We start from the raw sequence: 57,671 nt of genomic DNA, 5'->3' as shown, positions 1-57,671 counted from the left end.
CAGCACCAGCACTCCATAAACACGAACTACCTTCCATCATACCGCTCTGGGGTCGCAATTAGACTAACAATAGAGACCTCTTTAGCCCCATCGGTAAGTTGGCCAAAGTCGGATCGGTCTGTGTTGCTACTACATGATGTCACCAAAAGTAGAATCACCATTGCGAGCTGAAACTTAAGCATGTTCTTCATATACATCATATTTCCTTTTTGGTTTTTGATGTTCAACAAACTCTATTGCGGGTTGTAGATGTAGATGTTGCCTCCGTAACCTAAGTAGCCTGTACTATGGGTTCTATCACTTAACTGTCTGTCGGCCGGACTGAATTCTCTTGGATTTGCACCGGCGAGCTTTTCATCAAACCAAGTAACTGGCAAATGCGTGTGATACCAAGCATCCGCTGCATTTGCAGGCTTTGTTGGGAAGTTTGGAATATTACGCCTAGTGCCTCTTGTGGGTTCACCATACGTAAACTTACAATCCTTAGTCTTAGTTATCCACCCCCCATATTCTACGCCTTCAGCATTGCTTCTGTGTGTGGCATACATAATTGCGTCAGTAACAGCAACTTCAACAGTCTGAAATATATCTCCAGGCCTAATCCAAATGGATCCGTGTAGTTGATGGGGTTGTTGAGAGAATACGAGTATAGGTTTATCCCTCCTTTAATACCAAGCGGGTCTTTAGAAATGAATTGCCCCTCCATCGGGTCATAGTACCGTGCTCGATAGTAATACAGCCCGGTTTCCCTATCCCACTCCCTACTAGTAAACTGATAGCTGTTCCTGAAAGTGGTCGCAGCCTTCGGCATGCCAAAACTGTCATAGGTGTAGCGCTGCCTTACATTTCTGGCTGCATCGGTTATTGCAGTAATACTCCCCAGTCCGTCGGCATGGTAGTAGTAAAAACTGCCACCCCCCTCCATCGCCAGCGGCTCATCGACTCCGAACCCGTGGGTATAGAAGGTTTTGGTGGTAGTGGTGCCGTCGCTGGTGATCTCCAGCGCGATGTTGTCACCATCGTAGACATACGTGGTTGTCGTGGTCGAGGTCACGTTGTCTTTAATGGCGACATGCTTCTTCTCGGTCCTTCTCCCCAGTGGATCATACTTGAAGGTGGTGGTCCTGCTTTCGCTGGTGCCTTTGCTCTTTTCTACTTTGGTCAGCCTGTTCTCGTAATCCCAGCTAAGTCCAGTCCTTGTCGGGGGCGTTGTTGATGGTGCGGGTGGTCTGGTTACCCATGTTGTCGTAGAGGAAACTCAGGGTTTTGCCGGTAATCAACTGGTTGCCGTCGTTGTACTGATAGTTGGTGTCTTTGGGGCCGGGGCCGGATTTGCGGTTGCCCACGTCATCATAGGTGTATTTTTCGGTGCCTTTGGCGGTGACGGCGTCGGTGAGACGGTAGATTTCGTCGTAGATGTAGGATTCGCTTACGGCGCCGGTTTTGGTTTTGCGGTTGCCGGCCTGGTCGTGGGTGTAGCCGGATTCGGCGATGATGTCTCCCCCCGGCGCCCCATGGCTTAAGGAGGTGAGCCGGTTCAGGTCGTCATAGCCGTAGGTGGCGATGATCTGGTTGGGTAGGTGAGCGTCTTTCTGCGGCTTGCGTTGTCGTAGCCGATGGTGAATGTCCCGGCGGCGCTGATGATGGATTCGGGGCGGTTGGCTCCATCGTAGCCGTAGGTGATTGTCTTTGCATCGGGGGTGGCGGGGAAGTAGCTGACGGTCTTCTTCTGGCCGATGTTGTCGTACTGATCGTAGTTGATGACCCGGCCGTTGGAGTCGCTGACGCTCTTGAGCCAGCCGTTTTTATAGTAGGTGTAGGTGTAGCTGATGTGCTGGTTTGCGGCGGTCCACAGGCGCCGTCGGGGTAATAGGTGAAGGTGGTTTCGGTGCCGTCGGCGTAGTGTTTTTTGGTCAGATGCCCCTGGGTGTCGTAGTAGTGGGTGATAAGGATCACTTCGCCAGTGGGGTTCGTAGTGTCGATCTTTTCTTTCACCAGGCCGTTGTCATAGTAGGTGTAGCGAATCACCTTGTTGAGCGGGTCTGTTTCCCGCTCCAACCGGCCCAAGGTGTCGTATTGGTAGGAAGTCCGCTTCAGGCGGGCATCCACCACGGCAGTGAGCTTGTCGACACCGCTGCAGGAGGGGCAACCGGTTGCGCCGTATTCATAGGAGGTGTCCTTCAGTCGTGCGTCGGTTACTTTGGTTACTTGTCCCTGGAAGTTATACTCATATTTGGTTTCGTGGTTTTCCGGATCGGTGACTGTGTTGCGGTTGCCGTTGTTGTCGTAGCTGTAGCGGGTGATGTTGTCAGGGAGCCCGGCTGCATAGCGTGTGACGACACGCAGGCGGTTCAGGGAGTCGTATTCCTGGGTAGTGGTTGTTTCCCTCCCGGCTGCATCACGGACGATGATCTCTTCCGGATTGCCGTTGTTATCATAGAAGGTGTAGCGGGTGACCACGTTGTCCGGGCCGGTGACGGATTCCAACTGCCCGGCCAGCCCGGCAGCGCGGTTTTCCGGTGTGTCGGGATAGTAGGTGTAAATGGTTTTCTTGCCGTTGCCGTCTTCCATCTCGGCAATGGTCCCGTTGGGGGTTTCCCTGGTGATGGTCTGCTTTCCTTCCGGATCGGTGACGGTGGTGACTTTGAGTCCGTTAACGGTTGTGTATTGATAGGTCGTGGTCCTGAAGGGGGTGAAGCGCTCGTCGGTCACAGAGGCGATCTGGTCGAAGTTGGCCGGGTCGTAGGTATAGCGGAGCGCCGTCTTGATCGGCGGATTGAGGCTTGCAAGTCCGGCGATGTCCACGGTCTGCGGATCGATTGCCGGGACATAGGTGGAAATATCCACAGGATCTGTCTGAGTCAGTTGATTACCGTGACTGTCGTAGGTGTAGAAGGTGGTGAGATAGTTGTTGTCGAGGGGCTCAGCCTTTGCCCTAAGAGTGGTATCGGCGTTGTAGTAATAGGAGGTCTTCTTGCCCCCCACCAGACTCTTTTCCTTCAAAAAGCCGCTCTGGATATCGTAGGTGTACTGCCACTGGCCGCCGTCCTTTTCCGTAAAGGTGGTGGTGCGCACATTGCCGGTGGTGACAGGATAAACGAGGCCGCGGGTTTTGTTGTTGGGGTCGGTGGAGCTGTTTACCTTGTTGCCGTTGTAACCGTACTGAATGGTGTTGCCGCCCGGATCTTTCTTTGTTTGCAGCAGATTTGCCGTGGTGTAGGTATATTCCCAATAGCCGGCGGGGGTGCCCACATCGGTGATGGGGTTGATGATCTTCCACAGAAGGTTGTTCTGATAAGCGAGGGTGAACACGTTCTGGTTTGTATCGGTGACAGAGGTGAGCCGATGCGGTGTTAAACTCGTGTCGTAACCGAGGGTGATGGTGCGCCAGCCGTCGATCACAGATGTGAGGTCGGTATCCGTATATGCGAAGGTGAGAACGTTGCCGTTTTTGTCGGTGATGGTGCTGATGGTGCCGTTGGCATTGAAGGCGTACCTGCGGCCATCCACAAAGGACACTTCTGTTGCGCTGCTGTTCAAGGTGGATGAATCTCCGGCTTCGGCTTCATAACTGTTGCCATTCCAGGCGTAGACATGCCGCTTGCCACCTTCAAGCAGAACTTTGCTGCTGTTGCCGCTGCTCAAGAGGGTTATATCGTAGCTATGCCGCCAGCCCGGCTGATGGAACCGGTGGTTGTATCGAGACTGTTGTAGTTGAGGGAAAAGGCGAGGGGTAGTGTGCCTCCTCTGGTTGAAAAGAGATCCTGGTTGAATGAAAGATTGCCGGTGGTGACATTGGCGGTGGAGCCGAAATTGACATTTACCGGACATTGATTGGGTGGCTCCACGACCTTGGCGTTTGCAAAGGTTTCTGCGGTGCAGATGTCCGCTGTGGCAGTAAGCTTGCCCTGATAAACGCCTGCAGGTACCGGATTGATTCCCGTCTTGCCGTCCCAGATATAGCTTGCCGCTCCGCCGCTGCCGCTGGTTCCCTTATCGTTAATAGTCAGCGACAACTGATTGGATAATTGGCGGTAATCCCTGCCGACAGAGTGGTTTTTTCATCCATGCTCGGCTTGAAGGGCGAGGGGATTGCTGTAAAACCACCGATTTTAAGGCAACATGGAGGTTTGGCATAGGTGGGAATGTAGAGAATTTTGTTGAAAACATCGGTGGAGATTGCTGGGGCGACAGGATAGCCGCTCATGGCGATACCGTCCAGCTTGCCGCCGTTGGCGAAGTATTTGGTCACCATGACGAAGTTGGTGCCGCCGGAATTGCGGAATACTTTCGCCTGAAAATAGGGGGCCTGGGACATGATCATGCTCTGCATGTAGCTGGGGGTGATGTTTTCGTAGAGCATGTCGCCGGAGCTGTTGGGATCGCGCTCGATTGTGCCGTTGTTGCAGATGAGATCGACGGTGCGGTAGGTGTAGACGGTACTATCGCCGGGACATTTGTCCCCTATGTATTCCGTGCCGATTACGGAAGCAAGCCCAGGGCTGCAACTGACGGCGCCGGCATTTTGCGGCAACAGGCAACTCAATGTCGCAAGAAATAAAAAAAACAGAAGCCAAGGTGATCCCAACTTACCCATGATACCTCCCTATCCACGACAGATTCTGCGGCAAGGAATCTAACATGAACGGAAAGTCAATGCAACTGCGTTAATTAATAGATATAGGTACTTTATGGTGGGGACATGGAAGAGGGAGACCACGAGGCATTGGTGCCGCGGCTTTCCCTCAGTCGAACTGGCGAGAGAGGTGCGGGAATTGCTGAATGACTAGATTTTAAATTACGCCCGGCTTTGTCTTCAGTGACTGAGCTTGGCGCTGGCCAGACGATTGAGGCTTACCCCGGCTTCAGCAGCCTGAATCGCCAGCTGCCGGTGGACATCGGGCGGTACGCGGACCATGAATTTGCCGCTGAAATGTTTGGTGGCGATTGGTTCGGGCACAGTTTCCCCATTATCGACCATGTCGGCAACAACTTCGCTCACAAGCTTGCGAATTCCCTTCAGCGCCGCCTCCGGTGTCTGTGCAAGCCAGCTCAGGCTGGGAAACTCGGCGCAAAGTCCCACATATTCGGCATCATCTTCCGACCAGGTTACCCGGTAAGTAAATTGTCGTTTTTATATCCCATTCTCCACCTCCAACCGCTCGATTGCCTTGAGTACCTGTTTGACCTGATATGTCTTTGCCTGTCCTTTGCTGTGAAGACGGTATTAATAATGATACTGCCGTCAAGGACCGGCTGGTATGGGGGGGACAGGGTCCACAACCGGGGCGATGGTTTTAATCGAGTTTGGATGTTTTAAGAAATCCCTTCAACTCCTGCTCGGCAACCCGGTAATCTTCCAGTGACAGGTTGCAGTCCTCCACCCAGTCCCGGTTCTTGTAGTAGACCTTGTCGTAATAGTTGTTCACCAGCTCGGCCATGAACGGCTGCAGTTCCCAGCGGTCCAGATAACCTTCGATCTCGGCGTATTTGTCGCCGCCAAGTCGCTTCTTGATTCGCTCAAGGGCCACCACCATCCCTTCCTTGAACTCCGGCAGGCCGTATTCGTCGATGAGCCGCTGCACCCGCGTTTCCAACGATGCATGGCACCAGACCTTGGTGCTCTCCTGCATTACTTCGTACATGTTGCCGGGCAGGGACAGCTTGCCGATCCTTTTACTCTCACCCTCCACGATGAGCGGCTTGTCCCCGGGCACCTTGCGCAGGGTGTCCCACAGAAGGCTCTCGAACCATTTCTGGGAAAGATCCTGGGTGAGCCCCAGTTCGCCGAAGGCTGAGCCCCGATGGCAGGCAAGCCCTTCCAGGTCGATGAAGGAAAAGTCATTCCGGTCGAGACCGAGGATGAAGGGGGTCTTGCCGATGCCGGTCATGCCGTGGATGACCACCAGCCGGGCGGGGGGCTGGAAGTTCTCGAAACAGGCCAGGACCTGGTTGCGGTAGGTCTTGTAGCCCCCCTGAAGCTGGACCGCATCGTAACCGGTCAGGTCGAGGATGGCGGTGACGGTCTTGCTTCTCAGGCCGCCGCGCCAGCAGTAGACGAGGATGGGTCTTCCTGCCGCAAGCCCGCCTATCTCGGCAACCAGCTGGGGAAAACGGGGGGCGGTCAGCTCCAGGCCGCGGATGCGGGCTTCTTTGGGACCGGTCTGCTTGTAAAGGGTGCCGATCTCCACCCGCTCTTCATTGGACAGGAGCGGCACGTTGACGGCGCCGGGGATATGGTCTTCCTCGAACTCCAGCGGGGTGCGCACATCCACCACCAGATGGCTGTCGAGAAGGGATTGGTTGAAAGTTACGGGTTGCGGCACAGTTATCTCCTTAAAAAAGCATCCCATTATAAAGAGCAGGGGACCCTATTGCAAGGAGAAGGAATTTTATGTTGCAGCCATGACTATTGACAATAAGGGGATAGAATTGAGCTGGATTTCTTTTTCCAACTGGTTTCCGTCCGGAAACGGTTCTTTTTCGCCCTGGCGGTGTCAATCTGCGGGATAGCTTGTGCGGCGTACCGAGTACGCCTCCGCGCAATCCTTGATTTCCTTGCCAGGACAAAAAAATCCCTCGTTTCCAAATCGGAAACTGTCAGTGTCTCATCGGAGTTTCCGGATGGCCACTAACTACGAGAGCAGCGTATGCATCAGATTGCCATCGAAGAATTTTGCCGCAGGCTTGGAACCTCTGCAGACAGTGGGCTCGACCCGGCTGAGGCTGCCCGGCGCCTGCTGAAGGAAGGGCCCAACGCCCTGGTTCAGCATAAGCGTGAGAATGAGATCATCAAGTTCCTGCGGCAGATGTTCAATCTCTTTGCCCTGCTTCTCTGGGTCGGGGCAGGGTTGTCCTTTGTGGCGGAGTGGCTGACTCCCGGCGAAGGGAACATCTTTATCGCCATCGCCCTGGTGGGCGTGGTGCTGATGAACGGCGGTTTCAGCTATTTACAGCAGCACAAGGCCGAGCAGATCATGGCCTCTTTCAGGGAAATGCTCCCCCACATGGCGAAGGTGATTCGCGGTGGGGAGCTTAAACAGGTCCCGGCGGCGGAGCTGGTCAGGGGGGACCTGATCATGGTGGAAGAGGGGGACCAGGTGCCGGCGGATGCACGCCTGGTGGAGGTATCCGGCCTGAAGGTGAATAACGCCTCCCTGACCGGAGAGTCGGAACCGCAACTGCGCACCACCTATCCGACCGACAAGCATCTTCTCGACAGCCGCAATGCCGTTTTTTCCGGGACCATGGTCCAGGCAGGCCAGGGCAGGGCGCTGGTCTTCGCAACCGGCATGAAGACCCAGATCGGACGTGCTGCCGACTTGACCCAGGCTGTGTCGGTGCGGGAAATACCCATCCGCCGCGAGATTCACCACTTCACCAGGTTAATTTCCACCATTGCTGTCATCATGGGAGTTGGAGTCTTTCTCGTCAGCCTGTTCTTTCTGCAAAATCCGATGCTGAGCAAGCTGATCTTTGCCATCGGCATCATCGTCGCCAATGTCCCGGAGGGGCTTCTCCCCACAGTCACCCTGTCCCTTTCCATTGCTGCCCGACGCATGGCGGAAAACAAGGCCCTGGTCAAGAACCTGGAATCGGTGGAGACCCTCGGCTGCACTACGGTTATCTGCACCGACAAGACCGGCACCCTGACCTGCAACCGGATGGAGGTAAAGAGGCTTTTTCTCAACGAGTGCATCCACACGGAGGTGGACACAAACCTGGAGAAGGAGGAACTGGAAAGGTTCCTGCTGGTGGCAAGCCTTTGCAACAACGCCCATCTGCAGCAGGATGATCGGAACCGGTATCTTGGCGATCCCACAGAGGGGGCGCTGCTGGTCTTCTGCAGCAGGTTTCAGGATGTGGCTGCCGTGCAGGCAGCCTCTCCCAGGCTCTATGAAGAACCGTTTACCGCCGCCACGAAGCTGATGATCACCATCAATAATGTTGAGGGAAAACAGATTGCCTGCCTTAAAGGTGCTCCCGACGTGGCAATTACCATGTGCGACAGTATCCTCATCAATGGAATGGCGCAGCCTTTGACGGATAATCATAAAAGGCTTATCTCGCTGCCTATGAGGAGTTTGCCGGCAAAGGCGAACGGGTGCTGCTTCTGGCCTATCGTGAGGTTGCGCCCCGAGAAACATGGGAAAACCGGGATCTGCCATCCGGCGGTTTTATCTTCGTCGGCCTAGTGGGAATGTTCGATCCCCCCGTGCCGGTGTCGCGGAGGCGGTGAAGGCCATCCGCAGCGCAGGGGTGCGGGTGGTCATGGTTACCGGCGATTACCAGACGACCGCCATTGCCATCGGCCGCATGATCGGCATCATCACCACGCAAACCCCGAGGTTGATTCTCGGCAAAGAGCTTCGTGACATGAGCGATGCCATGCTTGACTGGGAACTGGAGGAGAAGGAGGTTCTCTTCGCCCGATTGTCGCCCGAACAGAAGCTGCGCATTGTCCAGGCCCTGCAGCGCCACGGCCACGTGGTGGCTGTAACCGGCGACGGGGTCAATGACGCCCCGGCGCTGAAGCAGGCGGATATCGGCGTGGCATGGGGCTTTCCGGGACGGATGTGGCACGGGAGGCTGCGGACATGGTGCTTCTGGATGACAACTTCGCCACTCTGCTGCCTGCCATCAAGGAAGGGCGCACCATCTTCGACAACCTGAAGAAGTCCATCGCCTATACGGTCACCCATGCCGTCCCGGAAGTGGTTCCCTATCTGGCTTTTCTTCTCCTGGGCATTCCCTTGCCGCTGACGGTGATGCTGATTCTTGCCATAGATTTGGGGACAGATATGCTGCCGGCCATTGCCCTGGCTTCCGAACGGTCCGAGCGGGACATAATGCAGCTTCCCCCACGCTCCCGGTCGGAGAGGCTGGTGAACGGCCGGCTTATCTTTGTTGCCTACGGATTTAAAGGAGTGATTGAGGCTGCAGCCGCATTTTACGCCTACTTCAGTGTTCTCCATGCCGGGGGCTGGCAGTTCGGCATGCCTCTGGCGGCAGGGTCAGGTCTTTACCCAAAAGCGGTATCCGCTTTCTTTGCGGCAATTGTCCTCTGCCAGGTGGCCAATGTCCTTGCCAGCAAAGTCCAGCGCCAGTCGCTGCTGCAGCAGGGCATTTTCTCCAATTTTCGGCTTTGGCTCGGAATAGGGGTCGAACTGGTCCTGGCGCTGTCGATCATTGAATGGTCGCCGCTGCATCTTCTTTTCGGCAACGCATCGCTTTCTGCAGGGGAGCTGGTCCTTGCCTGGCCGTTCGCGCTGGCGATTCTTCTTCTGGACGAACTGCGACGTTGGTTGATAAGACGCAATGTGCGCTGGGTGGTCAGGTTGACTGCAGGTTGACAATAAAGATATCGGTTATAAGATATGAGATGTTTAATTAATGCAGCTATTTGGGGGGCACCGTTTCAGATGTGTTTTTTCTGATTAACACCTTGATCTTAAGCTGTTTACGTGCTATAAGAATTTGATTTTTTTGTATACATAAAAGTATTTTAAATACCACTAAAAGGAGGCGATATGGCAAACGGTTCGGATTTTACAAAAGCACTTGAGATTGGCCGTCCACCCAACGTGGCAAAGCTGTTCCCCAACTCGAAAGCACTGCTGGTGAGCGGCAAGGTTATAGATAGGGCGATGGGTGCGAAGGGTAATGCCATTGCCCTGGCCGCAAACGGCAGGAATCACTTCGTAATCAGAGGCGTACTGCAGGCTGCCCAGCGCGCAAACGCGGCGGTAATTATCGAGATAGCCAAGTCGGAAGGGGGCAGATCCGCCTATTGCCCTGTCAACTACTGGAACATGGCCCGCCAGGTGGATGCTGTCTGCAATGAACTGGGCATCACCGTGCCGGTGGCTATTCATGCTGACCATTACGGCATCAAGAGCGACAAGGACCTGGCCGAAGCAAAGGTAGAGGTTCCCACCATGTTCGAGGCCGGCATTACCTCCATTGCCATCGACGCCTCCCATCTTCCCGACGATAAGAACCTGCTGGCCAATATCGCCATCAACCGTCGATTCCTTCCTGGGCAGGCCTGGAGACCGAGGTCGGTGAGATCAAGGGGAGTCAGGGCCTTTCCACGGTGCCCGAAGCGCTTTTCCTTATCCAGGGGCTCAATGCCCATGATATTTTCCCCGACTGGATCGCCCTGAACAATGGGACTACACATGGCCTGGAGGCAAGCGATGCCGGCATTCAGGTAGGTCTTACCGCCGAGATTCACCATGCCCTGGAAAAATACAAGGTATCAGGCGCCCAGCACGGCACTTCGGGCAACAGCTCGGACAGGTTGCGCGAGATTGCCAGTAAGACTGCCACCACCAAGGCCAACGTTGCCACGGCGCTGCAGATGATTTCCTGGGGCCTTGAAGTAAACGATTACGGCAATGCGCAGCTGGACGCCAACGGCAACTTCATCAAGGTAAAGGGCGAAGGCGTCACCGAGGAGATGTGGGTGGAAATGGTTGCCTATGCCGAATCCAAGGGCTGGAAAAAGGGGGACTACAAGAGCCTCAACCTGCCATTCGAAAACAAACTTCTGGCTCAGCCGAAAGAAGTCAGGGAGAGAATGGCCAGGCGGGTGGAAGATTTTGCCTACAAGATGATCACCGAGGTTCTGAACTCGCAGGATACGGCGCCGCTGGCAATCCAGGCCGTCCTCAAGGCGGGCTCCTACGATGTGGGTGCCAAGATTGGCCGTATGGAAGACCCTGCCCAATGGACCGAAAGCAAGATCGTTGAGAGGGCGGCTACAATAGGCGGAGACAAGGGACCGTCCGGAAACTTCGACGACTGATCTTTATTGGCTGAAATTTAAGGCGAAAAAGCCCCCATCTGCAGTACAAGCCTAATCGTGAGACATGAGGTGTATCCCCACATGTGGCAGGAGACAAGATAAGGGCAGTGCTGCAATTTGGGGGCTTTTCATATCTTTTGCTTATGGAACTTTCATCACTGTTATGCTAACTTGCCCCTATGACTGATTTTAAGGAGGTCGACGTTGGTAAACAACCGCAATTTTTCCCGTGTGAGCTTTGCCATCGATGCTTTGGTAACCCAGGCGGAAATCACCATCAAAGGCGAAGTGAGGAATATCAGCTTGCAGGGGCTGTATATTGAACCCGATGGGAAGCTTGATGCCGGTCTTCCGGTGGATGTCTCCATTCAACTCAGTGGTACGACGCCGGAAGTGGCGATCAAGGCGACCGGCAGCGTTGTCAGGGTCGATGAAAACGGCATCGGCATAAAATTCAGCAAAATAGATGTGGATTCTTTTGCTCACCTGCGCAACGTCGTCTCTTATCAGTGTGGGGATGGGGACAAGGTTATCGGTGAATTTTTCAAGTACCTTGATGGTCAGAGCAAATGATAGGATGCCATGGCTTGGCCCGAGCAGGGAAGAAGTCGAAGGATGCTGAAAAATGACAATGCTGGAAATTCCCTTACTAAAGGCCTGGTTTGCCGATTATTCCCGTTCTTTCGCTTCTTCGGATCAAGAGAAACAACGGAACATTTCTCTCAAGGAATACCACACCCACAAGGTCTGCGAAAACATTCGGTCTATTACGCTGGGTGAGTCGCTTAGCCCGGAAAAGCAGGACATTGCCGAGATCATTGCTCTCTTTCATGATCTGGGGCGTTTTGAACAGTACCGCCGCTACAAGACGTTCAAGGACAGCGACTCCATAAATCATGCTGCCCTGAGTGCCGATATTCTTCAGGAAAAAAATGTGCTTGCCGCCCTTGCCAACGCTGAACGGGAGCTCATCCTGAAGTCCGTCCGGCTGCACAATATCTTTAGCATCCCAGAGAACCTGACTCAGGAAGAAATCCTGTTCTTGAAGCTGATCCGTGATGCCGACAAACTTGATATCTGGCGTGTTTTCATAGAATTTTATGCTTTACCGGCGACTGAGCGTGCCTCGGCGGCTGGACTCGGCTTTCCCGACCTTCCCGAATACTCTCCTGAAGTGCTGGCAACTCTGAACAGCAGGCGCATGGTGAGCCTGTCCATGCTGAAGACTCTGAATGACTTCAAGCTACTGCAGCTTTCCTGGGTCTTCGACCTTAACTTTACTACCTCGTTCAGAATATTGCAGGAGCGGGCTTATATAGACCATCTCTCGGCAACATTGCCGAAAGACGAGAGAATTCTTGATGCCGTGGTCACCCTCAAGACGTTTGTTCATGAAAGATTGACATAGTCTGTACTTTTGGAGAAGTAATATGAAATTTTTCAATCTGCTGATTCTGCTGCTTTTGCTTTCCTCGGTGGAGACAAGCTTTGCCGACTGCATCTGTAAACAGCCGCCAAAACCGGAGCTGCCATCGGATCGAGCCGACGCCAAGGAGATGGAAAAAGCCGGCAAGGACGTGGACCAGTACAACAAGGAGATGAAAGGCTACCGGGGCTGTATTTTAGCCTGTCTGAACAAGGCGGACAATGATCTGGCCGGAGTGATCTCCGGATGGAACTATGCCGTTGAAAGATTCAATGCAGAAAAAAAGCAATAGAAACAGGTTGGTCCGCAAGCAATACAGCTGATAACACAAGGAGTAAAAAAATGAAAAAAACAGCGAGAATAATGGCAGTCTTTGCAGTTCTTTCGCTTCTGACAGTGACCTTCATGGAATCCGCAGCCGATGCCCGGATTGGGGGAGGTCGTTCCAGTGGAAGTCGTGGCTCGCGCAGCTATTCTGCGCCTGCCGGCCCATCCACCAGGACCAGTCCTTATCAGACCAGTCCATCGAATCCGGGGGCAGGAACATATTCCCGTTCCCCATACCAGCAGCAACCGGGAGGCGGCTTCTTACGCAGCATGGCGGGCGGAATCATGGGGGGGATGCTCGGCGGCATGCTCTTCAGGAGTCTGGGATTCGGCGGAGGTGGAGCTATGGGGGGCGGCGGTATCGGACTTTTCGAGATCCTGCTTCTGGCCGGTATCGGCTATCTCATCTATCGCTTTGTAAAAAAAAATCGTGAAACTGCCCCAGCCACCTATGGACAGACAGGATATCAAGGGGGGACGGTGACTCCCATTTCCCGCGGCAGTGGCTATGAGGCCGTTCAGCCTGCGTCCGATGACGTGACTACAGGGCTTTCACATATCCGGCAGATGGACCCCTCCTTTGACGAGCAGCGTTTCAACGATGGGGTCATGGACATGTTCTTCAAGGTTCAAGGGGCCTGGATGAATCGGGATCTGTCACCGGTGAACGGAATTTTCACCGATGAAATGAGGCGTATCCTGCAGGAGGATGTGGAACGGCTCCTGCGTGACAGGCAGGTGAACCGGCTGGAAAATATCGCCGTGCGCAATGTGGAGATTGCCGAGGTCTGGCAGGAATCGGGGCAGGATTTCATAACAGCCCAGATCTACGCAAACCTGCTGGATTATACCACCGACGATGCAACGGGAGCAGTTGTCTCGGGCAGTAAGACCGAGCCGGTAAAATTCGAGGAATACTGGACTTTCACCAGGCCGGTGGGGAACAACCAATGGCGGCTTTCGGCGATTAACCAGAAGTAATTGTTGTTAAAGAAGTTGCGAAAAAGGGGGTCTCCAATGGGGGCGCCCTTTTTTCGATCGTCAATGTTTCGGCGCTATCCTGCTCATACCGGAAATGGCGCCGCTGGCGAAGGCGATAAGCCAGAGGCTGTAAATTGTAAGGCTTACCCGGTGAAAGGTGCGGTTGATGACCTCGGCGCGGTTGAGACAGGAGGCGATCAGCGCCAGAAGGAAATGGAAAGCCATGCCGGCCAGTGAAGAGATGCCTGAGATGTTGTGCCATTCGGGCGCTTTTCCGTAAGCATGGCAAAGAGATTCATCTGCCGGGTACCCAGGTAGTCGAAAAAGAGGCCGATGCCGAAAACCAGCAGGTGTTTGCGGTGCAGACCTTCCCGGCGGCCGCTGAAGACCGCATAGGTGTAAAAGATCAGCGCCAGATTCATGAATATTACTGCTTTGGCAAGCATACACTGTCCCCCAATTTTTATTTGCCTTCCAGGCTGCCGGTCTGACGCAAGGCTTCGTAAAGTACGATGCCCGCAGAAGTTGACAGATTGAGACTGCGCACCTTGCCGAAAATGGGGATACGTACGGACGTTGCCGGGTTTGCCTCGATAAGGTCTTCGGGCAGGCCCTTTGTTTCCTTGCCGAAGACGATGAAATCGCCGCACCTGAATTCCAGTTCCACGTATGTCTTTGCCACCTTTTTACTGGTGTAGATGAACCGTCCATTGGGGTAAGCAGCTTTCAGTGCATCCAGGTCCGGCCAGTAATGTATTTCCACCTCGCTCCAGTAATCCAGACCTGCCCTTTTCAAGGTCTTATCATCGGTGGAAAAACCGAGTTTGCCCACCAGATGCAGTATTGTACCTGTCGCCCCGCAGAGGCGGGCGATGTTGCCAGTATTGGGGGGAATTTCCGGTTCCACCAGCACGATATTGAAAGATTCATTTTTAACCATTTCCATACTCCCGTTGCCGGTCTTGCAAATTTTCATTTCTGGGGATATGATGCAGCCTCATTTCAGTTCTGGAGGTCCGTGTGAGAGTCCCTGACAGCAAAGGACATTTTGGTCAGTTCGGTGGCAGATATGTTTCTGAAACACTGATGCCGGCCCTGCTCGAGTTGGAGCAGGCATATAAATATTATAAAAAGGACAAAAAGTTCAAGGATGAATTCGCCTATTACCTGCACCAGTATGTGGGGCGACCGAATCCACTCTACTATGCAGAAAAATTGAGCAAGAAACTGGGTGGCGCTAAAATCTACCTGAAGCGCGAAGATCTTAACCATACCGGAGCCCACAAGGTCAACAATACAATTGGCCAAGGGCTTCTGGCACGACGCATGGGGAAAAAAAGGGTTATTGCCGAAACCGGCGCCGGGCAGCATGGTGTCGCCACGGCAACCATTGCCGCTCTTTTTGATATGGAATGTGAAGTATTCATGGGAGAAGAGGATATTCAGCGGCAATCTCTGAATGTTTTCCGCATGAAGCTCCTCGGCGCCAAGGTTACGCCGGTTACTGCAGGCACTGCCACTCTGAAGGATGCCATGAACGAGGCTATGCGGAACTGGGTGACCCATATCCAGACCACCTTTTATGTGATCGGCACCGTTGCCGGCCCCCATCCTTATCCGCTGATGGTCCGTGACTTCCAGTCCGTCATCGGCCGTGAGGCGAGGAAACAGCATCTGAAGGTTGAAGGAAAGCTGCCCGACTACCTTGTGGCGGCGGTTGGCGGGGGAAGCAACGCCCTCGGCCTGTTTTATCCATTTATGAACGACAGGGATGTAAAAATGGTGGGTGTTGAGGCAGCCGGCTATGGAATAGCCACCGGCAAGCACGCGGCACCGTTGTGTGCCGGGACCGTCGGCGTTCTCCATGGTAACAAAACCTACCTGCTCCAGGATGAGTTCGGCCAGATAGCCCATGCCCATTCCATTTCCGCAGGTCTTGATTATCCCGGAGTCGGTCCCGAGCATGCCTGGCTGAAGGATTCCGGGCGTGCGGAATACGTGTCGGTAACCGATGATGAGGCGCTGGAAGGATTCAAGCTCCTGACCAGGGAAGAGGGAATCTTGCCTGCACTGGAGTCATCCCACGCCATTGCCCATGTCATTAGACTGGCACCGACCCTTCCCGTGGATAAGACTATAGTGGTCTGTCTCTCCGGCAGGGGGATAAGGACATCCATACCGTTGCTGGTGTGATGGGAGTTGAGTTGTAAAATAGTGTTATGTTGTTGTAACTATTTGAAAATACAAGTGAAGTTCAGATTTTGGTTTGACATGCGGAAATTTTTATTGTATAAGAGGGCACCCTGCCATAATGACAGGTGAGAGAGAAAGGACCCGGTGAGTGGGTCCTTTTGGCGTTTAAATGGGGCAGGAAAAAATTGCGGCTTGCAAATAAACGGGAATCTATTATAATGCACTCATAATGAGGATGGATTAATCCTTAAATCCAAAGAAAGGAGATTTTGGCCGGAAACGATACTGGGAATTCTGAGGGTCGCATGGACCAGCCGGCAAAGCCTGATAAAACCGACACTCTTTATTATGAAAAAAACAATTTTGATTTTGGCAGCAATGCTTCTCATGGGGGTATCGTGCGACAAGTCTCATGTAAACCAGGCTCAAGCGCCTGTTGTTGGCGGAGACACGGAGTCGATCGCGAGATTCGCAAGGTGATGGAAAAAGGGATAAACCTGGAGGAAAGAAGGCGCCAGGTCCCCGCCATAGCCGCGGCCTTTGCCCGCCGGACCAATCCGGAGCGGGCACGCTGGCTGGCCGCACTTTGCTACTTGAAAACACTTGGGACCTCATTCATGCCGATGGATTTGGCAGAAATTGCCTTGGCAGAGACAGGCAACCATAGGCTTTCGGCAAGGGCCGTGTCCCATAAAGGTGCCCTTGGCGTATGGCAGCTGATGCCGTACAGGGCAAGGAGCCATGGCTATGAGCCTGAAGACATGGCTGACGATGAAAAATGTGCCGCTGCCGCAGTTCGAGAACTGCTGAGCAAGATGGACATGGCCAAGGGAGACCTGGTCAGGGCAAAAAAACTATACTGCGGAGTGGGGCCGGCTGCCAATGCCTATGAGACCAAACGCCGCCAGTTCCGCAGGGAAATTCTCGATGAGCTGGGTAAATTAGGGCTCAAAGAGGCAGTGGTAAAGCAATATAAGGCAGAACAGCCTTCATAACCGGAATACGAATCCGGTGTTGCTGACAAACTGAATGTGCTATGCTGGGCGGGTCCGAAAGGATTCGCCCAGTTTTTTTTGAAAGAGAAAATTAAATGAATGTTATAGATGTCGTTGGTCTGGAAAAGAGTTTCGGTGCCAGGAAGGTCATTGACCATATCACTTTTGCCATTGGTGAAGATGAAAAGATCGGTCTCATCGGCAGAAACGGCGCCGGTAAATCAACTGCTCATGATCCTCGGGGGGCTGGAGGATAGTGAAGGCGGAGTTATAGCCACTAAACGCGGCGCAACAACCGGTTATCTGTCCCAAGAACCGGCACTGGACCTGGATTTGACCGTGGCCGAGGAGATCGAGCGTGGACTGAAAGAAATACGTCAGGCCATGGCAGAGTTCAATGAGCTGTCTGCTCGAATGGCGAGCGGCTCTCCGGATATGGACCGCCTTTTGAACAGGCAGGGGGAGCTTTCCGGCTGGATAGAGCATCACGGGGGGTGGAACACCGACTACCGGGTTGCGGAAATAATGACCCATCTCCAGCTTCCCGAACCGGACCAGCGGATCGCTGAACTTTCCGGCGGCACCAAACGACGGGTGGCTTTGGCCAAGTTGCTTCTCGAGGCGCCCGACCTGCTCATGCTGGACGAACCCACCAACCATTTGGATGCGGATACCACTCAATGGCTGCAGGAATATCTCAAGAGTTATCCTGGGGCGGTACTGCTCATTACCCACGACAGGTATTTTCTCGATCAGGTGGCAACCCGGATGCTGGAGCTGGATGAAGGCGTGATTTCCTCATTCAGCGGCGGCTATACCAATTATCTGGAACAGAAAGAGGAGCAGCTTCTTCAGGAAGAACAGTCACGTTCGCGTCTTTTGAACCTGCTGCGCGTGGAAACCGCCTGGATCAGGCGCGGAGCCAAGGCCCGATCCACCAAACAGAAGGCCCGCATCGACCGCTATCACGCCCTGCAGGAAAAGAACGTCGTTCAGCAGGCAAAGGACAGCAGGATTGCCTTCACCACCGAGGAAACCCTTGGCGGAACAGTCCTGGAATTTCACGCGCTCACCAAATCATTCGGTCCGCGAACACTTCTGTCAGACTTGACGTTCCTGATGAAACGGGGGGATCGCATCGGTATCATCGGTCCCAATGGTTGCGGCAAGAGCACCCTGTTGAAGATGATCATGGGGGAGGAGTCACCCGACAGAGGCTCCGTCACCGTCGGCAAAAAGACTCGCGTAGCTTATTTTGATCAGACCCGCGACATACTTGACCCTGAGCAGACGATTTATGATTTCCTCGGGGAAGGAGATTATGTGCAGGTTGGACCGGACAAGCGCCATAAAATCGGCTACCTGGAGGACTTTCTCTTTTCTGCCTCCGATCGAAGACGTAAAATCGGCACCCTTTCCGGGGGAGAGAAAAGCCGCCTCATAATGGCAAGGCTGATGCTTCAGGATGCCAACCTGCTCATTCTCGATGAGCCGACCAATGATCTGGACATCCCCACCTTGCAGCTGCTTGACGAGTCGCTGTCCAGTTTCCCTGGCTGTGTCCTGATGGTTACCCACGATCGTTTCTTTTTGGACAAGGTGGCCACCGGCATCCTTGCCTTTGAGGGAAACGGCAGGGCCGTCTTTTACGAGGGGAACTACAGCCATTATCGGGAACTTAAGGAGCAGTCACGGCTTGAGGAGAAGAACGCAGCACATAGGGAAGAGCGCAAACCTGCCAAGGCCAATTCTTCTGAGCCTAAAGTTCGAAAAGGCTTGACCTATGGGGAGCGTCTCGAACTGGAAAAACTGGAGCCGCTGATTGAAGAACTTGAGCAGCAGAAGGCATCTCTTGAAGCAAAACTGGCCGATCCTCTGGAATACGCAAAGTCGGCAGAGGGAATTGCCGGACTTTCAGCTGAGTATTCGAAGCTTGAGCAGGAATTGGCTGGCAAGTATGCACGGTGGGAAGAGTTGGAGATGAAGAAGGAGACGTGATTAATGGAAAAACTGAAACTGCTCTGGTAAAAAAGCCCATCCTTGACTGCGGATGGGCTTTTTCGTCAAGCAGCGGATTCTTTATGGACGTGGTCCACCCGGTCCGCCAATCAGGTATCGGATTGCATTCTGCTGCATTGTCAGCAGTTCTGAACCTGAGTAGTTAACGCTGCTGTTCCAGGGGTTTTTGGCGGTAGCCAGGCTGTTGATGGCCGCTTCCACATCATTGTTGAGCACGCCGTCGTTGAGCCAGTCGATGGAGTCATAAATGAGTCGTCTCACATATCGATCATTGTGAGCATAGGCGCCCCAATCGCTTTTAAGCACGTTATAGTTGGTGTAAGCACCCATGGTGTTAGGTCCGCTGGCACTGCCGTAGAGTCTGTTCCAGTTGTAATTCGTCGGTATTCCCCAGCTTGTTGTAGTTCTGGAAACCACAACTCCCTGCTTGTAGAACAAGCCGTAAAGTGCAGTAATTGCCGTCTGGAAACCGGAACGCTTGCCCTGAAGTTTTGTCGCAGTCCAGGAATTGGCGCCGGTATGGCATTTACTACAAGTCCGGCTTACGAGACTGCCGATAACTCCGACGGTCGGGTTTGTTTCTGTGGGCTCTGTGGAGAATGCAACCGGCCTGAAAGAATGGGATTCAGTACTGTTCATGTGGCAGGAAATGCAGGGACCAAGGTTGCCGGTGGCATTAGTATTCGATACCCCAATCTTGCTATGGAGAAAAGCAGCAGAAGAATAATCGCGCCCCGCATACTCATAGCCGATTTTCTGAAACAGAGTAGCTGCTCCCGGAAAGGCATGTGCGCTGCCGATGCTCGTACTGGTGCTGAAGTTGAGGAAATACGGAGCACCCGCTGCAATCGTGATCATGTTGCCATAACCCCTTCCGGCGTGACAGCTGATGCACATGTTGGACGGGCCTGAATCCGGATAGTAGACGAGGTTGTTGTTAAATTTGACAGGAATACTGGTCTGGAGCGAAACGGCCCTGGCGCCGGGATTTGTAGCGGTGCTGCTTCCCGAATAGTTATAATAGATATACACCTGAGGAACCGTCCGCAGCTTAAAGCTGTAGGCATTGCCATTGCCGTCGTCATGACAGGCGTTGCAGGCGGTGACTTCTTTGGTTGTATCTGTGGAAAGTGCAGGATACTGTGCAATCTGGAAGCCCGGGCCGGCAAAAGGACGCTGAACCGTAAATCCAGAAGAGACGAAATTTACATAGCCGGTTGTGGTGTGGCAGCGGACGCAGTTACTTTCGAAAGTAGTATTCACTGGCTGGTAAGTTCCATAGGTTTTGAAATCCCTTGATGCCCGCGGTGAACCCGCAGTATCGCCGTGGCCGCTCTCCGCCCATTGTCGCCCGATTTCCAGTGCTGTTGAGGTATCATGGGGGTTATGACATTTCCGGCAGTTGCCGATGAAATTGGAACTGACGTAAGAGGCACGGCCACGCACATTCGTAAGACTTGCCGTCATATTGCCGAAGTGCTGCGGAGCGTTAAGCAACATGGCATCATTCGTGTGGGATAGACCGTGGCACTTGTAGCACGTGCTTGCCTGCTCCGGGTTATGGAACTCCAGGCCCGAGGCAGTCGACCCGCCATGCAACCGCCACAGTTGTTTGGGTGTCCGTTGCCGCTGCCGTGGCAGTCGATACAACTTGCTCCGTGCATGGTATTGTGTGCCGAACGGGCCCATTCATCATTGATTTTGGCGCCGGTCACCGATGAAATGGAATCGGAGGTATTATGGCAGGTGATGCATTTCTCAGAGGCGGCAAAAGCTGATACCGCCTGGTTGGCGGTGTTGTCACTGCCACAGCCTGTCATTGAGACCAGCAGTGAGAATAAAAGCAGCGGTAACAGATAGGAAATTCTCATTCATTTACCTCCTTTAATCAAAAAACAACACTTGTAATTGCCGTCAACTGTTTCAGGTGAAATGTATAAGTTAAATTACTGTTTTAGTAAATAAATTTCTTACAGCATGAGGTCGGCGGTTGACTTAAGTCAGGCAATATTGTAATAGTGATTAGCTCAATTTATGTTAAATGGCGCATTTTTAAAAGCTTTCTGTGGTTAATGTATTGTTTTTAATTCTGTAAGGGGGTTTTCATGCTAAGCCAAATAAAGGTTGCCCTGCTTGTGCTAGTGGCAGCAGCGTTCATGCTGGTAAACATCAATACTGCCGATGCAATACCTGCTTTCAGCCGACAACACAAAACAGAATGTTCCACATGTCATACCATATATCCGGAGCTCAATGAGTACGGCGAGGCATTTCAGAAAAACAGCTACGTCCCGCTCGCCAAGCAAGCAGAGGCTAAAGTTCCGGCGCCTGTCGCCGATGTTCAGGTCTCTGGCGAAGGCGACCCCGAACTACTGGCAAAGCTGAAGTCACAGGCAGCTTCCGGTAAAGGTGAAGCAACAAAAGTAGAGGAGCAGAAGGTAAAAGGTAACGAGGGGCTGTGGCTTGCCGGTATCCCGGAGCTACTTCCCGTTTCCTTCAGGGCAACCCAGAACGTTGTCTATAATAATGATGCTGCCGACAATCACAAATTCGATTTCGCCACCCGCACCTTTGTTCTTAATGGAGGAGGCTCATTCCGGGATAAATTCGGATTTTATGCCGCATATATCCTCTCCAGCCATGCGGAGAGCGATGCCGATGTGGACAAACTGCACGAGCTTTTTGTCCAGTGGCGAAATCTTCTAGATACTCCTTTAAACATCAAGTTTGGCCGCTTCGAGCCTAGACTCAACCTTTGGAAGTCGAACAACAAGATTACTACTGCATCCACATTGGCACCTCTTTCTTACAGTGTTGCAGGCGTATTTCCGACCCGGTTTACCCAGACCTCAAGTCAGGACGCCCTTGAGGCGAATGCCGTCCTCTGGAAGAGACTCTTTGTCGCAGGCGGCATTGTCGACCGGGATGGCCAGGACCGAAAAGAAGGCTATGGCCATGTCTCTTTGAAACTGGGCGGTTCCGATTTCCATGGTAACGAGCCGGAGATGGACCTGGACACCGAGAGTATCTTTGACTATCTGACGGTTACCTTTGGCGGCTTCGGTTATGCGGGGCGCAATACCACGGACGACACCGGATTTGGCATGCAGAACCGTTTTTACCGCGCTGGTGGCGATATGGATCTCCAGTACAAACGGCTGAGGATCAAGGTGAGCGGTGTCCACGGCTGGGATGAAAATCCTGATTACAGCAGCACCCCTGTGGAGAGGGATTCCGTTGTCGTCGGCTCCGAGGCCGAATACTACCTTGGATCACCGATCGACGCCGCGGTGCTTTTCCGTTATGAATACCAGGATGACGGGTTGGAGATTACCCGCCGCTATGTGCCCGCTGTAGTTTACACACCACTGCAGAACGTCAAACTCTCCCTTGAGTACCGATATGAAGACATGCAGGAGAAAATTTTCCGAATTGCCCTTCTTGGTGTAACGTACGCTTTTTGATAACAAGTCAAAGTATTGCGGAGGAATTATCAAATGAATAAAGTGTTTTCTTTTCTGGTTTTATTCTGCCTTTCTACGACCGCTGCCCACGCCGGGCTCAAAGTTATCGGCAGAGGGGACAGCATGCGGCTTGATCCTGCAAAATTCCCACCGGCAATGAAGGCTAATTATGAGATCATGAAAACCAAGTGTGTGAAATGCCATACTCTGGAAAGGACAATCGTGGCCATTCAGACGGGAGTTGCCCCCATATCCGGACAGATCTTCGACCGGAACGCGACCAAGGCCTATGGCGTGAAAATGCTGCGCAAGCCCGATTCCAACATGAGCAAGCCGGAGGTCAAAGCTACAGTTGACTTGATGAACTACCTGCTTAATGAAGCTGAACACTAAACTTTCAGCCCGATACTTATACGGAACCATAAATATCCAGCAAGTCCGTACCTTGTAATAGTTTTGAAATCACGGGGGTTCGCACGTGAAAAATATGAAACTCAGTTATCGCCTGGTTGGCTCCTTTCTGATCATGGCCCTGATTGTCGCCTTGACCGGTGCCTTTGGCTCATGGAGCATGAAAAAGGTGGGGGATCAGATCCAGAACATCATGCAGAACCTGGCAAGCCAGCAGAAACTTGTCCTGCTAATGGGGGTGACCCAGAAATACTGCCATGTGAGCCTGATGCAGGCAGCCATGGTTCGCGCAGAAAAGGACAAATTCGAGGAATATGCCGAAGACTATCGCATGAAGCGAGATTTGTTTCGTAGCCAGTGCGAAATCATACTGAAAGGAAATGCCAAACTCGGCATCAAGCCTGCCAAGGCAGGAAGCGTTGTCGAACAGCGGACCAACGCCGCCTTGGCCAGCTGGGAAGAGTTCGAGAAAATAGCTGACGAACTTCTGGCTCACAAGGAGGGCCTGCTGAAAGGCGTGAAGCCTGGTGTCATAGATCAGGCAGCAATGGCTGCCCTGGCTGACAACAGGCTCAACAAACTTGCCCAGGAAGATATTGCCGATGCGATTGAAAAGGCAAAGGCCGACACCGATGATCTGCTCCTTGAGGTCGGAACGCAGATGACCAAGGCGGACAAGCAGGTTCATGAGATTCAAAGCACTTCGGTAATCGCCTTTATCGTTGTGATTATCGCAGCGGTCATTCTCGGTATACTCCTGGGTATCAAAACCACAAGAAATATCGTTACGCGCATCCATTCAATGGCAAGTGCCTTGATGAGGGTGCCGATGGAAATCTTACCACAAGGGTGGCCGTTGATTCCGGCGACGAGTTGGGAAAACTTGGTGCGGATTTCAACGTCATGGCTGCAAAGCTCTCCGTGGTGGTCGGTAAAGTCAATAGATCTGCTGCCGAGCTCACCTCTATCTCAGGTACAATAAATGAATCATCCCAGAAGGTTGTCGATACTGCCAGAATACAGGCTGACAGTGTCAACAACACTTCGGCTGCGATTTCCCAGATAAATACCTCGGTCAAAGGGGTTGCCAGGGGTGTGGACAGCCTGTCCCTTTCCGCCTCCGAAAGCTCTTCCTCTATTCTGGAAATGGCCGCCAGTGTCGAAGAGGTAGCCCAGAATGTCGAAACCCTTTCCCATTCCGTGGAAGATGTCAGCTCCTCCATTACCCAGATGGCCGCATCCATCAAGCAGATCGGCAACGGGGTGGTGAGTCTTCTTGATGTGGCCACGTCAACTGCTTCGTCGGTCATGGAAATGGATAGCACCATCAAGCAGGTGGAAAGAAATGCCATGGAGACGGCAGCTATTTCCGATGAAGTCCGCAAGGATGCTGAAACCGGCAAGGAAGCCGTTGAGGCTACCATCGAAGGTATTGATGAGATCAAGCGTTCTTCCCGCATTACCTACGAAGTTATTGATACTCTCTCCGGACGGGCCAACGATATTGGCGCCATTCTTTCAGTTATCGACGAGGTGGCGGAGCAGACAAATCTTCTGGCGCTCAATGCAGCCATTATTGCGGCTCAGGCTGGGGAGCACGGCAAGGGCTTTGCCGTTGTGGCCGATGAGATAAAGGAACTGGCCGAACGTACCAGCAGTTCCACCCGTGAAATCGCCCTGGTCATCAAGCAGTGCAGGATGAGACTCGCCGGGCGGTGCAAGCAATGGCGCAGGCCGAAAAAAGCATTGCTGACGGCGAACTCCTGTCCCAGAAATCCGGTGAAGCGTTAAACAAGATCGTAACCGGCGTTCAGAAGGCGACGGAGCAGGTGGATGAGATAGCCCGCGCCACTGTCGAGCAGGCAAAGGGCAGCCAGATGATCCGCGAAGCCATGGAGCAGGTGGCCGAGATGGTGGAGCAGATTGCCAAGGCCACGCGCGAGCAGGGGCAGGGAAGCGAATTGATTATGGCTGCCGTGGAAAAAATGAAGGCACTCACCGGACAGGTCAGGTCTTCTACCGGGAGCAGAGCAAGGTTGGCACTTTCATTGCCAAGTCAACTGAAAATATAACCGACATGATTCAGCAGATAAAGCGAGCCTGTGATGAACAGAACCGGGGCAGTGAGCAGATTGTTGTTGCCGTCGAGGACATTCAGCAGTCGACCCATATCAACCTGGAGGCCACCGGTGCCATGAAAGAAGCGGTTTCCGGCCTTTTCCGCCAGATCGAAGTCCTGCGCAAGGAAATGGACATGTTCAAGGTGGACGAGGAAGAAGTTACTGAACTTGAGGAAACGGCATAATTCGGAGAACTCATGATGGGCAGAATTGACAATACCTTTGCCAAGCTGGCAGAAAACAAAAAAAAGGCGCTGGTAACTTTTATTACCGCCGGTGATCCGGACCTTGAAACAACCGAATCGCTGATCATCGATCTGGAGAAAGCAGGCGCCGATTTGATAGAACTGGGGGTTCCATTTTCGGATCCCATGGCCGACGGTCCCACCATACAACTGTCTTCGGAGCGTGCTTTGGCAGCCGGTACCACTTTGCCAAAAATTTTAGCCACAGTAAAATCGGTACGCAGAAAGACCCAGATACCCATTATTCTCATGGGATATTACAATCCAATTTTTCTTCACGGAGTCGAGCGATTTGTTTCTGATGCCGTTGCTGCCGGTGTGGACGGGGTTCTGCTGGTCGACCTGCGCCGGAGGAAGCCGGTGAATTCAAGGCCATTGCCGACAGGAGCGGATTGGCGGTTATCTTTCTACTGACTCCAACTTCCGATGAGGAACGGATCAGGAAAGTGGCGCACCTGGGAAGTGGTTTCATCTACTACGTCTCGGTTACAGGTGTTACCGGCGCCAGGTCGAGCGTAGCCGAAAATGTGTTTTCCGACGTGCAAAAGATCAGGAACCGGGTGACTCTGCCTGTGGTTGTCGGATTCGGCATTTCCGACCCGGCTCAGGCCGGTAGCATAGCCTCGGTTGCCGACGGAGTAGTTGTCGGTAGTGCCCTTGTCAGGCAGTTCGAACAGTTCAGCGGCAAAGAGCTCCATACGAAGTTGTCAACCATGGTTTCAGCCCTCAAGGCAGGCATTGCGGCGTGAAACTTACCATCATAACCTCTGAAGTCCTTAGGAAATCCATCGTCGCTTCCATAAAAATTGACTTGGCACATCCTTTCTGCTAATAGAACATTTCATTTTCAATAAAACCAACCCGGCAAATGATGCCATGAAGAGGGCAAATATGGGCTTGTTCAGTAAACGTAACGGCGTTCAGGCGACTACCGAAAAAAAGAGGGTCCGTGTTCCGGAAGGGCTCTGGACGAAATGCCAGAGTTGCGGCGAAGTCATCATATCCAAGGACATCGAGAACAATCTCAATGTCTGCCCGAAATGCAATTTTCATTTCCGCATTTCGGCACGGAAAAGACTTGCCATCCTTCTCGATGAAGGGAGTTTCGTCGAGCACGATGCAAACATCGTGTCGGTGGACTGCCTCAACTTCAAGGATTCGAAAAGCTACCAGGAACGTATCAATGCAGCCGTTGCCAAAGGGGGCTCCAAGGACGCCATCATCTGCGGCGAAGGAAAGATTGAAGGAACGCCGCTGCAGGTTGCCGTCTTCGATTTCTCCTTCATGGGGGGCAGCATGGGGAGCGTGGTCGGCGAAAAGATAACCCGAGCCATCGAACGGGGTATCGAAAAACATACCCCGGTGATAATCATCTCTGCATCGGGAGGGGCGAGGATGCAGGAGAGTATCCTGTCGCTGATGCAGATGGCCAAAACCTCTGCGGCACTGGCCAAACTGAAGGAGAAGGGGCTACCCTTTATTTCCATCCTCACCGATCCCACCACCGGCGGTGTAACTGCTAGCTTCGCCATGCTCGGAGACATCAACATGTCCGAGCCCAAGGCACTCATCGGTTTTGCCGGTCCGCGGGTCATCGAACAGACCATCCGCCAGAAACTGCCGGCCGGTTTCCAGCGGGCTGAGTACCTCCTTGACCATGGCATGGTCGATATCATTGTCGAGCGCAGGGAGATGCGCCAGAAACTCTCCCAGATGCTGAAGATGTTGTACCGGCAATAATTCAACGTTTTGTCGGTGCCGGGACCAACGCCCCTGCTTTTCGGATGAATGGCAGGGGTTTTCCATATTCGCTCACCGCAAATCTGTAGACTTTTCCACGTGCTTTCCCTATAATTCCGGCCTGCCATGACCTATCAGGAGATTCTCAACCACATATACGGCCTTGGCCGTTTCGGTATCAGGCCTGGTTTGGACCGAATAACCGCCCTGCTGCAAGCCCTGGATAATCCCCAGTCAACCTTCAAATCCGTTCACGTGGCCGGTACCAACGGCAAAGGCTCCACCTCGTGTTTTATGGCATCCATGCTTGCTGAGGGGGGCTATCGCGTCGGGCTTTTTACCTCACCGCATCTGATCAGCTTCACCGAGAGAATCCGCATCAATGGCAGGGAAATTTCCGAAGAGGACGTGGTCAGGCTGGGGCAGAGAGTGCTGTCGGCAGCACCGGCGGAAACGACTTTTTTCGAAATGGTCACTGCCATGGCCTGTCTTCATTTTGCCGAACAGAAGGTGGATTTGGCTGTCATGGAAGCAGGCATGGGGGGAAGCTTTGATGCCACCAACGCCCTTGACGGCATTCTCTCGGTCATTACTCCTGTCTCTATTGACCACAGCGAATATCTGGGGTCATCCATTGCTGCCATTGCCAGAGAGAAAGCGGGCATCATCAAGGCCGGGCGACCGGTGGTCATTTCCCCCCAAGAGCCTGACGCAAGGGGGGAACTGGAAATGCGTTGCCGTGAACTGGACAGCCCCCTCTATTGCTGTGGCAGAGACTTTGACGCGGAGTGGCTGGAAAACGGCCTTTCCTACAAAGGGCGGTCCATTTCACTGGCAGGCCTCAGGCCGGGACTTTGCGGCAGCTATCAGAAATTCAATGCTGCTGTAGCTCTGGCCGCAGTGGAGGCCCTTGGCCAGGCGGGATTTTCCGTGGCAATGACTGCCATGTCTGCCGGGATCGAAGGGGCAAAGTGGCCGGGCCGGATGGAGATGATAACTACTTCACCCCGCATACTCCTTGATGGAGCCCACAACCCGGCCGGAAGCACGGCACTGGCTGGTGCCCTGTCTGAAATCCCACGCAGGCGGCTGTTGCTGATCGTTGGCGTTATGGGGGACAAGGATCTGGGGGGCATTCTCGGACTATCCTGCCTTTCGCCGATGAGGTCTTTGCCGTGGCACCTTTGTTGCCGCGGGCTCTCCCTGGGGTTGAACTTGCAGAATTCTGCCGTCGACAAGCTGATGGCCCATGATGCGGGGAGCGTGGCGGCTGGATTGGCTGCTGCCCGGAGCAGGGCCGGGGCCGATGACCTGATCCTTGTCTGCGGGTCCCTCTTCACGGTGGGTGAGGCAAGAGCCACCCTTTTTTCCCGGCAATTCGAGCCGTTCCGCGGTTGAAAGCAGTATGAATATCGGCCCAACTATTCAAATTTTAGCCAGTCAGAGTCCTGAATGAAGCTTTCAAGAGCCCTTGGGCCGTTTTGCAAAATTCTCTTTTTCCTTGCCTGCGCCAGTTCTGCCATGGCTACCGATGTTTCTCCATCGGGACCGGTGCGTATTTCTGCCGACAGCCTTTCCTATGCTGAAAGGAGTTCGTCTTTTCAGGCCGACGGCAATGTGCGTATCAGGTATGATGGCGTCACACTTCTGTCGGACAGTGCCGTTTTCAGTGAAGAAGAGGGCGAAGCCATTGCCGAAGGCAACGTTGTCCTGGAAAAAGGGGAAGATATACTCCATGGTGACCGGGTCAGGCTGAATACGGTGACGGAACAGGGAGAGGTGGCAAATGGCTATCTTTTTCTGAAGAAGCCTAATTTCCATATTCGCAGCGGCCTGATGAGCAAGGTGGGCACCGCTGACTACCACATGGAGCGGGGTGCCTTCACCACCTGTGACGGCGATTCTCCCAGTTGGCATTTTACCGCCAGGAATCTGGATCTTACCCTGGAAGAATATGCGACCGGCCGCGATGTGCTTTTTTACGTGAAGGACGTTCCCCTCTTCTATCTTCCCTATTTTATTTTCCCCGTTAAAACCGAACGGCAGTCGGGTTTTCTCTTCCCGCGCCTCGGCAATTCTACGAAAAAAGGATTTTATCTGGACATTCCCTTTTACTGGGCCATCACCCCCAGCCAGGATGCCACCCTCAATCTGGACATCCAAACCAAGCGCGGGGTGGGTACCGGTATCGATTACCGCTACATGGCCAAGGGGGGAAGCGAAGGGTCCGTTGCCGGCTACGGCATTTACGATACCTCCCAGTCAAGATTTCGCGGCGACATTGTTCAACGACATGTGGATGCCACTGCCGACAGCCTCACCTTCAGGTCTGACATCAATCTGGTGAGTGACCGGGACTTTTACCGGGACTTTACCAACGACGCCGGGGAATATAACCGCCAGTACCTGGATTCAAGGGCGGCCTTGACAAAGCATTGGCAGGACCAGGTACTGAACGCGGAATTAGGCTATGTGCAAAACGTCGACATGGGCAGCAGCGACAAAACAACCCTGCAGAGGCTTCCCTCCGTCTCCTTTACGGCTGTCCGGCGCAAGATCGGCGACAGCCCCTTTTTCTTTTCACTGGATTCAAGCGCCGTAAATTTTTACCGCCCACAGGGAATCGAAGGGCAGCGCTTTACCGTGCACCCCACGTTTACCTCGTATTTTAAAGCGGGTTTCCTCGATCTATCGGCTTCTGCCGGCTACAGCCAGCGTCTTTACAATGCCTACGGCGGCGATTCGGGTAATGGTACCCATGGCGAAGGCGTTGCCGATGCCGGGCTGACCATATCGAGCCGTTTCGCCAGGGTATTCGATACCGGGATGCTGTCGATACCCAAGGTGCGCCATCTGCTGATACCGGAGGTTGCCTATTCTTTCGTTCAGGAACGCAATCAGGATGAACTTCCCTTTTTCGACTATGAGGACCGGATGCTGGGGCAGAATCTGGTCAACCTTTCATTGGCCAACTATGTCACCGGAAAATTCACCCAGGCCGACGGGTCTTCCCTTTATCGGGAAATCATGTTTTTGCGGCTCAGCCAGGGATACCAGGCTACCGGTTCCCGCCGCGACCTGCTGACCCTGGTGGACGAAGGACGGCCGCTGACCGACCTCAGGATCGAGTCACGGTTGTCTCCCATAAGCGGGCTGTCATTGGACCTTGACAGCCGTTTCAACACCTACCGGGGAAGCTTTTCCTCGACCATCCTTGCTGCCGGGTACGATGGGGAAGACGGCAACAGGTTCGGGGTCGGCTATCGCTTTTCCAGGGAATCGCTGGAGTACCTGGAAGGGACGCTCGGCGTTGGTCTTGTAAAACCCTTTGTTTTCAATTACACTGGCCGCTATTCTTTCGACAAGGGGGATTTTCTTGAGTCCATCTACGCACTTGAATACAAGCATCAGTGCTGGGGAGTGACCTTGTCCTATCGTGACCGGGCGGATAATCGGGAATTCATGCTGACCTTCACCCTGGCCGGGGTGGGTGCCGTCGGTCCCCTGAAGACTTTCTAAAGCTTCGCACACTTTTATAAATACTCAGCAGGGTGAGACAGGAGGAATGATGTCGGAAAACTTTAAACCGCGTGCCGTTCTCGTCACCGGTGGCGCCGGGTTCATCGGCTCGAACTTCATCAACAGCTTTATGCCGGCCAATCCCGGTTGTCGGATTATCAATCTGGATCTTCTCACCTATGCGGGAAACCTGGAAAACCTGAAAGGTGTGGAAAATAACCACTGTTACCGCTTTGTCAAGGGCGATATCTGCGATGCCTCTCTGGTGGCAAGGTTGCTTGTAGAGGAAAAAGTAGATGCGGTGGTGCATTTTGCCGCCGAATCCCATGTGGATCGTTCCATCACCGGTCCGGAAATCTTCGTCCGCACCAACGTCCTGGGCACCCAGGTGCTCCTGGAAGAGAGCCGCAAGCACTGGCAGGCCAAGGTCGTGCCGCAGTTTCGCTATCTTCAGGTCTCCACCGACGAGGTCTACGGTTCACTGGGAGATACCGGTTTTTTCACCGAGGAAACTCCCCTTGCCCCCAACTCTCCCTATTCGGCCAGCAAGACCGGTGCAGACCTCCTGGTCCGCGCCTACCACGAGACCTACGGTTTTCCTACCCTCAATACCCGCTGTTCAAATAATTACGGACCATGTCATTTCCCGGAGAAGCTGATACCCCTCATGATCCACAACATCATGAACAGAAAGCCGCTCCCCGTCTACGGCGATGGCCTCAATGTGCGGGACTGGCTCCATGTGAAGGACCACTCCATCGCCATCGAGACGGTACTGAAAACCGGCCGGCTCGGCCAGGTCTACAATATTGGCGGCAACAACGAATGGAAGAACATCGACATCGTCAACCTGGTCTGCGACCTGCTTGATGGCAGGCTCGGGCGTGCAGCAGGGGAAAACCGGCAGCTCATTACCTTCGTCAAGGACCGCCCCGGCCATGACCGACGCTATGCCATCGACGCATCGAAAATGCGTCGGGAACTGGGGTGGGAACCGTCCTATACCTTCGAGCGCGGCATTGCCGAGACCATCGACTGGTATCTGGCTAATCAGGACTGGGTCGAAGAGGTGACCTCCGGCGCTTATCGCGACTACTATGAAAAGATGTATGGGGGACGCTGATGATACTCATTGTCGGTGCAAAAGGGATGCTGGGCCAAGACCTGATGGCGCTGTTCGGTCCTGGGGCCCGTGGCGTGGACCTGGAAGATATCGATATCACGTCACTGGAATCGGTGCAGAAGGTTCTTTTTACCATCAGGCCACGGGTTGTGATAAATGCCGCAGCCTACACGGATGTGGATGGCTGTGAAACGAACCAGGAACTGGCCATGCAGGTAAACGGCGAAGGGGTCGCCCATTTAGCCATGGCCACCAGTGAGATCGACGCCAAACTGGTGCAGGTGAGTACTGACTATGTTTTTGACGGCGGTAAGGGGAGTCCTTATCTGGAGGATGAACCGACTGCGCCCCTGAGCGTCTATGGCGAATCAAAGCTGGCAGGGGAGATGAATGCCCGCTTCAACCCCGACCACCTTATCGTCAGGACAGTGGCTGTATGGCATAAACGGCAAGAACTTTGTCGAAACCATGCTGCGCCTGGCTACGGAGAAAAGGGAACTGGCGGTGGTCGATGACCAGATCGGTTCTCCAACCTGGACTGTTGATCTGGCCTTGGCCATCAAGGCGCTTGTCGAAAAAGATTGTCGTGGCATCTACCATGCGGCCAACGCCGGTTTCTGTTCCTGGAATGAATTTGCCAGCGCCATTTTTGCCGAGTCGGGCCTGGATATCACTGTCAATCCCATGTCGACCAAGGATCTCGGACGACCGGCGCCGCGGCCGCTTTATTCCACCCTGGACTGCGGCAAGCTGACCCGTGACACCGGATTTCAGCCACAGCCGTGGCGAGAGGCGCTGAAGCATTATCTGAAACTAAGGAGGCTGTGATGGAGCATGGCGAAAGACCTTGGGGAACCTACACCGTCCTTGAGGAAAACAAAAGCTACAAGATCAAGCGGATCGAGGTCAAGCCCGGCCAGCGCCTTTCCCTGCAGATGCACCATCACCGTAGCGAACACTGGATCGTCGTTTCGGGAACGGCAAAAATAACATGCAACGACCGGGAACAGATCGTCAATATCAACGAATCCACCTTCATCCCCATGGGGGCAACCCATCGCCTGGAAAATCCCGGTTTGATACCCCTGACCATTATTGAGGTCCAAAGTGGTGAATACCTTGGGGAGGATGACATCGTCCGCTTTCAAGACGATTATCACCGGGTGGATAATGGAGAAGAAACACTCCCCTGATCTTCTGCTGCGTCCTACCAACCAAAGGAATTCCTGGTGAAGAAACGTCTAAACATGCTGCGCGAATTTTCGGTACCGCTTCTGGCCGGGGTCGTCACAGCCCTTTTTTGGATCAACCTCGACCCGCATGGCTATCACTCTTTTGTTCACTCCCCGTCCATTGCAGGGCTCAGTTTCCATTTCATCACCAATGATCTGTTCATGGTGCTGTTCTTTGCCATTGCGGCAGTGGAAATAACACAGAGTTTTCATCCCGGGGGAGATCTCAACCCGCTGAAGAAGGCATTGAATCCGCTGTTTGCCACCGTTGGCGGTGTTACAGGCCCGATCATCGTTTATTTCTGCATCAATTTTCTTATTGGCACCCCCGCGCTACGCCATGGATGGGGAATTCCCACGGCGACCGATATTGCCTTCGCCTGGCTTGCCGCCCGCCTCGTTTTCGGCAAAAACCATCCGGTTGTTTCCTTTCTGCTGCTCTTAGCCGTTGCCGACGATGCCATCGGCTTGGCCATCATCGCCATATTTTATCCAGATCCACACCTGTCGGCCGCACCCCAGTGGCTGCTGCTGACTGCAGGCGGGGTGTTCGCGGCGCTTGCCTTGCGCTGGGCCAAGATCAGGAATTACTGGCCCTATATCATTATCGGCGGCGGACTGAGCTGGGCCGGGCTGTTCAATGCCCATCTGCATCCTGCTCTGGCACTGGTCTTCATCATTCCGCTGTTACCCCACGCGGCACGGGAAAGAAAGCATATTTTCGAAGAGGATCCGGATGATCTGTCCACCCTCGCCAGGTTCGAACATGATTGGAAAGTATTCGTCGATCTGGGGCTGTTCATGTTCGGCCTGGCCAATGCCGGAGTGGAATTTACCGCCGTTGGACCGGCCACCTGGATTGTCCTGTTTTCTCTCATTGTCGGTAAAACCCTGGGAGTTTTTGCTTTCGGAACGATCGCGGAGCTATTCGGCTACCAGCTCCCCAAGGGGATGGGGCGACGGGAGTTATTTCTGGCCGGGGTCATTGCCGGAATCGGCTTTACCGTTGCGCTTTTCGTCGCCGGGGAGGCTTTCGTCGAACCTGGGGCACAGGGTGCTGCAAAAATGGGTGCCATGTTGAGCATCCTTGCCGCACCTTTGGCCCTGTTACTGTCAAAGCTTTCAAAGCCCTCCAGATAGCCCACTGTGCTTGACATATCCTGGACAACAACCTAGACTTTGCAGCGTCATCAGCGATAAGAATTTCCCTTTCAGGAGATGCCAAATGTACATAGTGATCCTCGCCGGCGGATCCGGCACCCGCTTCTGGCCCCTTTCGCGCAAAAAAACTCCGAAACAGCTCATGTCGGTCTTCGGTGGCAAATCAATGCTGCAACGGACCTTGGAACGTGTCCTGCCGCTGAAGCCGAAAAGAGTATTGATTGTAACCAACGCCATGCAGGCTGAGGAGACCACCCGGCAGTTGGAATATGTCAAAGGGGTTCCGGTGGATATCATTGCCGAACCGGTTGCACGCAATACTGCCCCCGCCATCGGCCTGGCTGCATCCATCATCGCCTATCACGATCCTGACGGGGTGATGGCGGTCCTACCGGCAGACCATTACATCTCCGATGAGGACGGATTCTGCCGGGTTATCACCCAGGGCAAAAATGCGGCCATCAATGGCTATCTGGTAACTCTGGGTATCACCCCCACCAGGCCCGAGACCGGCTATGGTTATATCGAAGCGGACAATGGATTTCGGCAGCACGGCCCGTTTCCGGTCAAACGATTTGTTGAGAAGCCGAACCGGGAGAAGGCGCTGGAATTTCTCACCGCAGGGAATTTCTTCTGGAACAGCGGCATGTTCATCTGGAAGGCCTGCACCATACTCGATGGCATCAGTCGCTACATGCCTCCGCTGGCCGTTTCATTGTCAAAACTGGTTTTTTCGGAGAGCATCTGGGAGCTCAGAGACCTTAAGCCGCAGATCGAAGCCATTTACGGGGAGATCGGGGGAGAATCCATCGACTTCGGCGTTATGGAAAAGGCGGACAATGTCCAGGTAATTCCGGCTGACTTCGGCTGGAGCGATGTGGGAAGCTGGAGCGCCATTCCGGAAGTGGCCGATGCCGATGACCTCGCCACGTGGCCATCAACGCCAAAGAGGTGATCTCCGTCGATGCCGGCGATTGTCTCGTCTATGGCGACAACCGATTGGTGACCCTGGTCGGAGTCAAGGACCTGATCGTCGTCAATACCCCCGATGCCCTGCTTGTCTGCCCCAAAGAGCGAGCCCAGGATGTGAAAAAGGTGGTGGAGGAGCTGGCGCGGCGGGGACTTACGGAATACCTGTAAAGGCAGTCGGCGGCCAAAGACCCAGTCGGCGGTTAATGGACGGTGGTTGATGGTCAGAACCTCGAACATAGAACATAGAACATAGAACGGTTTTCTGCATGTTTGGTTGGACCGGAAAAATTTTAAAAGTAGACTTGACCAGTGGCCGTTGCTGGCGTGAAGATATCTCTCTTGAACTGCTCCATTCCTATCTGGGTGGGCGCGGGCTCGGGGTGCGGTTGATGCGGGATTATTATCGCCTCGACCCCTTTGACCCGCAGATGCCGTTGATCTTTGCCGTTGGGCCACTGTGCGGCACCTCTGCCCCCACGGCCGCAAGACTGGCTGTCGTCTCCCGGTCGCCTCTTACCGGCACCATTTATGATTGTTCGGCTGGCGGACGCTTTGCCTGGCGCCTCAAGGCCGCAGGGATCGATGCCTTGTTCATCACGGGCCAGAGCAGTCAGCCGGTAGTGCTTTCCATTGCCGACGAGAAGGTTGAGCTTCGGGCTGCCGGCCACCTTTGGGGGCAGACGGTTCATCAAGCCATATCTGCGCTGGGGGCAGGAGGCAGCGTTGCCTGTATCGGCCCGGCCGGAGAGAATGGCGTTCTTTATGCCAACATCATGATGGGGGAAGGGAACTCGGTCGGCCGTGGCGGACTCGGCGCTGTGATGGGCAAAAAGCGGCTGAAGGGCATTGTCGTGGAGGGCAGTAAATCTACTGCGATCTTTGATCAGGCCCGCTTCGACCACGCCCGCCAGGATGTGATGCGGCTTTTTCGAGCTTCTCCGGTCATCTTCGGCGAACTTGGCATCGGCGAATACGGAACTCCTGCACTGGTGGACCTGATGCGGCAACGGCGCATGGCTCCCACCGAAAACTTCAGAAAGACTTTTTTTGCCGAATCAGCCAACTATTCAGGTCCTGCCATCCGCAAAGCTTGTGCCGCAAAAAAGGACGGCTGCTATGGTTGCCCCATTCAGTGCAAGAAGAGCACGCCGAACGGGGAGCATCTTCCCGAGTATGAAACGGTTTCCCATTTTGGCGGTCTCAACGGCATTGCCGATCTCCCCGCCATCGTCAAGGCAAATACCCTCTGCAACGAGCTGGGCCTGGATACCATAACTGCTGCTGCCACCTTTTCTGCGTGGGGAGAGATTTGCGGCAGGTTCCCCATAGCAGAGGAAATTCCCCAGCTTCTCCATGACATTGCCTGCCGATGCCATGACGGGGAACTCCTTTCCTTAGGCTCGCGCCGGGTGGCAGAGGCACTGGGCCGGCCGGAGTTGTCCATGTCGGTCAAGTCCCTGGAGCTGCCGGCCTATGACCCCCGCGGTGCCTACGGCATGGCGCTTGCCTACTGCACCAGCAATCGCGGGGGCTGCCATCTGCGCGCCTATCCCATCTCCCACGAAATTTTGAGGAAGCCGGTCCCCACCGACCGTTTCTCCTTCTCGGGCAAGGCAAGGATCATCAAGATCGCCGAAGATACCAATGCTGCTGTCGATTCCCTGATTGCCTGCAAGTTCTCCTTCTTCGGCGCCACCCTGGAAGAATATGCGGAACTTGTGAGCGCCGCCACCGGAGTCGAATATACGCCCCAGTCACTGAAAGAAACAGGGGAGCGCATCTACTTGACCGAACGATTCTATAACTGCGCCAACGGCTTTACCGCAGTGGATGATCTCCTTCCGGACCGGTTTTACAGTGAGCCCGGCTCCAGTGGTGATGGGATCGACATTTATCCGATTGACCGGCACCGTTTCCATGGGGAGATGCAGAAATACTACCGAATCCGCGGCCTGACTGAAGACGGGACCTTTGCCGACCCGGATTTTCTGGAGCGTCTGCCATGAAAGACCAGATCGCCAAATACAGTGCCAAGCTTCTCTCGGACCGTTCGGCATGTACCGGAGAGATCGCCTTTGCCGCCCAGGATGATGTTCTGATCAGCGAAGGCAATCCGCGTCTGGCAAAACTTGCAGGCGATTCCCTCTCCCGCCTCAATTGCCTTGGCCTCGTTGCCGCCCGCCCTTCGCTCCCCTTTGCCGAATTTCTGGTGAGGCGTGCTCCCATGTCCGAGAGCCGCATTGTCCCCAATGACACGGAGACCCGCACCTTTCTCCATGACATTCCCTTTCTGCGCCGGGCTGAACTGGAGGACGACCCTGCTCCCCGCATCGCCCAACTCTTGGGCAATCGCAAGGGAATCATCATCGAGGGGGTGGGCATTGTCGCCAGCGGCGCCGTTACCGTCGAACAGGCCTACATCAACTACTCCTCCATATTTCACTCCTCCTTCGTTAAATATCTGCAGGATGTGCTGGATCGGGGCTTTATCTTCCCCGAAGAGGCCGAGGCATTCGCGGACTTTCGCAACCAATGGCTGCATCCCCTGACTGCAGAGGGACTGAGTTTTGCGGAAGCGCCACTCACCGGCGGCGAGGCGATTCTGGCGGAAGTGGAGCGTGTGGGGCGTTACACGGTGGAGCGGGGGCTGGTGGATTCCTTCTTCGGCAACATCTCGGCCCGGGAGGGCGAGCTCATCTATATCTCCCAGACCGCCGCCAGCCTGGATGAACTGGCCGGCTGCATCGATCCGGTCCCCATGGACAATTCCTCCACCACCGGCATCACCGCCTCCAGTGAGCTTCTGGCCCACCGGCGCATTTACGAGGAGACCGGCACGGCGGTCATCCTCCACGGTCATCCCAAGTTCGCCGTGGTCATGAGCATGCGCTGCACAGAAAAAGGCTGCGGGATCAAGGACTGCTGGAAAGACTGCCCCAAGGTCCGCTTCCTGGGCGATACCCCCGTGGTGGCCGGCGAAATCGGCGCCGGCGGTCTGGCCAAAAGGGTGCCGCCGGTGATCGGCAAACCGGGCAAGGCCATCGTCTACGGCCATGGGGTCTTCACCATCGGCCGCGATTTCGGCGAAGCCTTCCGCGCCATGGTCCAGGTGGAGAACTGGTGCCGGGAGGAGTATTTCCGGTCGGTGAGGATGAATTCCGACCTGATATCCTGACTTACCAGGATACCCGCAAGGGGTATCCCTACTCCGGAATTACCAGGAATGCAGAAGTAATGTTCAAGGGAAAGGCCGGAAAAACAGGGCGACCGCTAGGGTCGCCCCTACAAAATCATATGTAGCACTCCCTTGCGGGTGACCACATTTAGGTGGCAATACCGGCCAGGGTAAAGGTATTATTATTCAGAGTCTGAGGAATCAATGTCCGAAAAGAAAAACATCGTCCGCGCTGCCGGGGTTCTCGGCTTTGCCACAATACTATCCCGCATCATGGGCATGGTGCGGGATATGGTGCAGTCGCGGCTATTCGGCGCTGGTTTTGCCACTGACGCTTTTATCGCCGCTTTTCAGATCCCCAATATGCTGCGCAGATTTTTTGCCGAGGGGGCACTGACTTCGGCCTTTGTGCCGACCTTTTCCGAGTGGTACTCACAAAAGGGAGAAGTGGAGGCGCGCCACCTTGCCAACATCTGCTTTACTTTGCTGATCATGGTTATGGCAGCTGTCACCCTGCTGGGGGTTGTCTTTTCCCCGCTGCTCGTCAACCTCATGTTTCCCGGGTTCAAGGCCGAGCCTTCAAAGCTGGAGCTGACCATACTCTTAAACCGGCTGATGTTCCCCTATATTTTTCTTGTGAGCCTGGTGGCACTCTGCATGGGGATATTAAATACAGTTCGCCATTTTTTCACCCCTGCCATCTCTACCGTTTTCCTCAATATTTCAATGATTCTCTGTGCCGTCTTCCTCCATAGCCGCTTCCAGGTGCCCATTGTCTCCCTTGCGGTCGGCGTCTTGCTTGGCGGGATCTTACAGCTGCTCCTTCAAATACCGGTTCTTTACCGCATGGGTTTTCCTCTCCGTCTCCGCTTCGATTTCCATCATCCGGCAGTGCGCAGGATTGCCCTCCTCATGGGGCCGTCCATATTCGGTGTCGGTGTCTATTATCTGAATATCACGGTCGGCGCTATTCTCGCGTCCTACCTTCCCAGGGGAGTGTATCCTTTCTTTACTACGCTCAGCGACTCTTCGAGTTTCCCCAGGGGATATTTACCGTTTCGGTGGCCCAGGCGGTGCTTCCCTCCATGAGCAGGCAGGCGGCGGCCGGCGACATGGATGCCCTCAAGGAATCCCTTGCCTTCGGCCTCAAATTGACCCTCTTTATAACGATACCAGCCATGGCCGGCCTGATGCTCTGCTCTACGCCCATTTTTTCCCTCCTCTTCATGGGGGGCGCCTTCGATTATGCAAAGGCGGAGCAGTGTGGCGTGGCCCTTTTCTACTATTCCCTGGGGCTGACCTTTGTGGCCATGGTCAGGGTACTGGTGCCTGCTTTTTATGCGCTCAAAGACACCAGGACACCGGTGTTGACAGCGTTCACTGCCTTTATCCTCAACCTCGGTTTCAGCTTGCTGCTCATGGGGCCGCTCAGGCACGGCGGACTGGCGCTGGCTTCCACCCTGTCTGCACTGGGCAACATGGCGCTTCTCATCTGGTTCCTGCGCAAAAAGATCGGCCCATTCGGCGGCAAAAGCATCGTTCTGGCAGGGGGGAAGGGACTTCTGGCGTCGGTGCCAATGTCTGTTGCCGTTTACTGGTTCATTACCCTGACTGATTGGTCCAGTCATGGGCATAAACTGGTCAAGATCTTGGTCCTTGGCGGAGCTGTTGCTGCCGGAATTATCATCTACTATGCATTTGCCCACTTGCTTCGCTGTGAAGAGGCCCGTGAGGTGACACATCTCCTGCGCAAGAAGGTCTTTAAACGATGAATAGACGGAAGCAACGGTCTGCACAATATTGCTCAGTGTACAGCACCCCCATGGGGCCAGGTGGAGTGGTGGCCAGTGCTGCCGGCCTGGTCGAGGTTTTCCTCCCTTTTGCCGGGAGCGGCGTAGAAGAGATGCTGACCGGCATGAAAAAGCTTTATCCCCAGGCAGACACGGGCAACGGGCTGACGGAAAAGTCTGCACAGCTTTTGCAGAGATATTTTTCAGGTGAGCGGGTGGAGTTTCGCCTGGAACTGGACAAGGAAGGATTTACTCCGTTTCAGAAACGTGTCTATGAATACGTCGCCGCCATTCCCTATGGACAAGTCAAAACCTACGCCCGGATTGCTGCCGAAATCGGCTGCAGGGGTGCAGCCAGAGGGGTTGGTACTGCCATGGCCCGCAATCCTTTGCCGATAGTTATACCATGTCATCGTGTTGTAGGCGCTTCAGGCGCAATGACAGGTTACTCAGCTGCTGGGGGCATTGCCACAAAGAAGATTCTGCTGATTATGGAGGGTGTTACCCTGGATGGAAACGGCAGGGCAAAAATTTAAATGATATTTCTTTAATTATGTTTATGAACATGCGAATAAACAAATTCATCAAGTAATTCCTGAACCTGTTGCGAAAATGTTTACAACTTAAAAAAAAGGGAAGTGAACTGCCAAGTCAGTGATATCTTTGAATTAAATACTCTGCGTAAAAAATAAGCAGATTGCAGAAAGGCTTTGAAAAGTATCAATTTATTGTTTTGTCCACAAAGTTATTAACAGATTATCCACAGCTTTTGTGGAAAATCTGTTACCGTATTGAAAAACCGAAACAATTACCGCTCTTCCTCCTGTTGTTCTATTCTTTTCGCCTCCTCCCAGAGTTTGTCCATTTCTTCCAGGCTTGCTTCCTGCATGGTCACTCCGGCTGCATGAAGCTTGTCTTCCACATGATTAAATCGTCGGATAAAACGGTTTATGGTTTTACGCAGTGCTTCCTCTGTATCCAGCGATAAAAACCTGCCCAGATTTACGATGGCGAAGAGCAGATCACCCAGCTCTGCTTCCATACGTTCCTGATCACCCTGAGCCAGGGTTTCCTCGAATTCATGCAACTCCTCAATCACCTTGGCAAAGACCTGATCAGTATGCTCCCAGTCGAAACCTACCCGGCAGCTTTCTCGGTAATTTTGTGGGCTTTCATCAGGGCCGGCAGGTGGGGCGGCACACCGGAGAGGGCGGATTTTCTTTCTTCCCCTTTTTCCGCTTTCTTGATCCGTTCCCAGTTTGCCACCTGTTCGTCAGCGCTTTTCACAATCTGGTCTCCGAAAACATGCGGATGCCGGCGGACGAGCTTTTCATTTATGGCGTCCAGCACATCTTCCATGGTGAATTCCCCGCGTTCTTCGGCGATGGCCGCATGAAAGATCGGCTGCAGCATGAGGTCCCCCAGTTCTTCCTTGAGGTGGGCGGGGTCTTTTGCATCAATGGCTTCGATCACTTCGTAACATTCTTCCAGGAGGTAACGCTTGAGGCTTTCGTGGGTCTGCTCCGCATCCCACGGGCACCCCCCTGGCGCCCGCAGTTCCCGCATTATCTCCACGAGGCGGTCAAAACCTTTCATTTCTTCAGACATGGGTTCTCCCGTCGGTGATATATTCGGTCTTTTAAAATCTCACGCAACAATACACATGTTTACTTGTTCACGCAAGCCAGTCCTGAGGCAAGGGTGGATGCAAGGTCAGAAATGCCGGCCAACCAATGGATTGGAATCCTCTATCGAAAAAGACATTGGGGAATGATTACCATAGGGATAAATCCAAATAGATTTTCTAATAATTATTCATTGACCGCTTAAAATGCTTGGTGTATGTTCTGCTTACCCATTAGAACTGCCTTGGCGGGTCGATAATCGTGCTGCAGCTTCATTTTTGACCGGTTTGGGCCATAAATTCAGGGAGCTACAACCTTTTTAGAAGGGGGATCGTTCATGAAAAAAACAACACTGGTACTTGCACTGTCCATACTCATTGCTACGTCGGCCCAAGCGGAAACCATCAAGATCGGGGGCTCAGGGAGCATGATCCTCTATTAACCAACCTTGGCAAGGCCTTCATGAAGAAAAACCCGAAAGATGCCATTGAGGTGAACCCAAAATCCATGGGGCAGCCTGGGGGAATTGCGGCTCTCAATGCCGGGGCAATTGACATTGCCATGTCTGCCATGCCCATCACTGCCGAGCAGGCAAAACTGAAAGTCGAGCAGTTTGAGATCGCCAGGGTTGCGGGGATTGTGGCGGTCAATAAGAATGTTACGGCAACCAACCTGACCAGCCAGCAGCTGTGCGACATCTATGCAGGCAAGATCAAGAACTGGAAGCAGGTCGGGGGGGCGGACGCCCCGATAGCTGCGCTGACCAGGCCGGAGAGTGACTCCACCAAGGCGATGTTCCGCAGGCCTATGCCTGTATGGCCAGTGTAAAAGAAGCGCCGGAGATTCTGAACCTCCCAAAATCAGCAGATATGTTTGGTGCTTTGGGCACCACCCACAATGCCATCGGGCCTGTTGATTCAATCGCCCTGGGGGATGCTGCGGGTAAATTCAAAGAAATCAAAGTCGACAACAAATCCCACCAGATGCTTGAAAGCGGCAAGTGGCCATTTGTCTTACGGAACAATCTTGTCCTTAGAAAGAACCGAGGCGAAGGGGTCAAGCGGTTTATGGCCTTCATCAAATCGCCGGAAGGGCAGGCGATCATCAAGAGTGAAAAAGCCATCCCAACCGTTTTCAAATTTTAAGGCACAATGCAATCAGAGCAAGAAGGGCATGGTGAAAAAAGGAACCGGTTTCGCAGGAGTCTCTCCAGGAGATTCCTGCTTCGGCTTCTCTTTATTCTTTTCCTGGGTCAGTGTCTGACACTCGGCTGGTCACTGCACTCCAATAAAAAGATCCAGGAGGCGGATGTAAAGGATAAGCTCACTCTTTGCGGCAAGCAACTTACTGCCGTTGCCGTGGTGTCGAGAGCGACCTTTGATTTCACCTACCTGGGGCAGTTGGCTGATGAGATGATCAAGGACCCGGATCTTGTCCGGATTACCTACATCGACAATGGCGTCACCATTATCGATGTCAAAAAGCCCAATCCTCCTGCCGATCAGCTTAAGATGGCGCTGCCTGTCCTCTCCGGAACCGAGAGGGTCGGCACCATTGACTTTTCTTACTCCCATGCCAGAGTCATGGGCAATATCCTGTCCCAGACAATGGTTTCCATTGTTCTTACCGGGGTTCTCTTTCTGCTTCTGGGCGCCTTCACCATCTTCTTTTTCAATCGGGATATCGGCTCCAAGATTGCGCTGATCAATGCCAATCTGAATCAGGTCAGCAGCGGGGACCTGACTACCCGGACTAAACAGTTTGCCAATGATGAACTGGGCTCCATCTCCTATGGACTCGATTTCGTCATAGGCTGGCTCTCCACGACCGTAGGGAGGATCAAGAAAATCTCCAGCAACGTTGCCGATGCTACCAATCACCTTTCCAGGACTTTCAGAACGCTCATCAAGGGTGTAACCCAGCAGCAGGAGTCAACTGGAAAAGCTCTCCTCTCGGTGCAAAACTCCCTGGTCTCCCAGCAGCAGATCATCAATGCCACTGAGGAACTGCTCGACCTTTCCCGGGAAAGCACCTCAGCCCTGGGTGATATCCTCAGTGCTTCCCAAGGCGTGGTGGACAAAATGGATCGCCTCAGCAGCCATGTCGATTCCTCCTACGGCACCATCATTGGACTTTCCAATGCGGCAAACGAGGTTGCTTCGGTGGCGGCAAAGGCCGACGGTTCTGTAGCAGCCGCCGATCTTGCCGTATCCGGTATCAACAGCTCTGTTACAAGAATTGCTGCCATTGTCAGGGAGACAACGGATGTTTCCGAGGAGATGAACAGTATTATCGCCGAACAGGGGGTGAAATCGGTAAACGATGCAATAGAAAGCATGCAGAAAATCGACCAGCTTGCCGCCTCTCTTTCAGGTACTATTTCGAGTCTTGGCTCCAGGTCGAACGATATTGCAAAAATACTTGAGGTTATCAAGGAGGTGACCGACCAGACGAAGCTCCTCTCTCTTAATGCGCAGATTCTCTCCGGTCAGGCCGGTGAACATGGCCGCCCGTTTTCTGTCGTTGCAGCTCAGATGAAAGAGCTTTCCAACAAGACCGCAAACTCGACCACGGAAATTGAGGCCATAGTTTCAGCCATCCAGCATGAAATCAGTTTGGCGGTATCTTCGGCCATCGCCACATCCAGGATGGTTGCAGAGGGGAAGACAGTTGCCGTGAAGGTCAATGAGGCACTGCTTCAGATCCGGGATGCCTCTCAACGCTCTACGCAGATGGTCAGCACCATTCAGGATGTGACGGCTGACCAGAACCAGGGTCTGCAGGGGATTGTCAAAGCTTTCGACGAAATAAGGGAGCTGATAAATGAGGTGAACCGCACCACCGGAGTCGAGAATGATGGCATAAAGGGTTTACAGCAGGACTTTGATACCATCCGGGAGGCTACGAGGATCACCAGGTCCGCCTCCGAAAGCCAGGTTGAGTCCATACAGCTTATTTCAAAAAACCTTACCATGGCAAACGACAAGACTTGCGAGATAGCTACAGCTTCCAGAAAACAGCGCGAGATGAGCGAAGAATTAATTGTTGCCATGGAAAAGGTAAGTCACATCAGTATCGATACCGTTAAAGGGGTGAAGGAGGTGGCGACACGCTTCGGGGGCATCAGCGAAGCTGTAAACACTCTGCATCGCGAGATCGAAATAATCAAGACGGAGACCGACGCTGAAGCTGGGCCTGAAACGGAAGTGCAAATAGAATTTTCTCCCGCAGCATCCTCTATATAATATCTGCCAGGCAATTCTTCTTTTCCATACCTGAAATAAAAATGGCCTTTTGAACAGGTCCTCATTTTCTTTTCTTCCCCACCAGTCATTTCGCTTCAGAAAAGCATCCCCCTGGTTTTTTATTTTCACTCATTACCATCAAATGGTCATCGTAAGGTGCGTCGATTCGCTTCCACCGACCCGACATCGGGTCGGTTTGCTATAGATGTCGCTAAAATGTTCTGTAGGGATCATGATAATCTGAATTCCACCTTCAGCAAAAAAACTTGAAGGGGAGACAGTCATGAAACAGTTACTAAAAAAATCAATCTTGCTAATCCTCGTTTCACTCAGCGTATCACCTGCCTATGCTGGCAATGTGGGGATCAATCTCGGCCTCCATGTGGGGGATCGACTCCCTTCCGACGGTGATCGGGTGATAGTATCCCATTATGAACCACCATATTCTTCAATGGAAAGACCCCGTATGGTTTATGCTGACCGGCTCGGATTGTATGTTGTGGTAGGGATACCATATGATATGTGCTACTTGCAGAACAGCTATTACCTCTTTCGCGATGGTTGCTGGCACAGGGGGCGCAGCAGCCGCGGACCTTGGGTAATGGTCAGTCATCGGGATCTTCCGAGGTCCTTGCGCAGCCAAAGGATAGAGGGTGTGCGAGATTATCGCCATGCCTGGCAGCGTCGTTTCGGTAATGAAAGGAACTATTACAACGACAGGAATGTAGTGCCTGTTGAACGGGTGCATTTTTCAGGAGAGAAAGATCACCGGCGGGAGGTGCCGCGAGAAGAGTCCAGGCAGTGGCAGAAACCGGACAGGCAACAGCACAGGGCTGTGATTGGCTGGAATGAGCACCGTTGAATTACCTGTTTGTCAAACCGGCATCAATTGAAAAGCCCGCTTCGAAGCGGGCTTTTCTGTGCATTGGATCTATTTTCCTTTGAGGTAGCTTTCAAGGAAGGTCTGTTTGAATTGGGTGAAGCGGTCTTCCTCGATGGCTTTGCGAATGCCTGCCATCATATCCAGGTAGAACTGAACGTTGTGGATGCTGGCCAGGATTGCCGAGAGCACCTCATTGGCATTGAACAGATGGTGGATATAGGCACGGGTGAAGTTACGGCATGCATAGCAGCTGCAGTTGGGATCGATGGGATAGAAATCCCGTCGGTAGTTCTTGTTGGTGAGGCGGATCTTGCCCCTGTTGGTGAAGAGGGTGGCGCTCCTTGCATAGCGGGTGGGTATGACGCAGTCGAACATGTCCATGCCTCGCTCCACGCTCTCCAGGATGTCTTCGGGGAGACCGACTCCCATCAGGTAGCGAGGTTTGTCCTCCGGCAGAAATGGTGCGGTCATGGCGACAACTTTCTTCAGTAGCTCCAGTCCTTCACCTACTGAGACACCGCCGATGGCGTAACCCGGGAAATCCATTCCAACAAGTTCTTTCGCGCACATCTCCCGCAGGTCTTCGAAGACACTCCCCTGCACTATGCCGAACAGGGCCTGGTCCTTTCTCGTCTGGGCTTTTTTACATGCCTCCGCCCATCTAATGGTTTTCCTGGTCGATTGGTCAGCATACCGCTTGTCGCACGGGTAGGGGATGCATTCGTCAAAGGCCATGATGATGTCGCTTCCCAGTGCCTCCTGGATGGCAATGGCCTTGGCCGGATCGAGAAAGACCTCTTCTCCGGTTATTTCATGCTTGAAATAGGCCCCGTCATCGGTTATACGCTTGTTGGGCAGGGAGAAAACCTGGAAACCGCCGGAATCCGTGAGGATCGGTCCTTCCCAGGCCATGAACCTGTGCAGGCCCCCCGCTTTTTCCACCAGGCTTTCGCCAGGTCTCAGATGAAGATGATATGTATTCGACAAAATGATCTGGGCACCGGTTTCCTTAACCTGCTGAGGAGTCATTGCCTTCATTGCGGCATGGGTGCCGACAGGCATGAATATGGGGGTTTCGATCGTGCCATGGGGCGTCTTCAGTTGTCCGCGTCTGGCCGCGGTTTTTGAGTCTTTTTTTATAAGCGTGAACATTGTCATTTATCACTTCCGTGGAACTAATTTAAATACCTAATTGAATTAACAGAATGGCTGCTAAAATGCAACCAGACAACGGGTCGCAGAGAAAAAATAGCTGTTAAAAAGGGATAATTTTGGTTGCTTTTTTATAAAACGACGTTTAGTATACAGTATACATTTCCTAAGTATTATAAATTTTTAATATTTTGTTCGATTAAGCACATTGTCCATTGTTTTTTAATTTATTTAGAAGGAGGTAGGTTATGCTCACCGGCACAGAATGGCGCGCACCCCCTTCGTAGTTCACATTTCCATTTCTTCCGGCTGCGAGTCAAAGACGGATAGAAAGGGATGCCTGGCAATTTAGCAAAAGGGTTCCTCATACCCCTCAGTAACTCTTTTCCAATTCATTCAAAGGGACTAAATTATGGAATTTTTTAAAAACTCTGTGGGAAGAAAGATTTTGATGTCGATTACTGGTCAGTTGCTGATCATTTTTGTAATCGTCCATATGATCGGCAACTCCTCAATTTTTCTGGGTGCCGACGGAATCAACGCATATGCGAAGCATCTTCATGACCTGCCCCCCCTCGTCTGGATTTTCAGGCTGGTGATGCTGACTGCCGTAGCGATCCACATCATTTACGGCATTCAGGTTACCCTGGAAAACAACAAGGCCAATGCAAAGAGCTATGCTGTTCAAAATCATCTGAAGGCCACTTTCGCTTCAAAGAACATGATCTGGACAGGCTTGTTGATTGGCGCTTTTGTCATCTATCACCTGCTCCATTTCACGCTTCATATTACCAATCCTGAAATTTCTGCCGGACTAGCCGGCAATTTTGATGCACTGCAGAGACCTGACGTGTTCAAGATGGTCGTGCTCAGCTTCCAGAAGGGGCTCATTGCCCTCATGTATGCTGCTGCCATGGTCATTCTTTTCCTTCACCTCAGCCATGGTATCCAGAGCTTCTTGCAGACGATGGGCTGGAATAACGACAAGACTCGCCCTGTATTCTCCACTGTCGGCAAGGTTATTTCCGGCATTCTCCTGGTAGGATACGTCTCCATTCCATTGGTCATCTTAACCGGATTATTGAAACTTTAGGGGGTTCATAGTGATACTCGACGGAAAATGTCCGCAAGGACCTATTGAAACAACATGGGACAAGCACCGCTTTGATCTGAAGCTGGTCAATCCCGCAAACAAGAGAAAATATACTGTTATCATGGTGGGTACCGGTCTTGCCGGTGGCGCCGCTGCTGCATCTCTGGGTGAGCTTGGTTACAACGTCATGGCTTTCTGTTATCAGGACAGCCCCCGCCGGGCCCATTCCATCGCCGCTCAAGGCGGAATCAATGCTGCAAAGGCATATCCCAATGACGGCGACTCTATCTACAGACTCTTTTACGACACCATCAAAGGTGGCGACTTCCGTGCCCGTGAGGCGGATGTCTGGCGTCTTGCCCAGGTGTCCAACAACATCATTGACCAGTGCGTTGCCCAGGGTGTTCCCTTTGCCCGTGATTACGCCGGTTATCTTGACAACCGTTCATTCGGTGGCGCCCAGGTTTCCCGTACCTTTTACGCCCGAGGGCAGACGGGCCAACAACTCCTTCTTGGCGCTTACTCTGCGCTTTCACGCCAGATAAAAGCTGGCACGGTAAAAATGTACAACCGCCGCGAGATGCTCGACCTGGTTGTTGTGGATGGTGTTGCCAAAGGTATTACCTGCCGCAACCTCATAACTGGTGAGTTGGAGTCCTATGCAGCTGATGCCGTATGTCTTGCTACCGGCGGCTATGTGAACGTCTTCTATCTTTCCACCAATGCCATGGGCTGCTCTGTCACGGCAAACTGGAAGGCCCATAAGAAAGGCGCATTTTTCGCCAATCCCTGCTACACACAAATTCATCCCACCTGTATCCCTCAGGCCGGTGATTACCAGTCAAAACTGACGCTCATGTCCGAGTCACTCCGTAATGACGGGCGCTGCTGGGTGCCGAAGAAGAAGGAAGACCTGGGCAAGCATCCCAACGACATCGCCGAAGATGATCGTGACTACTATCTGGAGCGCAAATACCCGAGCTTCGGCAATCTGGCCCCCCGTGACATCGCTTCACGTGCCGCAAAAGAGCAATGTGACGACGGCCGTGGCGTCGGCCCCGGTGGTCGTGGTGTCTACCTTGATTTCGCCACCGCCATCAAGCGGGTTGGCGAGCACACCATCAAGGAGCGTTACGGTAACCTCTTCGAGATGTACGAGAAAATTACCGATGAGAATGGTTACAAACGGCCGATGCGTATGTATCCGGCACCGCACTACTCCATGGGCGGTCTCTGGGTTGACTACAATCTGCAGAGCAACATCCCTGGGCTCTTTGTTCTTGGCGAGGCTAACTTCTCCGTCCACGGTGCCAACCGCCTCGGAGCTTCTGCTCTCATGCAGGGTCTGGCCGACGGCTACTTCGTCATTCCTTACACCATCGGCGGCTATCTTGCTACTGTCAAACCCGGAACGGTCAACGCCGACAATGCAGAGTTCAAGAAGTCCATTGAAGACGTGCAGGCTAATACCAAAAGGCTTCTTTCCATAAACGGTAAAAAAACGGTTTCGGAGTTCATGCGCGAGCTAGGTACACTCATGTGGGAAAACTGCGGCATGGCCCGCAGCAAAGAGAGTCTCGAAGCCAACCTGAAAAAGATTCCTGCTCTGCGCGAGGAATTCTGGAAGAATGTCAAGGTTACCGGTACCGGTGCCGACCTGAACCAGGATCTTGAGAATGCCGGCCGTACCGCCGATTTCCTCGAGTTCGGCGAGCTGCTTTGCCGCGACGCCCATCACCGTAACGAGTCCTGCGGTGGTCACTTCAGGACGGAATACCAGACCTCAGACGGTGAGGCACAGCGTGACGACGAGAACTACTGCTATGTTGGCGCCTGGGAATACAAAGGGGAAGGTAAGACTCCGGAACTTCACAAGGAGCCACTCAAGTTCGAGAACGTACATCTTGCGGTAAGGAGTTATAAATAATGAGCGATCACAAAACCATGACTCTGACACTTAATGTCTGGCGGCAGAAGGGTCCTAACCAACCCGGAAAGTTCGAAACCTACACCGCCAAGGGAATAACCGAGCACCACTCCTTTCTGGAAATGATCGATGTGGTCAACGAAGACCTCATCAAATCAGGAAAAGAGCCGATCGTCTTCGATCACGACTGCGTGAGGGAATCTGTGGTATGTGTTCTCAGGTTGTCAACGGTGTGCCCCATGGAGCCAGGAGAGGACCACCGTCTGCCAGCTCCACATGCGGAAATTCAAGGATGGGGACACAATCTTCATCGAACCATGGCGTGCAACTGCATTCCCGATCATCAAGGACCTGGTCGTTGATCGTAGTGCCTATGACACCATCGTCCAGGCCGGCGGTTATACCTCCTGCCACACCGGCGGTGTGCCTGACGGTAATGCTGTGCTGGTGCCCAAGCCAGATGCGGATTATGCCATGGACGCAGCCGAATGTATTGGTTGTGGAGCCTGTGCAGCTGCCTGCCCAAATAGCTCGGCAATGCTCTTTACTTCAGCCAAGGTGGCCCAGCTGGCAGCTCTTCCCCAGGGAAAAGTTGAAGCCGCTGCCCGTGTCAAGGCGATGGTTGAGACAATGCAGGAGTGCGGATTCGGCAACTGCTCCAACCACTATGAGTGCCAGGCAGCCTGCCCCAAGGGGATCGATGTCAAGTTCATTGCCAGGCTGAACAGGGAGTACCTGAAGGCTCAGTTTAAGTAAGAACATAATGACAGCTTCACCAATAAAAAAGGGCGGATCTTTTGGATCCGCCCTTTTTGCGTCCGCTGTAATGGGTATCAGGACTTCTGAGGCAGTGTGCTGTGGCAGCGCTGACAGTCCTGTAACGGAAAAGCCACGGTTGTATGGCAGAGGCCACAGTACTTCCCTTCGTTTATTTCTGCCATGGAATATTTGGTCATTCCTTTTTTGATCCCGGCAAACACCTCTGGATGCAGACTTCGCAGCCGTTCCAGAAGGTATGTTTTTTGTGGGAAAAGATGATGTCAGGCAGTTCGTTTACCTTTGCTTCCAGGGCAAAATCTTTCTGCACGGCCAGAGGCGCACGTTTTATGGACACTTTATCCAGAAAATCAATGGGAGTGATGTAACCGTCGCTTTCAGCCTTTTCCCAGTCTATGCCATTGCCGAGACGCTCTTTCGGCAGGTTGTCACTGAAGCGAAAGAATCCATCCGCCTTGGCCTCATTTTTTCCCTTCTCATGGCATTTGTCGCAATATTGATCATGGGCACCGCTTTTTTCCAGCGAGCAGGACCTGAAAATCTTCCGCCCTTCATACTCTCTTTTTCCGTCGTGGCATGTGCCGCACATGTAGCCGCGCATATTATCGGCTGCCCTGATATCGGTTGCCCCGCGTTTCATGGAAAAGCCGATATCGGCGTGACAAAGTCTGCAGGTATATTTGGCCCTGTGGACCCAGTGATCGAAAACAGCCGGAGGCATTTCCGGTTTAACGCCTGACGGTGGTAAAACAAGAAGGCTGCCATATTCATATACCTTTGGTCTTTTCTGCTTTACGCCGGTCTGGGCAATTGCAATTCCTCCCAACAAGGCTGTGCAGAGTATGGCGGTGAGGAGCTTTTTCATGTGTCCTCCATAATATAAATTGCTGCTAATCATAGTGGAAAGTTCATTATTGTCAAGATACATAAGTAACTGACGAAAAAAATGTTGCAAATTTTAGTTTGTTTTTGACAATTCTTTTACCACATGGTTGTTATAGAAGTAAATTTAACCATCATCGAGACAGGAATGGCTCTGACCTTTACCAAAATTGTTATTACACTCCGGCTGCAAAGAGACATTCGAGGGCGATATGCTTTCTTTAATTTGAAGAATGGATTTGAGAGCGTCTTTCGTCAAAATATAAACTGCTGCCAAACAAGCTGCTATGGCTGCCGGAGCGGAGAAGAATGTTGTCATCCTGGTATTTTCTCACAGTCTCTGTCCGCAGACCCATTGGCCTTGAAAAGGTACCAGAAACCTTCTTTGCCCTTTGTCTTCCATATCCCACTCGTGCCTGATCTGCCCAACAAAGGCATGACCGTCGAGGTGGAGGTCGTATTGATTGGATCCGCAGCTGAATACTACCAGCACTTCATTCATTGTGTGTCCTCTGTCTACTCGGGTTTTGCTGCTCTGGTAAAAGCGGAATCCGAAGACTACATGGGGAACCGCTATCTGATAATGGGGGAGCTGGGAGAACTGCATCATGACCGTTTATTTCTTTTTTCCGCAGAAGAATTGCAGAATAACTGCCAACATATTTCAGGTATGATCGAAGTTACCTTCGTTACTCCGGTTATTTTGTTACGTCAGGGCCATGCTATGCGGGAAATGTCCTTTTCCACTTTCGTCCGCGCATTGTTCAGGCGAATTTCTTCTCTTGCCTATTATTATGGTGGAGTTGAAATGAATTGCGATTTCAAATGGCTGGTAGAACAAAGTTGCCATGTTGAAACGATAGAATCGGAGTTGGCCTGGACTGAATGGAAAGTGGCCACGCCGGGGGCGAGGCTGAGCGGCATCATGGCAGAACTGCTTTTTCCGGAGATATGGATATCTTTTATCCGTTTTTACTGCTTGGTCAGTATTTCAATATTGGAAAAGGGGCATCCTTTGGCCGTGGCAGGTATCTGATGCATGGGATTTGCCGATAAGCCAGCCTGTGGGCTTGTTTTGCTTGTAAAACCGCCGGTACTGGGTAAGCTGTTATCTAGTGGTCCGGAACTCCAAATGTAAACGATCTTTATATCAGGATATAATGCAAGGAGCCGTACATGGGGCCTTCTGTGTGGAAACCGGTTGTGTTAATGCTGGTGTTGGTTGTTTTTTTCAACTTTTTCTACAACCTTGCCAATCAGGGTGCAGAACAGGAATTCAGCGTCTCTTACAGTCGCTTCCGAAACGAGCTGGCTGCGGATAATGTCAGGAAGGTAACCATAAAAGGGGTTAACCTGCGGGGCACATTTCGCAACAAGATCAATCTGGTGGAGAATCTTCAGGGGAAAGAGGTGACGCGCCAAGTGTCGGCCTTTAAGACAGTGTTGCCCGCTATGGCCGATCCGACACTGATGCCGGAACTAACAGCAAAAAAGGTCGATGTAACGGCAGTTTCCACAGAGACTTCTTCATTTGCCAGCGTGTTGATCTATATACTGCCGTGGCTTCTGATCATAGGAATCTGGTGGCTGATGATGAGAGGGGTCAAAGGACAGGGGCCGGGAGCCATGATGGGGGGCTTTGCCAAATCCGGAGCAAGGATGTATGTGAGTGGTGAAAGGATCAATGTCACCTTTGAAGATGTGGCCGGCATGGAAAACAGCAAGCAGGAGCTGAAGGAGATGGTGGACTACCTGAAGAATCCGAAACGCTTCCAGGATATTGGCGGGAAGGTTCCCAAAGGGATACTCCTGGTCGGGCCGCCTGGTACAGGCAAAACGTTGTTGGCACGGGCCGTCGCCGGGGAGGCCGGTGTGGCGTTTTTCAGCATTTCTGCTTCACAGTTCATAGAGATGTTTGTCGGTGTTGGTGCCAGCAGGGTGCGTGACCTCTTCAGCAATGCCAAAAAGGCCGCGCCGAGTATCGTTTTTATCGATGAGCTGGATGCTGTCGGTAGAAGCCGTGGCGCCGGCTTTGGCGGCGGTCATGACGAGAGAGAGCAGACCCTCAATCAGCTTCTTTCCGAAATGGACGGTTTTGATCCACATGAGGAAGTTATCGTCATTGCTGCAACCAACCGTCCAGATGTACTTGATCCTGCCCTGCTCAGGCCCGGGCGGTTTGACCGTCACGTGGTGATTGATCGTCCCGATCTGCGTGACCGCGAGCAGATCTTGAAGGTCCATGCAAGAAAGATTCGGCTGGACCCACAGGTGGATCTTTCCATAATTGCCAGAGGGACTCCGGGCATGACTGGGGCCGACTTGGAAAACCTGATAAATGAGGCGGCAATCCAGGCAGCTCGTCAAAATTCCAAGACTGTCTCCATGGATGATCTGGAGAGGGCCTTGGACAAGATATTGATGGGGGGGGAGCGGAAGATCGTAATTTCGGAGCACGAAAAGAACATCACCGCCTATCATGAGGCAGGCCACACTCTGGTGGCAAAGCTTCTACCCGGTACGGACCCTGTGCACAAGGTGACGATCATTCCCCATGGCATGGCTCTCGGGCTGACCCAGCAACTGCCGGAGGATGACCGCTATCATTATCCAAGGCCTATCTCACCAACAGGCTATGCGTGGCTTTGGGGGGGAGGGTGGCCGAGCGGCTGGTTTTCAATGATATTTCAACCGGTGCCCAAAGTGACCTGAAGACGGTGACCCAGCTCGCGGAAAAGATGGTCTGTCAGTGGGGCATGAGCGAAAAGATCGGAGCTGTTATCTATAGCCGGGGAGAGGAGCATCCCTTTTTAGGCCGCAAGCTGGCAGAGGAAAAATCTTTTTCCGAACAGATGGCCTGGCTTATTGACCAGGAGATAGCTGCCATAATAAAGGAAGCAGAGTTAAAAGCCGAAGAGTTGGTATCTTCCAACAGAAAGAAACTGGATGTTTTGGCGAGTGCTCTGCTTGAGGCTGAATCACTTGACGGACGTAAGGTGGACGAGATCCTGAACTCTGTTCAATAGATGATTATATAGCCATGATTCTGGGCTATCCTGGAAATTTCAGGGTATCTTTGATCTGATAACTTTCCCCTTCCAGGTAAATGTAAACCCGCCTGATTCGTTGGGAACTGCGCTTTCCAGCAGAGTTTCAAATAATGCTGTCTTGATAGTTTCCATAGTAAATATTCCTTTCTCCTGGTTTCCCTGCCAAGAGCTGTATCTCCTGAAACGGAATTGCATTATAGCAGCTTTGTGGCATAGTTGACACCAGCCAATTTATCAGCGGGGTCAGTTTATGCAACGAAGAAGAAAGAGCGGCATCCTACTTCATCCATCTTCCTTGCCGGGGCCAGGCGGTATCGGTTCTCTGGGCGAGGATGCGTACAGATTTGTAGATTTTTTGCAGAAGGCTGACCAGACAATGTGGCAGATATTGCCCTTGGGACCGACAGCCTATGGGAACTCTCCCTATTCCTGCTATTCTGCATTTGCCGGCAATCCATTGCTCATTTCACTGGAATCAATTATTGATGACGGCGATGTGGATTCCAAGGACCTGAAGCCAAACCTGCCAAGCGGGCGTGTAGATTATAGTCTGGTTCAACCGTATAAACTTGGTGTCCTGCGAAAAGCTGCGGCCCGCTTTTTTAAAACAGCTGACCAGCGGCGCAAAGAGGATTTCTGGTATTTCTGCGACAATACCTTCTGGCTGCATGACCATGCGCTGTTTATGGCGCTCAAGGAGCACTACTCCGGCAAGAGCTGGTGCGACTGGCCGGAAGATATTGCCCTGCGCAAGCTTGCAGCCGTGGCAGAACATTCAGAAAAGCTCGGAACGGCCATCGGTGAACATAAATACATGCAATGGCAGTTTTTCCGCCAATGGCAGCGCCTCAAAGCCTATACCAACGACAGGCATATCGAGATCATCGGCGATATGCCCATTTTCGTTGCCTTTGACTCCACCGATGTATGGGCCAATCCGCACCTCTTTCACCTGGACAAAAAGGGAAGGCCAACGCTGGTTGCCGGCGTCCCCCCTGATTATTTCAGCAAGACCGGTCAGCTGTGGGGCAATCCCCTTTACAACTGGGAAAGGGTTGCCGAAGAAGGTTTTAGCTGGTGGGTGGCACGGGTGCGAAATGATTTGTCTCTTTACGACCGGGTCAGGATAGATCACTTCCGTGGATTTGAAGCTTACTGGGCGGTGCCGGCCGGGGAAAAAACGGCAAAAAACGGACGCTGGGTCAAGGGGCCGGGCGATGCACTCTTTTATGCCTTGGCCAGCCAGTTGGGTGCAGTTCCGCTTATTGCCGAAGACCTGGGGGTCATAACGCCCGAGGTGGAGGCGCTCAGGGACAAGTTCGGGTTTCCCGGAATGAAAATCCTTCAGTTTGCATTCGGCTCCGGACCATCGAATCCGTATCTGCCCCACAATCACGTGCAGAACTGCGCTGTCTATACCGGAACCCATGACAATGACACGACATCCGGCTGGTTTGCTTTACTTAAGGAAAAAGAAAAACAGGATATACTTTGCTATCTCAATATCGGGGCCGAGAATATCAGCTGGAATTTTGTCAGATCTACCCTGGCATCGGTAGCTGATATGGCCATCTTCCCGCTACAGGATATATTAGGCCTGGACAGCGAAGCTCGCATGAATGTTCCCGGTGTAGCGGGAGGCAACTGGTCATGGCGATTTTCTGCGGAGATGCTGGACAATGGCGTGGCGAAACGGCTCAAGGCTTTGACGGAAATGTATGGAAGAGGCAGAAGCAATCTGTAGTATTCCGATAGATGAAAATGAACGCAAAAAGAATCTATTCTTTAGAACTTTTATGGTAAAACTTTTTGATACTATTTCACAAGGGGGAATGAAAATGCCTGAAACAAAATTTAACTTTGATACCCTCACTCTGCATGCCGGACAGTCACCTGATTCAGCGACGCTATCCAGGGCGGTTCCCATCTATCAAACGTCCTCATATGTCTTCAAGAGTTCCGAGCATGCAGCCAACCTCTTCGGTCTTAAGGAATTCGGCAACATTTACACCAGGATTATGAATCCTACCACCGACGTGCTGGAGCAGCGGATGGCGCAACTGGATGGAGGTGTCGGCGCGCTGGCGGTAGCCTCGGGGCAGGCAGCAATAACCTATGCAGTTCTCAATATTACCCAGGCCGGAGAAAATATCGTCTCCACCAATTACCTTTATGGCGGGACCTATAATCTGTTTCACTATACTCTCAAAAAACTTGGTATTATCGTGAAGTTTGTTGATTCATCGAACCCGGAAAATGTGCGCCGGGCCATTGATGAAAAAACACGACTGGTTTACACGGAGTCGGTGGGTAATCCGAAAAATAATGTGGACGACTTCGAAGCCATTGCCAATATCGCCCATGCTGCGGGTATTCCATTTATAATAGACAATACGGTCACTACTCCCTATCTGTTTAAGCCGTTTGATCATGGTGCCGATATTGCTGTTTACTCCCTGACCAAATTCATCTGCGGACATGGCACCAGTATTGGCGGCTGCGTTGTCGACAGTGGTAAATTTCCATGGAACAACGGCAAATTCCCTGAATTTACCGAGCCTGACCCATCCTACCATGGGCTTAAATACTGGGAGGCGTTAGGTAATCTATCCTACATACTGAAGATGAGGGTCACGCTTCTGCGCGATATGGGAGCAGCGCTGTCACCGTTCAATGCATTCCAGTTTTTGCAGGGACTGGAAACGCTGCATGTGCGTATGCCGCGGCATGTGGAGAATGCACAAAAGATTGCAGAGTGGCTGGAAAAACATCCCAATGTTGCTTGGGTGAATTATCCCGGACTGGCCTCCCACACTGATCATGGTAGGGCGAAAAAATATCTGGGAAAAGGCGCCGGAGCCATCATCGGTTTTGGTATCAAGGGAGGGGTCGAAGCAGGCAAAAAATTCATCGATAACGTGAAACTGCTTTCCCACCTGGCAAACATCGGCGATGCAAAATCGCTGGTGATCCATCCTGCGTCTACCACGCACCAACAACTTTCAGAAGCAGAACAGATAGCAAGTGGTGTCACTCCTGATTATATTCGTCTTTCCGTCGGTATCGAAGATGCCCACGACCTGATAGCTGATCTCGATCAGGCGTTACAGGCTTCGCAGATCTAGCAGGGCTTGAGGAAACACTTCTGCGTGCGCCCTCTGCCGCTTTAACTTTATAGGAGACTCAATGTATATTCGTTACATTGAGTCTCGTTGTTTGGACTTTGATATGTGCCGATGGCCCGCTTATCAAAGCCTTGGAGGCAGAGCCTCTGGTGCTTATTCATCCTTAGGATATAATAATAGTAAAAATGTTGACCGCCTAAAAATGATTT

General features: G+C 52.8%; 44 protein-coding genes and 13 pseudogenes (1 of these 57 running past the window's edge). 40 read left to right on the top strand and 17 right to left on the bottom strand.

Annotated features, from left to right (window positions below; all coding sequences use genetic code 11):
• The 9 genes from JCM15764_RS04990 to mnmH all read right to left on the bottom strand — a co-directional run.
• Nucleotides 1–6 carry the start of a hypothetical protein gene (locus JCM15764_RS04990; RefSeq protein WP_054693239.1) on the bottom strand. It extends 309 nt beyond the left edge of the window, so the window shows 6 of its 315 coding nt (coding positions 1–6); the start codon lies at nucleotides 4–6; the stop codon falls past the left edge of the window.
• 227 nt (nucleotides 7–233) lie between these two features.
• Nucleotides 234–548, bottom strand: coding sequence for a DUF4329 domain-containing protein (locus JCM15764_RS27875; protein ID WP_369412253.1), 315 nt, complete (start codon nucleotides 546–548; stop codon nucleotides 234–236).
• Nucleotides 512–1,054: an RHS repeat-associated core domain-containing protein gene (locus tag JCM15764_RS04985; protein WP_054693236.1), complete on the bottom strand. Its 543-nt coding sequence runs from the start codon at nucleotides 1,052–1,054 to the stop codon at nucleotides 512–514. Before JCM15764_RS04985 ends, JCM15764_RS27875 begins: the two co-directional genes overlap by 37 nt.
• 130 nt (nucleotides 1,055–1,184) lie before the next feature.
• Nucleotides 1,185–1,346, bottom strand: coding sequence for a hypothetical protein (locus JCM15764_RS21885; RefSeq protein WP_243688384.1), 162 nt, complete (start codon nucleotides 1,344–1,346; stop codon nucleotides 1,185–1,187).
• Nucleotides 1,347–1,545: 199 nt separating this feature from the next.
• A complete protein-coding gene (locus JCM15764_RS04980) occupies nucleotides 1,546–3,645 on the bottom strand; it encodes a hypothetical protein (protein WP_054693233.1) in 2,100 nt (699 codons plus the stop codon).
• 5 nt (nucleotides 3,646–3,650) lie between these two features.
• Nucleotides 3,651–4,016, bottom strand: a complete 366-nt coding sequence (locus tag JCM15764_RS04975; RefSeq protein WP_054693229.1) for a hypothetical protein — start codon at nucleotides 4,014–4,016, stop codon at nucleotides 3,651–3,653.
• Nucleotides 4,007–4,597 carry a hypothetical protein gene (locus tag JCM15764_RS04970; protein ID WP_054693226.1) on the bottom strand — a complete coding sequence of 197 codons (591 nt, stop codon included), beginning with the start codon at nucleotides 4,595–4,597 and terminating at the stop codon, nucleotides 4,007–4,009. Before JCM15764_RS04970 ends, JCM15764_RS04975 begins: the two co-directional genes overlap by 10 nt.
• A gap of 219 nt (nucleotides 4,598–4,816) precedes the next feature.
• Complete coding sequence (locus JCM15764_RS04965; protein ID WP_054693223.1) at nucleotides 4,817–5,083, bottom strand: type II toxin-antitoxin system HicB family antitoxin; 267 nt, start codon at nucleotides 5,081–5,083, stop codon at nucleotides 4,817–4,819.
• Nucleotides 5,084–5,297: 214 nt separating this feature from the next.
• Complete coding sequence (mnmH, locus tag JCM15764_RS04960; RefSeq protein ID WP_243688383.1) at nucleotides 5,298–6,326, bottom strand: tRNA 2-selenouridine(34) synthase MnmH; 1,029 nt, start codon at nucleotides 6,324–6,326, stop codon at nucleotides 5,298–5,300.
• Nucleotides 6,327–6,650: 324 nt separating this feature from the next.
• On the opposite strand from mnmH, the pseudogene JCM15764_RS21880 reads away from it, so the two are divergent.
• From JCM15764_RS21880 to JCM15764_RS04930, 8 genes and pseudogenes are all read left to right on the top strand, one after another.
• Nucleotides 6,651–8,239: pseudogene (locus JCM15764_RS21880) on the top strand (cation-translocating P-type ATPase).
• On the top strand, nucleotides 8,236–8,673 hold the full coding sequence (locus JCM15764_RS21875; RefSeq protein WP_243688381.1) for an HAD-IC family P-type ATPase: 438 nt from the start codon (nucleotides 8,236–8,238) through the stop codon (nucleotides 8,671–8,673). Before JCM15764_RS21880 ends, JCM15764_RS21875 begins: the two are co-directional and overlap by 4 nt.
• Complete coding sequence (locus JCM15764_RS21870) at nucleotides 8,598–9,353, top strand: cation transporting ATPase C-terminal domain-containing protein (RefSeq protein ID WP_243688380.1); 756 nt, start codon at nucleotides 8,598–8,600, stop codon at nucleotides 9,351–9,353. Before JCM15764_RS21875 ends, JCM15764_RS21870 begins: the two co-directional genes overlap by 76 nt.
• A 177-nt stretch (nucleotides 9,354–9,530) precedes the next feature.
• A pseudogene (locus JCM15764_RS27870) lies at nucleotides 9,531–10,810 on the top strand (class II fructose-bisphosphate aldolase).
• Between the two features lie 204 nt (nucleotides 10,811–11,014).
• Nucleotides 11,015–11,383 carry a PilZ domain-containing protein gene (locus JCM15764_RS04945; RefSeq protein WP_054693216.1) on the top strand — a complete coding sequence of 123 codons (369 nt, stop codon included), beginning with the start codon at nucleotides 11,015–11,017 and terminating at the stop codon, nucleotides 11,381–11,383.
• A gap of 52 nt (nucleotides 11,384–11,435) precedes the next feature.
• Nucleotides 11,436–12,218 (top strand): HD domain-containing protein, encoded by a 783-nt coding sequence (locus JCM15764_RS04940; protein WP_054693213.1) that lies wholly within the window; start codon nucleotides 11,436–11,438, stop codon nucleotides 12,216–12,218.
• Nucleotides 12,219–12,240: 22 nt separating this feature from the next.
• The gene (locus JCM15764_RS04935) at nucleotides 12,241–12,528 is read left to right on the top strand and encodes a hypothetical protein (protein ID WP_054693209.1); all 288 of its coding nucleotides are present in this window, start codon (nucleotides 12,241–12,243) and stop codon (nucleotides 12,526–12,528) included.
• A gap of 50 nt (nucleotides 12,529–12,578) precedes the next feature.
• On the top strand, nucleotides 12,579–13,544 hold the full coding sequence (locus JCM15764_RS04930; RefSeq protein ID WP_054693205.1) for a Tim44 domain-containing protein: 966 nt from the start codon (nucleotides 12,579–12,581) through the stop codon (nucleotides 13,542–13,544).
• Nucleotides 13,545–13,604: 60 nt separating this feature from the next.
• Here the strand turns inward: JCM15764_RS04930 and JCM15764_RS04925 are convergent.
• Both JCM15764_RS04925 and JCM15764_RS04920 read right to left on the bottom strand, forming a co-directional pair.
• A pseudogene (locus tag JCM15764_RS04925) lies at nucleotides 13,605–13,990 on the bottom strand (HsmA family protein).
• A 17-nt stretch (nucleotides 13,991–14,007) separates the two neighbouring features.
• A complete protein-coding gene (locus JCM15764_RS04920) occupies nucleotides 14,008–14,484 on the bottom strand; it encodes a tRNA (cytidine(34)-2'-O)-methyltransferase (protein ID WP_054693442.1) in 477 nt (158 codons plus the stop codon).
• An 80-nt stretch (nucleotides 14,485–14,564) separates the two neighbouring features.
• Between JCM15764_RS04920 and trpB the strand changes: the two are divergent.
• From trpB to JCM15764_RS04905, 4 genes and pseudogenes are all read left to right on the top strand, one after another.
• Nucleotides 14,565–15,754: pseudogene (gene trpB, locus JCM15764_RS04915) on the top strand (tryptophan synthase subunit beta).
• A 462-nt stretch (nucleotides 15,755–16,216) separates the two neighbouring features.
• Complete coding sequence (locus JCM15764_RS04910) at nucleotides 16,217–16,732, top strand: transglycosylase SLT domain-containing protein (protein ID WP_243688425.1); 516 nt, start codon at nucleotides 16,217–16,219, stop codon at nucleotides 16,730–16,732.
• Between the two features lie 95 nt (nucleotides 16,733–16,827).
• Entirely contained in the window at nucleotides 16,828–16,989 is a 162-nt protein-coding gene (locus JCM15764_RS29335; RefSeq protein ID WP_439645261.1) for an ATP-binding cassette domain-containing protein, read from the top strand.
• Nucleotides 16,913–18,730 carry an ABC-F family ATP-binding cassette domain-containing protein gene (locus JCM15764_RS04905; RefSeq protein ID WP_439645260.1) on the top strand — a complete coding sequence of 606 codons (1,818 nt, stop codon included), beginning with the start codon at nucleotides 16,913–16,915 and terminating at the stop codon, nucleotides 18,728–18,730. The genes JCM15764_RS29335 and JCM15764_RS04905 overlap by 77 nt, the downstream gene beginning before the upstream one ends.
• Before the next feature lie 81 nt (nucleotides 18,731–18,811).
• On the opposite strand, the gene JCM15764_RS04900 is transcribed toward JCM15764_RS04905, so the two are convergent.
• Together JCM15764_RS04900 and JCM15764_RS04895 are read right to left on the bottom strand one after the other, a co-directional pair.
• On the bottom strand, nucleotides 18,812–20,251 hold the full coding sequence (locus tag JCM15764_RS04900; RefSeq protein WP_243688379.1) for a multiheme c-type cytochrome: 1,440 nt from the start codon (nucleotides 20,249–20,251) through the stop codon (nucleotides 18,812–18,814).
• Entirely contained in the window at nucleotides 20,215–20,622 is a 408-nt protein-coding gene (locus tag JCM15764_RS04895; RefSeq protein ID WP_054693199.1) for a hypothetical protein, read from the bottom strand. The genes JCM15764_RS04900 and JCM15764_RS04895 overlap by 37 nt, the downstream gene beginning before the upstream one ends.
• 234 nt (nucleotides 20,623–20,856) lie before the next feature.
• On the opposite strand from JCM15764_RS04895, the gene JCM15764_RS04890 reads away from it, so the two are divergent.
• From JCM15764_RS04890 to JCM15764_RS04815, 16 genes and pseudogenes are all read left to right on the top strand, one after another.
• Nucleotides 20,857–22,215, top strand: coding sequence for a hypothetical protein (locus JCM15764_RS04890; RefSeq protein WP_054693196.1), 1,359 nt, complete (start codon nucleotides 20,857–20,859; stop codon nucleotides 22,213–22,215).
• 33 nt (nucleotides 22,216–22,248) lie between these two features.
• Complete coding sequence (locus JCM15764_RS04885; RefSeq protein ID WP_054693193.1) at nucleotides 22,249–22,608, top strand: hypothetical protein; 360 nt, start codon at nucleotides 22,249–22,251, stop codon at nucleotides 22,606–22,608.
• Nucleotides 22,609–22,702: 94 nt separating this feature from the next.
• Nucleotides 22,703–24,931, top strand: a pseudogene (locus JCM15764_RS04880) (methyl-accepting chemotaxis protein).
• 15 nt (nucleotides 24,932–24,946) lie between these two features.
• Nucleotides 24,947–25,740, top strand: a pseudogene (gene trpA, locus JCM15764_RS04875) (tryptophan synthase subunit alpha).
• Nucleotides 25,741–25,882: 142 nt separating this feature from the next.
• Entirely contained in the window at nucleotides 25,883–26,731 is an 849-nt protein-coding gene (gene accD / locus JCM15764_RS04870; protein ID WP_054693190.1) for an acetyl-CoA carboxylase, carboxyltransferase subunit beta, read from the top strand.
• Between the two features lie 126 nt (nucleotides 26,732–26,857).
• Nucleotides 26,858–28,129, top strand: a complete 1,272-nt coding sequence (locus tag JCM15764_RS04865) for a bifunctional folylpolyglutamate synthase/dihydrofolate synthase (protein WP_243688378.1) — start codon at nucleotides 26,858–26,860, stop codon at nucleotides 28,127–28,129.
• A 54-nt stretch (nucleotides 28,130–28,183) separates the two neighbouring features.
• Nucleotides 28,184–30,250, top strand: coding sequence for an LPS-assembly protein LptD (locus JCM15764_RS04860; protein WP_054693187.1), 2,067 nt, complete (start codon nucleotides 28,184–28,186; stop codon nucleotides 30,248–30,250).
• Between the two features lie 49 nt (nucleotides 30,251–30,299).
• The gene (rfbB, locus tag JCM15764_RS04855; RefSeq protein WP_054693185.1) at nucleotides 30,300–31,373 is read left to right on the top strand and encodes a dTDP-glucose 4,6-dehydratase; all 1,074 of its coding nucleotides are present in this window, start codon (nucleotides 30,300–30,302) and stop codon (nucleotides 31,371–31,373) included.
• Nucleotides 31,373–32,201 (top strand): annotated as a pseudogene (gene rfbD / locus JCM15764_RS04850) (dTDP-4-dehydrorhamnose reductase). The gene rfbB and the pseudogene rfbD overlap by 1 nt, the downstream one beginning before the upstream one ends.
• Nucleotides 32,201–32,566 (top strand): cupin domain-containing protein, encoded by a 366-nt coding sequence (locus tag JCM15764_RS04845; RefSeq protein ID WP_012646958.1) that lies wholly within the window; start codon nucleotides 32,201–32,203, stop codon nucleotides 32,564–32,566. Before rfbD ends, JCM15764_RS04845 begins: the two are co-directional and overlap by 1 nt.
• A 36-nt stretch (nucleotides 32,567–32,602) precedes the next feature.
• On the top strand, nucleotides 32,603–33,745 hold the full coding sequence (locus tag JCM15764_RS04840; RefSeq protein WP_054693183.1) for a Na+/H+ antiporter NhaA: 1,143 nt from the start codon (nucleotides 32,603–32,605) through the stop codon (nucleotides 33,743–33,745).
• An 85-nt stretch (nucleotides 33,746–33,830) separates the two neighbouring features.
• Nucleotides 33,831–34,906 (top strand): annotated as a pseudogene (locus tag JCM15764_RS04835) (mannose-1-phosphate guanylyltransferase).
• 98 nt (nucleotides 34,907–35,004) lie between these two features.
• Nucleotides 35,005–36,744, top strand: coding sequence for an aldehyde ferredoxin oxidoreductase family protein (locus JCM15764_RS04830; protein ID WP_054693180.1), 1,740 nt, complete (start codon nucleotides 35,005–35,007; stop codon nucleotides 36,742–36,744).
• Nucleotides 36,741–37,913, top strand: coding sequence for a class II aldolase/adducin family protein (locus JCM15764_RS04825; RefSeq protein WP_054693177.1), 1,173 nt, complete (start codon nucleotides 36,741–36,743; stop codon nucleotides 37,911–37,913). Before JCM15764_RS04830 ends, JCM15764_RS04825 begins: the two co-directional genes overlap by 4 nt.
• Nucleotides 37,914–38,117: 204 nt before the next feature.
• A pseudogene (gene murJ / locus JCM15764_RS27865) lies at nucleotides 38,118–39,685 on the top strand (murein biosynthesis integral membrane protein MurJ).
• Between the two features lie 68 nt (nucleotides 39,686–39,753).
• Nucleotides 39,754–40,239, top strand: coding sequence for a methylated-DNA--[protein]-cysteine S-methyltransferase (locus tag JCM15764_RS04815; RefSeq protein ID WP_243688377.1), 486 nt, complete (start codon nucleotides 39,754–39,756; stop codon nucleotides 40,237–40,239).
• Nucleotides 40,240–40,511: 272 nt separating this feature from the next.
• On the opposite strand, the pseudogene mazG reads toward JCM15764_RS04815, so the two are convergent.
• Nucleotides 40,512–41,311, bottom strand: a pseudogene (gene mazG, locus JCM15764_RS04810) (nucleoside triphosphate pyrophosphohydrolase).
• Between the two features lie 479 nt (nucleotides 41,312–41,790).
• Here mazG and JCM15764_RS04805 point away from each other — a divergent pair.
• The 4 genes from JCM15764_RS04805 to JCM15764_RS04790 all read left to right on the top strand — a co-directional run bounded on the left by JCM15764_RS04805 (nucleotide 41,791) and on the right by JCM15764_RS04790 (nucleotide 45,435).
• Nucleotides 41,791–42,156 carry a substrate-binding domain-containing protein gene (locus JCM15764_RS04805; protein ID WP_054693171.1) on the top strand — a complete coding sequence of 122 codons (366 nt, stop codon included), beginning with the start codon at nucleotides 41,791–41,793 and terminating at the stop codon, nucleotides 42,154–42,156.
• Nucleotides 42,144–42,473 carry a type 2 periplasmic-binding domain-containing protein gene (locus JCM15764_RS04800; RefSeq protein WP_054693167.1) on the top strand — a complete coding sequence of 110 codons (330 nt, stop codon included), beginning with the start codon at nucleotides 42,144–42,146 and terminating at the stop codon, nucleotides 42,471–42,473. The genes JCM15764_RS04805 and JCM15764_RS04800 overlap by 13 nt, the downstream gene beginning before the upstream one ends.
• A gap of 6 nt (nucleotides 42,474–42,479) precedes the next feature.
• Complete coding sequence (locus JCM15764_RS04795) at nucleotides 42,480–44,573, top strand: methyl-accepting chemotaxis protein (protein ID WP_054693164.1); 2,094 nt, start codon at nucleotides 42,480–42,482, stop codon at nucleotides 44,571–44,573.
• A 283-nt stretch (nucleotides 44,574–44,856) separates the two neighbouring features.
• The gene (locus JCM15764_RS04790; protein ID WP_054693161.1) at nucleotides 44,857–45,435 is read left to right on the top strand and encodes a hypothetical protein; all 579 of its coding nucleotides are present in this window, start codon (nucleotides 44,857–44,859) and stop codon (nucleotides 45,433–45,435) included.
• Nucleotides 45,436–45,504: 69 nt separating this feature from the next.
• Here JCM15764_RS04790 and tgt read toward each other — a convergent pair whose 3' ends face one another.
• Nucleotides 45,505–46,614 (bottom strand): tRNA guanosine(34) transglycosylase Tgt, encoded by a 1,110-nt coding sequence (gene tgt, locus JCM15764_RS04785; RefSeq protein ID WP_054693158.1) that lies wholly within the window; start codon nucleotides 46,612–46,614, stop codon nucleotides 45,505–45,507.
• Nucleotides 46,615–47,020: 406 nt separating this feature from the next.
• On the opposite strand from tgt, the gene JCM15764_RS04780 reads away from it, so the two are divergent.
• The 3 genes and pseudogenes from JCM15764_RS04780 to JCM15764_RS27860 all read left to right on the top strand — a co-directional run bounded on the left by JCM15764_RS04780 (nucleotide 47,021) and on the right by JCM15764_RS27860 (nucleotide 50,384).
• Nucleotides 47,021–47,701: a succinate dehydrogenase cytochrome b subunit gene (locus JCM15764_RS04780; RefSeq protein WP_054693155.1), complete on the top strand. Its 681-nt coding sequence runs from the start codon at nucleotides 47,021–47,023 to the stop codon at nucleotides 47,699–47,701.
• 10 nt (nucleotides 47,702–47,711) lie between these two features.
• Nucleotides 47,712–49,628 carry a fumarate reductase/succinate dehydrogenase flavoprotein subunit gene (locus JCM15764_RS04775; RefSeq protein WP_054693151.1) on the top strand — a complete coding sequence of 639 codons (1,917 nt, stop codon included), beginning with the start codon at nucleotides 47,712–47,714 and terminating at the stop codon, nucleotides 49,626–49,628.
• A pseudogene (locus JCM15764_RS27860) lies at nucleotides 49,628–50,384 on the top strand (succinate dehydrogenase/fumarate reductase iron-sulfur subunit). The gene JCM15764_RS04775 and the pseudogene JCM15764_RS27860 overlap by 1 nt, the downstream one beginning before the upstream one ends.
• A 77-nt stretch (nucleotides 50,385–50,461) precedes the next feature.
• Here the strand turns inward: JCM15764_RS27860 and JCM15764_RS21865 are convergent.
• Nucleotides 50,462–50,569, bottom strand: coding sequence for a cytochrome c3 family protein (locus JCM15764_RS21865; protein ID WP_243688424.1), 108 nt, complete (start codon nucleotides 50,567–50,569; stop codon nucleotides 50,462–50,464).
• 11 nt (nucleotides 50,570–50,580) lie between these two features.
• A complete protein-coding gene (locus JCM15764_RS04765; protein WP_243688376.1) occupies nucleotides 50,581–51,270 on the bottom strand; it encodes a c(7)-type cytochrome triheme domain-containing protein in 690 nt (229 codons plus the stop codon).
• 123 nt (nucleotides 51,271–51,393) lie between these two features.
• On the opposite strand from JCM15764_RS04765, the pseudogene JCM15764_RS30590 reads away from it, so the two are divergent.
• The 5 genes and pseudogenes from JCM15764_RS30590 to JCM15764_RS04745 all read left to right on the top strand — a co-directional run.
• Nucleotides 51,394–51,789: pseudogene (locus JCM15764_RS30590) on the top strand (hypothetical protein); the annotation flags it as partial.
• A gap of 383 nt (nucleotides 51,790–52,172) precedes the next feature.
• Entirely contained in the window at nucleotides 52,173–52,343 is a 171-nt protein-coding gene (cas6, locus tag JCM15764_RS27855) for a CRISPR system precrRNA processing endoribonuclease RAMP protein Cas6 (RefSeq protein WP_369412250.1), read from the top strand.
• Between the two features lie 120 nt (nucleotides 52,344–52,463).
• Nucleotides 52,464–54,313 (top strand): annotated as a pseudogene (ftsH, locus tag JCM15764_RS04755) (ATP-dependent zinc metalloprotease FtsH).
• Nucleotides 54,314–54,587: 274 nt separating this feature from the next.
• Nucleotides 54,588–56,081 (top strand): 4-alpha-glucanotransferase, encoded by a 1,494-nt coding sequence (malQ, locus tag JCM15764_RS04750; RefSeq protein ID WP_054693145.1) that lies wholly within the window; start codon nucleotides 54,588–54,590, stop codon nucleotides 56,079–56,081.
• Nucleotides 56,082–56,175: 94 nt separating this feature from the next.
• Complete coding sequence (locus JCM15764_RS04745; protein WP_054693439.1) at nucleotides 56,176–57,462, top strand: O-acetylhomoserine aminocarboxypropyltransferase/cysteine synthase family protein; 1,287 nt, start codon at nucleotides 56,176–56,178, stop codon at nucleotides 57,460–57,462.
• Nucleotides 57,463–57,671: the final 209 nt, after the last annotated feature.

It is taken from the genome of Geotalea toluenoxydans JCM 15764 (assembly GCF_001311985.1).
GTDB lineage: Bacteria > Desulfobacterota > Desulfuromonadia > Geobacterales > Geobacteraceae > Geotalea > Geotalea toluenoxydans.
This window is presented reverse-complemented; position numbering and strand designations above follow the sequence as displayed.

Bases quoted from the DNA above. Each gene is read 5' to 3' on its own strand.
- JCM15764_RS27875 (WP_369412253.1), bottom strand. From the start codon at position 548: ATGTATGCCACACACAGAAGCAATGCTGAAGGCGTAGAATATGGGGGG.
- JCM15764_RS04970 (WP_054693226.1), bottom strand. From the start codon at position 4,597: ATGGGTAAGTTGGGATCACCTTGGCTTCTGTTTTTTTTATTTCTTGCG.
- JCM15764_RS21870 (WP_243688380.1), top strand. From the start codon at position 8,598: ATGGTGCTTCTGGATGACAACTTCGCCACTCTGCTGCCTGCCATCAAG.
- JCM15764_RS04940 (WP_054693213.1), top strand. From the start codon at position 11,436: ATGACAATGCTGGAAATTCCCTTACTAAAGGCCTGGTTTGCCGATTAT.
- JCM15764_RS04935 (WP_054693209.1), top strand. From the start codon at position 12,241: ATGAAATTTTTCAATCTGCTGATTCTGCTGCTTTTGCTTTCCTCGGTG.
- JCM15764_RS04930 (WP_054693205.1), top strand. From the start codon at position 12,579: ATGAAAAAAACAGCGAGAATAATGGCAGTCTTTGCAGTTCTTTCGCTT.
- JCM15764_RS04920 (WP_054693442.1), bottom strand. From the start codon at position 14,484: ATGGTTAAAAATGAATCTTTCAATATCGTGCTGGTGGAACCGGAAATT.
- JCM15764_RS04910 (WP_243688425.1), top strand. From the start codon at position 16,217: ATGGAAAAAGGGATAAACCTGGAGGAAAGAAGGCGCCAGGTCCCCGCC.
- JCM15764_RS29335 (WP_439645261.1), top strand. From the start codon at position 16,828: ATGAATGTTATAGATGTCGTTGGTCTGGAAAAGAGTTTCGGTGCCAGG.
- JCM15764_RS04905 (WP_439645260.1), top strand. From the start codon at position 16,913: ATGAAAAGATCGGTCTCATCGGCAGAAACGGCGCCGGTAAATCAACTG.
- JCM15764_RS04900 (WP_243688379.1), bottom strand. From the start codon at position 20,251: ATGTTGCTTAACGCTCCGCAGCACTTCGGCAATATGACGGCAAGTCTT.
- JCM15764_RS04895 (WP_054693199.1), bottom strand. From the start codon at position 20,622: ATGAGAATTTCCTATCTGTTACCGCTGCTTTTATTCTCACTGCTGGTC.
- JCM15764_RS04890 (WP_054693196.1), top strand. From the start codon at position 20,857: ATGCTAAGCCAAATAAAGGTTGCCCTGCTTGTGCTAGTGGCAGCAGCG.
- JCM15764_RS04885 (WP_054693193.1), top strand. From the start codon at position 22,249: ATGAATAAAGTGTTTTCTTTTCTGGTTTTATTCTGCCTTTCTACGACC.
- accD (WP_054693190.1), top strand. From the start codon at position 25,883: ATGGGCTTGTTCAGTAAACGTAACGGCGTTCAGGCGACTACCGAAAAA.
- JCM15764_RS04865 (WP_243688378.1), top strand. From the start codon at position 26,858: ATGACCTATCAGGAGATTCTCAACCACATATACGGCCTTGGCCGTTTC.
- JCM15764_RS04860 (WP_054693187.1), top strand. From the start codon at position 28,184: ATGAAGCTTTCAAGAGCCCTTGGGCCGTTTTGCAAAATTCTCTTTTTC.
- rfbB (WP_054693185.1), top strand. From the start codon at position 30,300: ATGTCGGAAAACTTTAAACCGCGTGCCGTTCTCGTCACCGGTGGCGCC.
- JCM15764_RS04845 (WP_012646958.1), top strand. From the start codon at position 32,201: ATGGAGCATGGCGAAAGACCTTGGGGAACCTACACCGTCCTTGAGGAA.
- JCM15764_RS04830 (WP_054693180.1), top strand. From the start codon at position 35,005: ATGTTTGGTTGGACCGGAAAAATTTTAAAAGTAGACTTGACCAGTGGC.
- JCM15764_RS04825 (WP_054693177.1), top strand. From the start codon at position 36,741: ATGAAAGACCAGATCGCCAAATACAGTGCCAAGCTTCTCTCGGACCGT.
- JCM15764_RS04805 (WP_054693171.1), top strand. From the start codon at position 41,791: ATGAAGAAAAACCCGAAAGATGCCATTGAGGTGAACCCAAAATCCATG.
- JCM15764_RS04800 (WP_054693167.1), top strand. From the start codon at position 42,144: ATGGCCAGTGTAAAAGAAGCGCCGGAGATTCTGAACCTCCCAAAATCA.
- JCM15764_RS04795 (WP_054693164.1), top strand. From the start codon at position 42,480: ATGCAATCAGAGCAAGAAGGGCATGGTGAAAAAAGGAACCGGTTTCGC.
- JCM15764_RS04790 (WP_054693161.1), top strand. From the start codon at position 44,857: ATGAAACAGTTACTAAAAAAATCAATCTTGCTAATCCTCGTTTCACTC.
- tgt (WP_054693158.1), bottom strand. From the start codon at position 46,614: ATGACAATGTTCACGCTTATAAAAAAAGACTCAAAAACCGCGGCCAGA.
- JCM15764_RS04780 (WP_054693155.1), top strand. From the start codon at position 47,021: ATGGAATTTTTTAAAAACTCTGTGGGAAGAAAGATTTTGATGTCGATT.
- JCM15764_RS21865 (WP_243688424.1), bottom strand. From the start codon at position 50,569: ATGGCAGAAATAAACGAAGGGAAGTACTGTGGCCTCTGCCATACAACC.
- JCM15764_RS04765 (WP_243688376.1), bottom strand. From the start codon at position 51,270: ATGAAAAAGCTCCTCACCGCCATACTCTGCACAGCCTTGTTGGGAGGA.
- cas6 (WP_369412250.1), top strand. From the start codon at position 52,173: ATGGAAAGTGGCCACGCCGGGGGCGAGGCTGAGCGGCATCATGGCAGA.
- malQ (WP_054693145.1), top strand. From the start codon at position 54,588: ATGCAACGAAGAAGAAAGAGCGGCATCCTACTTCATCCATCTTCCTTG.
- JCM15764_RS04745 (WP_054693439.1), top strand. From the start codon at position 56,176: ATGCCTGAAACAAAATTTAACTTTGATACCCTCACTCTGCATGCCGGA.